This is a genomic window from Tabrizicola sp. T74 (assembly GCF_057219935.1).
This window is the reverse complement of the sequence record NZ_JBXVVT010000001.1, coordinates 934,048-988,999: the sequence shown is the minus strand read 5'-3', so window position 1 is coordinate 988,999 and position 54,952 is coordinate 934,048. Positions and strand designations below refer to the sequence as shown.

Below are 54,952 nucleotides of genomic sequence, written 5' to 3'. Positions count from 1 at the left end.
GCTGCGCTGGTCGGGCCGGAGGGCGAGGCCGAGATGCGGCTGACCCGGATGTCGGGCGCGGACCTGAGGAAGGACGGCAGCCTCCTCCTCGACGCGATCAAGGCGGTGGGCTTCTTCCGCGGCCCAAGGGTGGCCTTCGTCGAGGATGCGACCGACGGGCTGGCCGAAGTGATCGGCGTGGCGCTGGCGGAATGGAAGCCCGGCGATGCGGTGATCGTGGTGACGGGCGGCGGGCTGACCGGGAAATCCGCGCTGAAGACGCTGTTCGATAAGCACCCGAATGCCGTCAGCATCGGACTTTACGACGATCCGCCCAGCCGGGAAGAGATCGAGGAGGCGCTGAAGAAGGCCGGTCTGCGCGACATCGACCGCGAGGCGATGAACGACCTGAACACGCTTGCCCGCGCCCTTGATCCCGGCGATTTCCGGCAGACGCTGGAGAAGATTGCGCTGTACAAGTATCGCGACGAGACGCCTCTGACGCCTGCAGACGTGGCCGCCATGGCCCCCGCCACCATCGAGGCCGAGGTTGACGACCTAGTCGACGCCGTGGCCGAGGCCCGTGCCAATGCCATCGGCCCGCTGTTCCGGCGGCTGGAAGGCCAGGGCGTGCTGCCGGTGACGATCTGCATCGGCGCGCTGCGGCATTTCCGCATCCTGCACGCGGCGGCAACCGATCCGCAGGGGCCGGGGGTCGGCATCCAGAAGGCCCGCGTCAACTTCAAGCAGAAAGACGCGATGGGGCGTCAGGCCGGACAATGGGGGGTTCGCGCGCTGGAGCAGGCGGTGGCGATCCTGTTGGAGACTGACCTGACGCTGCGGTCGGCCAGCAAGGCGCCCGGCATGGCGCTGATGGAACGCGCGCTGATCCGCATCGCGATGACCCGGCGCTAGGCGCGGCGGATCGTCCCCGTAAGCGGCACCGCCGCCGCCAGCGTGTTGGAAATTGTCCCGTATTTCAGGATGTTGCGATGCAGAAGGTCCAGCCGGGCATCGGTTTCCGGCGTGGCGACCACGATTTCGTACCGGATCGCGGTCAGCTTGGGCGGGCTGTCCTGGCGGTCGGCCTCAAGCACGACTTTCATGCCGTCCAGCTGGAACTTCAGCGTCGGCAGCACCCGTTCGGCGCCCTTGATCATGCAGGCGGCCAGGGCGGACAACAGCAGCTCCACCGGGTTCATCGCGTCCTTGCGGCCCTCCATGTCGGTGGCGAGGCGGACTTCGGCGCCGTGGGTTGTCGCCTGGCTGCCAGTCGCATCCAGCCTGCGCGCACTGATCTGGTATTGCATGCCTGTCCCCCGCATTGACACTGTCCTGTGCAACCCGACAATGGCCGGCATGACGGCGGCGCGCCTTGATCCGGCGCAAACCGGGAGCGGCCCTTGACTGTCCTGACCGAGCTTCATCGCGCCTGCGCCGCCCTTGGCACCCGGCTGTTCACGGTCACGGCGCTGGATGACCGCGCAGCGCTGCATCGCCGGGTCTACACCTCGCATCTGATCGAGTATCCGCTGCAGGGGACGAAACCGCTGGACAGGGACGCCTGGTATGCCGCCTGCGTTTCTGCCCGAAAGCCTTTCGTGGCGAACAGTCCGGCAGAGTTCGAACGGCATTTCTTCGACCATGCGCTGATCGTGTCACTGGGCCTGGGGTCCTGCGTCAACCTGCCGGTCGTGGCTGACGACACGGTCTGCGGTACGGTGAACCTGCTGGCCGAGGCCGGGCATTTCACGCCTGAACGGCTGGCGGCCTATCAGGCCCTGGTGTCCAGATCCGAACCCGAGATCTGCGCCGCGTTGCGGGCCGAGGCCTTCGCCGAAAGGGGCCGGACGTGACCGACGCCACCGCTATGGAAACCTTTCTCGCCCCGCTGGTGCGGATCACGCGGAAGTGGCGCGACATCGAGGGGCTGGTGTTCTGGGGTGGCGAGGGTTGGGGCGACAGCCCCTCCGAAGCGCTGGAGGCGGAAGAGGTGGTGTTCTACGCCGAAGGGCTGCTGCTGGACGGGTTCCACATGGACTGGACGCTGGTCGTCGATGCCACGGGCGCGGTCGACCATCTGCGGCTCTGCTTCTGGCAGGACGGTCCGCCGCCGCCTGCACTGCGGCCCGGCTGGACAGCTCTGGAAACCGGGCGCTGGACGGGCTGAGTCTTCGAGTTTTCGACGAAAATTCGGGGCTTAAGCCCGCGACAGGATCAGACCGGCCATCACCAGACCGGCGGCGGCGATGCGGGTGGGCGTGATCTCGCGCGTGGCAACCCCAAGGGCGCCGGTCGAGTCGATGACCATCGCGGCGGTCATCTGGCCCAGGATCAGCGCCGAGACCAACGTCAGCACACCCAGATGCGACACGCCCCAGACCGCGGTCAGCACATACCAGGCGCCAAGGCAGCCGCCGAACAGCATCCAGCCCGGAACCTGCGGCAGCTTCAGGAAGGCCCCACCCTGCCCCTGCGCCAGCGCGATGACCATGAGGACGACGAAGCCCACGCCGAACGAGACGGCAGCGGCGGGAACCGGGCCGCCCAGCTCTCGCGCGAGCGCTGCGTTGACCGGGGCTTGCAGCGCTATGGCGACGCCACCCAGCACAACCGCCAACAATACCCAGACCATCCCCGCCTCCGTTTCGTTTTTCGCTACAAAGACACAGCACCACAGGCGCCGCAAGCCTTGCCATGTGCCCATCTATCTGGCAGATGATAACCTAGGTCCTATCGCGGTTTCCGATGGCATTTACCCTGCGCCAGCTGCAATTCTTTGTCGGAGCCGCCGAGGCTGGTTCCGTTTCCGGTGCGGCGCGGGCCTTGTCGATCAGCCAGTCCTCGGTCACCGAGGCCATTCGCGCGCTGGAAGACGACCTTGGCGTGGTGCTGTTTGACCGGCAGGCGCGCGGCATCCTTCTGACGCACAAGGGATCAGCCTTTCTGCGCCATGCCCGGCAGATCCTGGCGGATGTGGCGACCGCCCGCACGACCTTCCAGATCGAAGCGGAGACCGCCCGCGGCCGCCTGTCGCTGGGGGTGACCAGCTTGGTCGCGGGCTATGTGCTGTCCGACATCCTGCAGCGCTATCGCCGGGCCTTCCCGCAGGTCGAACTGAACGTGATCGAGGACAGTGGCGAATACCTGCAGCACCTCTTGATCGGGGGGGAACTGGACGTGGCGGTCCTTCTTACCTCATCCGTACACGACCGCATGGCGCTGAATGTCGAGACGCTGCTGGTGTCGCCCTATCGCCTCTGGCTGCCGCTGGGCCACCCGCTGGCGCAGCAGGAAAGCATTGCGCTGGAAGAGCTTGCGGGCACGCCGATGATCCAGCTGATGGTGGACGAGATCGAGGAATCGACCCGCCGCCTGACCGCCGCCCTGCCAGTGAAGCCGCAGATCGCCTTCCGCACCCGGAGTGTCGAGGCCGTGCGGTCGCTGGTCGCCACCGGCGCGGGGCTGGCGATCCTGCCGAGCCTCGTCTACCGGCCCTGGTCCCTGGAAGGCGACCGGATCGAGATCCGCGATGTCTCGGGCGACCTGCCGTCGGTGCAGGTGGGACTGGCCTGGCGCAAGGGCGCGCCGCTGACCGGACCGGCGTCGAACTTCATCCGCTCGGCGCAAAGCACGGCCGTCACCCGCCCCGGCTGATCGCGTCCCTGACCCCGGTCAGGCCGCGACGTCCAGAAGCTTGACCCCGGCGATCTGGGCAAGGTGTTCCATCCGGCGCTTGAATTCCGGCAGGAAGCCATGCGCCCGCGAGAACGCCCAGGCATTGCGGCTGGCGGTGTCGATCGCCGCGGGCTGCCGCGACAGTTCCGCGACCCGGTCGGCCAGCGCAAGCGGTTCACCAAGCGGCACGCCCCAGCCGGCTTTGGCCTCGGCGTTCAGCCGGCTCCACATCCGGTTGTCATAGCTGGCGACCGCAACTCCGCAGCCCATCGCCTCGATGTAGGTGCAGGACGGGTCGGACTGGCGATGACAGCCGATGAAGAGATCAGCCTGCGTCCGGGTGAAAGGCACCAGTTCCGTCTCGAAGTCGACGGCCCGATGCAGCCGGACCCGGGCCGGTTCCTTCAACTGTTGCATGCCGGCCATGATCTCGCCCTCAAGCGCGCCGGTGCCGAAGATATCGAGCGTGAAGTCGACCCCCTTCTCGGACAGTCGCTGCGCCACCGGAATCAGGTCCTGCGCGCCCTTCATCGGCTCGAGCCGGCCCGAGAAGATCAGCCGCAGCGGCCCGCCTGCCGCACGGCGCGCCTCACGCGCGGCCATTTCCGCCTCGGTCGCGAAGAGGGCAGGCGTCATCCGGCCGTCGAGGTACAGAAGGCAGTCCCTGGTCATCCCGGCATAGGCGTCGTAAGCCGGGTAACCATTTGCCTGCAGCGCATCCGAGGCCCGGAACGCCTTTAACCGCCGCTTTTCCTGTTGCCGCAGCCACATCCCACCCTTCAGCCGCCGCAAGAAGCCCCGATGGCGATCAAGGGCCAGGATCTGCAACCTGGTTTCCTGCGTGTATTCAATCACATAGACGATCTTCTGCCCGGGCTTCAGATGGTCGGTCAGGCCCAGGCAATGAAAGTCGTCCCCGCCGGCATAGATCAGGCCGTGCCCGTCCAGATGCCCGGCGGTCAGTTCTTCGTGCGGGTCGAGGAGCAAGAGGTCGAACGGCAGGTCGGCGCGGTCATAGTCGCGGCCGAAGGGGATCGACGGGACACCGCGCCGCAAGGCAACGGTGATCCGGTTTGGCCAATGCGCCTGTTGGACACGCATGCCCTCGACGAACTTCACGTCAAGCCGCAGCTTGTCGCCGGCTTCGATTACCGGCGCAGGCGCTATCATCAGCATGTCCACCATCCACCCACAGCCCAATGTCCTGTTTACCTAAGCAGAGTCCGAAACCATACAAGCAATAGCAACCGAAACAATCACAGCGCGTCGTCATGCATCGGTAATCCCGATATCTGGCTTCAGTTTTTTGTTATTGTGAAAGTTTCATGGCATCCTACGCTTTTTTCAAGTCCGCGAGAACGGACTCTCTGCGCATGCAAGAGACAACCAACGGGAGCCTGCCATGAAACACCTTCGACTGCTGGGAACGACCACACTTGCGCTTTTGACCGGACTCTCCCCCGTCCTGGCCCAGGTCACCGAGATCGGTGCGCCGGAAGGACAGGTGAACATCGTCGCCTGGCCGGGCTATATCGAGCGCGGCGAGACGATGAAGGAATTCGACTGGGTCACCAAGTTCGAGGCCGCAAGCGGCTGCAAGGTCAACGTCAAGACCGCGAACACCAGTGACGAGATGGTCGCGCTGATGAACGAAGGCGGGTTCGACCTCGTCACCGCCTCGGGCGACGCGTCCCTGCGCCTGGTGGCCGGTGACCGCGTGCAGCCGATCAACATCGACCTGATCCCGTCCTGGTCCACGGTCGATGACCGCCTGAAGTCGGCGCCCTGGCACACGGTCGACGGCGTCCACTACGGCGTGCCCTACATGTGGGGGCCGAACGTGCTGATGTACAACACCGAAGTCTTCAAGGAGCCGCCGACCAGCTGGAACGTGGTGTTCGAAGAGATGACGCTGCCCGACGGCCAGTCGAACAAGGGCCGCGTGCAGGCCTATGACGGGCCGATCCACATCGCCGACGCCGCGCAGTACCTGATGTTCCACAAGCCGGAACTGGGCATCACCTCGCCCTACGAGCTGAACGAGGACCAGTACAAGGCCGCGCTCGACCTTCTGCGCGTGCAGCGCAATCTGGTCAGCCGCTACTGGCACGACGCCTTCATCCAGATCGACGACTTCAAGAACGAAGGCGTGGTCGCCTCGGGCTCCTGGCCGTTCCAGCGCAACCTATTGCAGTCGGACAGCCAGCCCATCGCGAGCGTGATCCCGCAGGAAGGCGCGACGGGCTGGGCTGACACGACGATGATGCATGTCGATGCGGCGAACCCGAACTGCAGCTACCTGTGGATGGAGCACACGCTGTCGTCGAACCTGCAGGCCGACCTTGCGGTCTGGTTCGGCGCGAACCCGGCGGTTCCGGCGGCTTGCACCGATGGTCGCGGCATGTCGACGGCCGAGACCTGCACCGCGAACGGGATGGACGATTTCGAGAAGATCCGGTTCTGGACCACTCCGGTGTCGAACTGCTCTCAGGGTGAAGGCGCCTGCGTGCCCTATTACCGCTGGGTCTCGGACTACATCGGCGTGATCGGCGGCCGCTGATCGCCTGATCCTGGGGTGGGCGAGGTCGCCCACCCTACTTCTCCCCATCATCGCAAGGGACGGTGCGCTGTAGCGCACCCTACGATCGACCCATGACCGCAGCCGTCGAATTCCAGAACGTCTCGCGCCACTTCGGCACCGTCAAGGCCGTTGATGGCGTGGACCTGACCATCGCCGAGGGGTCGTTCTTCGCCATGCTCGGGCCGTCAGGGTCGGGCAAGACCACCTGCCTGCGGCTGATCTCCGGCTTTGAAAAGCCCACCGGCGGCGCGATCCGCATCTTCGGCGAGGATGTCTCGGCGACCCCGCCGCACCTGCGGAACGTGAACACGGTGTTCCAGGACTATGCGCTGTTTCCCCACCTGAACGTGCGCGACAACGTGGCCTATGGGCTGATGGTCAAGGGCGTGGGCCGATCGGCGCGCTATGCCAAGGCCGAGGAGATGCTGGCGCTGGTCAAGCTTAACGGCTACGGCGACCGCAAGCCTGCGCAACTGTCGGGCGGGCAGCGGCAACGAGTGGCTTTGGCCCGCGCGCTGGTGAACGAACCCCGCGTGCTGCTGCTGGACGAACCCCTCGGTGCGCTGGACCTGAAGCTGCGCGAGGCGATGCAGGATGAGTTGAAGGCGCTGCAGAAGCGGCTGGGCCTGACCTTCGTCTTCGTGACTCATGACCAGCACGAGGCCCTGTCGATGGCCGACAGCCTGGCGGTGTTCAACGAAGGCCGGATCGCCCAGATCGGCACCCCGCAGGACATCTACGACCGCCCGGCCACCCGCTTCGTCGCCGATTTCGTTGGCTCGTCAAACGTGCTGCCCCCAGACCTGACCCGCGCCTTGGGTGGTCCGGCGCAATGGGCATCGCTGCGCCCTGAGGCGACGCGCCTTGCCGCGACCGGCCCGGTCCAGGGCACCGTGACCGCGCTGCGCTATCTGGGGTCCGGCACCCGAGTAGTGATCGACGCGGGCGGCACGGAAATCGCGGCCCTCGTTCCCGCTGGCCAGCCGGTCCCGGCGGAAGGTGCGACGACCGCCATCGCCTTTGAACCGTCCGCTCTGCATCTGATGGGGACGGCATGACCGCCCCCGCGATCCTGCCCGCCAAAGGTGCGGCGGACCGGCTGACTGGCGTCTTCTGGCGGCAGCCGCGGCTCCTTCTGGTCCTCCTCATCACCCCGCCGCTGCTGTGGCTTGCGGTGGTCTATCTCGGCTCGCTCGCCGCCCTGCTCCTCCAATCCTTCTACTCGATCGACGAGTTCTCGGGCGTGGTGAAGGAGGAGTTCACGCTCAAGACCTATGCCGAGCTCTTCCGGGCGCAGAACCTGGACATCATCCTGCGGACCGTGGTCATGGCAACGGCGGTGACGCTCGCCTGCGCGGTGCTGGCCTTCCCCATCGCCTACTACGCCGCGCGCTATGCCAAGGGGACGTGGAAGGCGGCCTTCTACCTGGGCGTCATGCTGCCGCTGTGGTCGTCCTACCTGGTCAAGGTCTATGCCTGGAAGCTGATCCTGGCCAAGGAGGGCATCATCGGCTGGGCGGCGGAAGGCACCGGGACCAGCTTCATCATCGATGGCATCCTGTCCATTCCGGGCCTTGAGGGCTCGTCCCTTTCCACCTCGCCCTTCGGAACCTTCGTCGTCTTCGTCTATATCTGGCTCCCGTACATGATCCTGCCGATGCAGGCGGCGCTGGAGCGGGTGCCGAACTCCATGCTCGAAGCCTCCGCCGACCTGGGTGCCACGCAGGCCCAAACCTTCCGCACCGTGATCCTGCCGCTGGCCCTTCCCGGAGTCATCGCGGGCTCGATCTTCACCTTCTCGCTGACCTTGGGCGACTACATCATTCCGCAGATCATCGGGGATTCGTCGCGCTTCATCGGCCTGACCGTCTACCAGCTGCAGGGCACCGCCGGGAACACGCCTTTGGCCGCCGCCTTTGCCGTGGTGCCGATCCTGATCATGGTGATCTACCTGACGCTCGCCAAACGCGCGGGGGCCTTCGATGCGCTCTGACGCCTCATGGGGCCTGAAGGCCGCGGCCATCGGAGGCCTCCTCTTCCTCCACCTGCCGATCCTGTTGATCTTCCTCTACGCCTTCACGACCGAGGAGCGCAGCTACGCCTTCCCGCCGCCCGGCCTGACCACCGAATGGTTCGCCGTCGCCTGGAACCGCGAGGACATCTGGCCGCCCCTTTACCTCTCGCTGCAGGTCGCGGCCATCGCCACGGTCCTTGCCATGATCCTTGGCACGCTGGCCGCCGCCGCCATGGCACGGGCCAGCTTCTTCGGGCGCGATCAGGTCTCGCTCCTCATCCTCCTACCCATCGCCCTGCCCGGGGTCATCACCGGCATGTCCTTGCGGTCGGCCTTCGGGATCATGGACATACCCTTTTCGACCTGGACCATCGTCCTTGGCCACGCGACCTTCTGCATCGTCATCGTCTACAACAACGCCATCGCCCGAATGCGGCGGCTGTCGGGCGGCATCCTGGAGGCCAGCGCCGACCTTGGCGCGAACAGCTTCCAGACCTTCCGCTATGTCCTCTTGCCGAACCTCGGCTCCGCGCTTCTGGCCGGCGGGATGCTCGCCTTCGCGCTGTCTTTCGACGAGGTCATCGTCACCACCTTCACTGCGGGCCAGCAATCCACCCTGCCGATCTGGATGCTGAACGAGCTTGTCCGCCCGCGCCAGCGCCCCGTCACCAACGTCGTCGCCATCGTGGTCTTTGCCGCCACCTTCGTGCCGATCCTCATCGCCTACTACCTCACCCGCGGCGGGTCCGAGACCGCCGGCATGGGCAAATAACGGAGGAATTCCCATGACGATCCAGACCAAATTCCTGATCGGGTCCGCCTTCGAGGCCGGGCAGGAGACGGCCGAACATATCCTCAATCCCCGCACCGGCGGGCTGATCCTGGAACTGCCCGAAGCCTCGACCGCGCAGGTCGACCGGTCGGTGGCCGCGGCGCGGAAGGCGTTCGAAGGTTGGTCGCGGACGACCCCTGCGGAACGCTCGGCGGCGCTGCTGACGATTGCCGACCGGATCGAGGCGGAGGCGGATGCCTTCGCCCAGCTGGAGGCCTTGAACTGCGGCAAGCCGATCAACGCCGCGCGGAATGACGAGATTCCGGCCATCGTGGACTGCTTCCGCTACTTCGCGGGGGCGGTGCGTTGCATGACGGGGACGGTGGCGGGGGAGTATCTCTCGGGCCATACCTCGATGATCCGGCGTGATCCGGTGGGGGTCGTGGCGTCGATTGCGCCCTGGAACTACCCGCTGATGATGATGGCCTGGAAGCTTGGCCCCGCCATTGGCGGCGGCAACACGGTGGTGTTCAAACCGTCCGAGCAGACGCCCCTGACCGCGCTGAAGCTGGCGCAGATCCTGGCCGATGTGCTGCCCGAAGGCGTGGTGAACGTCATAGCCGGGCGCGGGCAGACGGTGGGCAGCTACCTCATCAACCATCCGCAGGTGGACATGATCTCTCTGACCGGCGACGTGGCGACGGGGAAGAAGATGCTCGACGCCGCCGCCAAGACGGTGAAGCGCACGCATCTGGAACTGGGCGGCAAGGCGCCCGTGGTGGTCTTCGACGATGCCGATGTGGACGCGGTGGTCGAAGGCCTGCGCGCCTTTTCCTTCTACAACGCCGGACAGGACTGCACCGCCGCCTGCCGGGTCTATGCCGGGAAGAAGATCTACGACAACCTTGTCGCGGACCTCACCTCGGCGGCGTCGTCCATCGTTCTGGGGGCAGAGGACGACGCGACCAATGAAATCGGCCCGCTGATTTCGCAGCGCCAGCGCGACCGGGTGGCAAGCTTCGTCAACCGCGCGCGGGAGCTGAACCACGTCCAGATCACCACGGGCGGCGAGGCGATGGAGCAGGGCTTCTACTACAAGCCCACCGTCGTCGCCGGGGCCAAGCAGGACGACGAGATCGTCCGGCGCGAGGTCTTTGGGCCGGTGGTCTCGGTCACCCCGTTCTCGGACGTCGAGGATGCGGTGACCTGGGCCAACGACAGCGACTACGGGCTGGCGAGTTCAGTCTGGACCCGCGACGTCGGCCGCGCGATGGCGACGGCGGCGCGGCTCCGCTACGGCTGCACCTGGATCAACACCCACTTCATGCTGACCAACGAAATGCCGCATGGGGGCCTGAAGCAATCCGGCTACGGCAAGGACATGTCGGCTTACGCGCTGGAGGACTACACGGTGGTCCGGCATGTGATGGTGAAGCACGGCTGACCCCTCCTCGTTCGCCTTCGGCTCCTCGTCGGTTGGGTCCGGCGAGGAGTGACGAAGTCAGCGACGAGCGTTACAGGTCAGCGACCGGAACATCCGCGCCCTGATCCATGTCTGGGCCCGGCGCCCGGGCACGCAGCACTCGCTGCCACATGTCGCCCGCTGTGTCTTGCCCGCGCGGCCAGACACCAGATAGCAGGTAGCGAAATCGCGCACTTTCGCTCGCAAGTTCTTCGATCCTCTCGATCACATCAGGCCCATGATCGGCAATGATGTCTTCAAGAGACCCTGCCGCTATGCAGGACGCCTGAAACTGACTGAGTGGCTGTCGCGCCGCGCATACGATGCACTCCAGTGCGACGGTTGGCGCTTTGTGACACAGGAGGAACATCAGGTCCCAGACCCAGGTGACTTCCTGGTTCGGGTCGTCTTCCTTCTCCTCGACCGGATAGAAGGCCACGTAAAGCTTGCCGAGTTCTTCCGCGCTCAAGCGGAGGGGAAGGTCCGGTTCATTCTCGACTCGGCGAAAGTAAAGCGCGTCGTTGAGTAGCGCCTCCGGTATCATCATCAGCTTCACCTTGGCCTGCTACCAGGCCTCTTAACGAACCCCTAACGCCAACGCCCAACCCATTGATTCCGCGCGTCATCGCAAGCCCGCCCACCGTGGACAGCCCCTCAGAACCGCTCGGCCCGCAGCACCTCGGCATCGGTGACCCCGATCACCCCGATATGCCGCTCGACCACCGAATAGGCGGCCTCAAGGAGGGTATCCAGCCTTTCCGGCCGGATCAGGCAGACGACCGAGACCATGCCGGACCGGCCCACCTGCCCCTCGCGCGTCCAGCGGCCCGACCGGCCCGAGCCGCCCAGGACCGGCAGCACGGTGAACCCCGTCACGCCGGCCTTCTCCAAAGCGGCGGTGAGGCGGCTTTCCATCGGCGCCTCGATGATGATTTCCACCCGCTTTGCCTTGTGCGTCTGCATCTTATCCCCCCACAGCCTGCGCCACGGCCACCCAGGCCGGAATACCGATCACCAGATTGAACGGGAAGGTCACCCCCAGGGACAGCGTCAGGTAGATCGACGGATTGGCATCCGGCAAAGCCACCCGCATCGCGGCAGGGACGGCGATGTAACTGGCGGACCCCGCCAGCACCATCATCAGCGCGACGCCCCCCGTCGACAGCCCCAGCGCCAAACCGGCGCCCAACCCGAACATCGCCCCCACCACGGGCATGACAAGGCCGAAGGCCAGCGCCCCCATCGTCAGCACACCCTTCGCGTTCCGCATCCCCCGGCCCGCCACCAGACCCATGTCGAGGAGGAACAGGCACAGCACCCCCTGGAAGGGCGCGACGATGAAGGCCTCGATCCGCTGCATCCCGCCGTCCCCGGTGACGAGGCCGATCAGGAAGGACCCGACCAGCAGGACGATGGACCCGTTCAGCAGGATCTCGCGCCAGAGGTCGGCGTCCATCTTCTCGGCCCGGCCCCCTGACCGCGACGCGAGATACAAGGCCGAGATGATCGCCGGTGCCTCCATCGCGGCGGCGACGGCGACCATGTAGCCCTCGGCCACCAGCCCGGCCCCCTGCACGACGGAGGACCCGGTGACGAAGGTCACGATGGAAATCGACCCGTAATGCGCGGCGACGGCGGCGGCGTCGGTTGCGGACAAGCGGGTCATCACCTTCAGCATGGCAAAGGCCACGAATGGGATCAGGAAGGACAGCACCACCCCCGCGACCAGCGCGGCGATCAGGGTGCCGTCCAGACCGTGATCGGCCACCGCGACCCCGCCCTTGAAGCCGATGGCGAAGAGAAGGTAGATCGACATGCCCTTGGCCACCGCCTCGGGGATCGTCAGCTCGCTGCGGGCGAGGGCGGCGAAAAGACCCAGCGCAAAGCACAGGATCATCGGCGTCAGAAGATTGGCGCTGGCAAGCGCCAGGATGTCCTGCATGTCTGTCCCTCGTTTTGGGCCGATATGGCGCATGCAGCGAAAAGCGCAACCCCAGGCGAGCAAAGTCCTGTTTCGTTCTTCCCCGACTCGGGGGGGCCTGCTACAGATGGGGGCATGACACTTCACACCCCCAAGATAACGGGCGCCCAGGGCCGTCCGGTGATCCGGCAACTGGATGAGGCCGCGATCAACCGCATTGCGGCGGGCGAGGTGGTGGAGCGTCCCGCCAGCGCCGTGAAGGAACTGGTGGAGAATGCGCTCGACGCCGGGGCGGGGCGGGTTCAGGTGGACATCGCCGATGGCGGCAAGACGCTGATCCGGGTGACAGACGACGGCTGTGGCATGACGGCCGAGGACCTGCCCCTGGCCCTGTCCCGCCATGCGACGTCGAAGATCGACGGGTCGGATCTGCTGGACATCCGCAGCTTCGGCTTCCGAGGTGAGGCTTTGCCGTCCCTGGGGGCTGTGGGTCGACTGACGATTACCTCCCGCGCGGATGGCGACGCTGCACAGATCAGTTGCGAGGGGAGCCGGATGTCCCCGGTGCGTCCGGCGGCGCTGACGAGGGGCACGGTGGTGGAGCTGCGCGACCTGTTCTTCGCCACCCCGGCGCGGCTGAAATTCCTGCGGTCCGACCGGGCCGAGATGCAGGCCGTGACCGAGGTGATCCGCCGCCTGGCGATGGCCGAGCCGCAGGTGGGCTTTACCCTGCGCGACGTGACGGGGGGCGAGGCGCGGGTGCTGTTCCGCGCCGATCCGGCGAATGGCGACCTGTTCGACGCGCTGCAGTCGCGGCTGGCGTCGGTCATCGGGCGGGATTTCACTGACAACGCGCTGCGGATCGACGCCGAGCGTGAGGGGCTGCGGCTGCAAGGCTATGCCGCGCTGCCGACCTATTCGCGGGGGTCCTCGGCGCAGCAGTACCTGTTCGTCAATGGCCGCCCGGTCTTGGACCGGATGCTCTACGGCGCGCTGCGGGCGGCCTATTTCGACGTGTTGTCCCGCGACCGCCACCCGGCGGCAGTGCTGAATCTGATCGCCGACCCCCAGCGCGTCGACGTGAATGTGCATCCGGCGAAGGCAGAGGTGCGGTTCCGCGAACCCGATGCGGCGCGGTCTCTCATCATCACCGCGCTGAAATCGGCGCTGACCGGGGCGGGCCATCGTGCGTCTTCGACCGTTGGCGCGGCCACGCTTGGCGCCTTCCGGCCCGAGCCGCGCATCTACCAGATGGACCGGCCTAGCCAGCCGACCATTGCCCGCGCCTTCGCCTTCCAGTCCCCCGGCTTTGCCGAAGCCCCCCAGGCCCCCGCCTTCGCGCCGCCTGGCGAGGAGAAGGCGGAGCCGCACGACGAGCACCCCCTGGGCGCCGCCCGCGCACAGCTGCATGAGAACTACATCGTCGCCCAAACCGCGCGCGGCATAGTCATCGTCGACCAGCACGCCGCGCATGAACGGCTGGTCTATGAACGCCTGAAGCGCCAGATGGCCGAGACCGGCATCCGCGCCCAGGCGCTGCTGATTCCGGAAATCGTCGACCTCTCACCAATCGATGCCGCCCGCATTCTGGACGCCGCCCCCGCGCTGGCCGAGGTCGGGCTGGTGATCGAGCCTTTCGGCGGTAATGCAGTCGCCATCCGCGAAACCCCCGCCGTCCTTGGCCCGGTCAACGGCGCGGCGCTGGTCCGCGATATCCTTGATGAGCTCGCCGACAGCGGCGACAGCCAGCTGGTCCGTGCAAAGATCGATGCGATCCTCTCGCGCATGGCCTGCCACGGCTCCGTCCGCTCTGGCCGCCAGATGCGGCCCGAGGAGATGAACGCGCTTCTGCGCGAGATGGAGGCGACGCCCCTTTCCGGTCAGTGCAACCACGGGCGGCCCACCTATGTTGAACTGTCGCTCCATGACATCGAACGCCTGTTCGGCCGACGATGATTTCCCTCTTCGGCCAGACCTATGCCTGGAACGACCCTGAGGTGCTGATCCTCGGCGGCCTCGTCGCGGTGCTCCTCGGCTTCCTTATCCTGATCCTGCGCACGGCGGCGCGGTCGGCCCAAGCCGCCGAGCCGCTGGCGCGGGAAGTGGCCTGGCTGTCCAGCCGGATGCAGCAGATCGGTGATGGGCAGCAGCAACTGGCAGGGGGGCTACATCATGTCTCTGAGGCTCAGGCCGTCAGCCAGACTGCCATGCTGCAGGTGATGGAAACCCGGCTCGCCGAAGTGCAACGGCAGATGACCGAGGCTTTGCACGGCACCTCGACCCGGACAGCACGAAGCCTGGGTGAGTTGCTGCAGCGGCTGGAGACCATCGACAAGGCGCAGGCCAATATCGAGAAGCTGTCGGGGAACGTGTTGTCGTTGCAGGACATCCTGTCGAACAAGCAGACCCGCGGCGCGTTCGGGGAAATCCAGCTCAATGACATCGTGCAGAAGGCTCTGCCGAAGGACGCCTACACCATGCAGGCGACCCTGACGAACGGCCGCCGGGCGGACTGCCTGATCCACCTGCCGAACCCGCCCGGCCCCATCGTCATCGATGCCAAGTTCCCGCTGGAGGCCTATGAGGCGTTGCGTCGTGCCGACTCGCCCCGCCTGCAGCAGGAAGCCGCCCAGCTGATGCGCGCCGCCGTCCGTGCCCATATCCGGGCGATCAGCGAGAAATACATCCTGGAAGGCGAGACGGCGGACGGCGCGCTGATGTTCCTGCCCTCAGAAGCGGTCTACGCCGAACTGCACGCCAACTTCCCCGACCTGGTGCGCGAGGGCTTTGCAGCCAAGGTCTGGATCGTCTCGCCCACCACCTGCATGGCGACGCTGAACACGATGCGGGCGGTCTTGAAGGACGCAAGGATGCGGGAACAGGCGGGGGCGATCCGCAAGGAACTGGCGCTCCTCTACGCCGACGTCGAACGGCTGGGCACCCGGGTCGAAAGCCTGGACCGCCACTTCGGCCAGGCGGCGAAGGACATCGAGGACATCAAGATTTCTTCCGACAAGGCCACCCGCCGCGCCCGCAGGCTGGACAACTTCGACTTCGAGGAACTGGCCCCCGACGATCCCGTCCGCGTGATCGGGGCGGCCGAGTGATCCACCTCACCCCTGCCGACTACACCCGACAGCCCTGGAAGAACGGGCGCGGGACGACGACCGAGTTGTGGCGGCTGGAGCGGGACGGGCAGCTGCTGGTGCGTCTGTCCCGCGCGGCGGTGGTCGAGGACGGGCCGTTCTCGCTGTTTCCGGGGATCGAGCGGAACCTGACAGTGCTGTCCGGCCCCGGGTTCCGGCTGACCGGGGGCGGGATCGACCTTCGGTGCGAGCCTCTCGTCCCGGTGGCCTTCCCCGGCGATGTCGAGGTGACCGCCACGGAAACCAATGACCAGCAGTCCGATGATTTCAACGTGATGACGGCGCGGAGCCTGCCGAAGCCGCAGGTCTTCGTGGCGCAGAACGACAGCCTGCCGGCGGGCGGGACGCTGGCGCTTTACGCGCTTGGCCCTTGTCTGGTGAACGGGCGCGGCGTGAACCGCGACGACCTGATCCTGACCGAGGGACCGGCCCGTCTGCAGGGCGACTGGCCGGTGATCGCCGTCCGGTTACACGGCCTGTAGGCCGGGCTTCAGACCGGCACCCGGTCAGATCCGCAAAAGCGGCTGCGCCAGGCGCGGGATCAGCCCGCGGAACCGCAGCGGGGCGTCCGTGGCCGCCAGGCAGATGCAGTCCTCACCGGCCAAAGCGACGGGAGTATGCTCCATCTCTTCATCCGCGATCTCGATGTCACCACGGTTGAAACGGTCGTTCTCGTCGGCAAAGGCGCCCTGCAGGACCAGCGTCAGCTCCATCCCGCGGTGGCCGTGGTCCGGCACCGCCGTCCCCGCCGGGATGTAAAGCAGCCGAACCGAGGCATCCTTGGCCGTCGGCAGGATCGCCTGCTTGACCCCACCGCCAACCTTGCGCCAGCGGACCGAGGACAGATCGCCCCCGATGTAGTCGGCCAGCGGAGCCGGGAAGATGCCCGCCGGTTTCAAGGGCTCGGACCGCGTCGCCTGCGACAGGCCTTCGATCCGGGCCAGCGCCTTGGCCAGGGCATCCTCGCCCAGCGCGATTTCCTCGGCCTCTTCCAGAAGCGTGCCGCCCACGGCGTCGTAGGACGCGGCCCGCGCCCGGCACTCGTCGCAGAGCGACACATGCGTCGCCACGACCAGGTTGAACGCCTCGGGCAGCTGACCGGCCGCATAGGCCATCAGAAGCTGATCCGAAAGGTGGTGGCGTATCGTCGTCATGTCCGTACCAAGTCCTTAACCCATGTGATGGCGCAGCTTGTCCAGCGCCAGCCGTATCCGTGATTTGATCGTCCCCAGGGGAAGCCCCGTCTCGGCGGCGATCTCGCTGTGCGAGAGGTCGCCGTAGAAGGCGCGTTCGATCAGTGTCCTCTGTGGTGCAGGCAGTGCCGCAAGGGCGCGCCCCAACCGTTCCGTCTCTTGCTGGGCTTCCATCACCTCGGCCTGATCAGGCTCGGGCTCGGGACCCCAATCCAACTCTTCCGGCTCGGCCCGGCGCGCCTTCCTCAGCGCGTCGATCCTCCGGTTGCGGGCGATGGTATAAACCCAGGTCGCCACGCTGGCCCGCGCGGGGTCGAAGAGATGCGCCTTCTGCCAGAGCGTCGCCATGACGTCCTGCGCGCATTCCTCGGCCAGCGCGGCCCCGGCGCCCGACTTCATCAGGAAGGCCTTCACCCGCGGGGCAAAGTGCCGGAAGAGCGCCGCAAAAGCCGCCCGGTCCTGATGGTCGCGCACCTTCACCAGAAGGGCCGCCCAGTCTGTCTCCATCTCTGTCGTCGCCAACGACCCAACCCTTTTCTGGCGCGAACCGGTCTTTTCACCCATGCCCAGCGGCACAGGCGACAAGCCCTGCTCCGTCATAACGGCTCTGCTGGCGTCAAGCATCATATGGCTTCTACGCCCGCAACCCGAAGTCGGATCATTTTTCAGCGATCTGGCGCGGGCCAGCAACAAGTCAAGAATTCATGTCAACTTTGTTTGACAGATTTCCCGGCTTGAGTGCGTATAGGGAACCTGACACGAAACTTTCTGCGGTGCCTTTCCGTATGCACAGCACAGGGTGATCCGATCGGGCGCCCGCTGCGTAACCGTGTGAAACCAACCCAGGGAAGTCCTACCCAAATGCCCTTCGAAAAGTTCGGCCCCACCCCCCGTCGCATCGCCGTCATCGGGGGGGGCATTTCCGGCATGGCCGCTGCCCACCTTCTGGCCGACCGGAACCCTGTCGTCCTGTTCGAAGCCGAGCCGCGGCTGGGCGGTCATGCCCGGACGGTGATCGCGGGCAAGCGGAAGGACCAGCCGGTGGATACCGGGTTCATCGTCTTCAACCGGGTCAACTACCCGAACCTGGTGCGGCTGTTCGAAAAGCTGGGCGTGCCGACAACGGAAAGCACAATGTCCTTTGGCGCCTCGATCCGTGGCGGGGCCATCGAATACGGGCTTGCCTCGATGGACACGATCTTTGCCCAGCGCCGCAATGCCTTCAACCCGCGCTTCCTGCGGATGCTGACCGACATCCTGCACTTCAACCGCAACGCCGAGGCGGTGGCGAGTGATGCTGCCATGACCATCGGCGAGCTTCTCGGCCGCCTGGGCACCGGCAGCTATTTCCGCGACCACTACATCACCCCGTTCTCGGGCGCGATCTGGTCGACGCCGACTTCGGGCATCCTGAACTTTCCGGCGCAGGCGCTGGTCCGTTTCTTCCGCAACCATGCGCTGATGGACTACGACGGCCAGCACCAGTGGTACACCGTGCAGGGCGGATCGGTGGAGTATGTCCGGCGTCTGCAGGCGGCGATGACTGCGCAGGGCGTCGACATCCGCACCGGGACGCCCGTCGCCAGCGTCCGGCGCGAGGCGGGGTCGGTCTTCGTCCGCACTGTCGGCGGAGAGCCTGAACTCTTCGACGATGTGGTCTTCGCCACGCACTCCGACATCACGCTGAAGCTTCTCTCCGACGGCACGCCCGAGGAAACCAGTGCCCTCTCAGCGATCCGCTATCAGCCGAACGAGGCGGTGCTGCATTCCGACGCGAGCCTCATGCCGAAGTCGCGCAAGGTCTGGTCATCCTGGTCCTATGTCGAACCCAAGTCCGGCCCGGGTGACCGGATCGATCTGACCTACTGGATGAACTCCTTGCAGCCGATCCCTCAGGACGACCCGATGTTCGTGACGCTGAACACCACGCGGCCGATCCGCGAGGACCTGATCCACGACGTGAACACCTTCCACCACCCGGTCTTCGACGTCGCCGCCTTCGCCGCACAAGACCGCCTGCGCGCGATGAACGGGGCCCGCAACACCTGGTTCTGCGGCGCCTGGATGCGGAACGGCTTCCACGAGGACGGCTTCGCCTCGGCGGTGGACGTGGTCCAGGCGATGGCCGAGCGCCAGGCCTTCCGGCTGGCCGCATGACCGCCAAGCCGAATACGGGGGTGCAGCGCATCCCGGCCGAGACGTTCCACGGCCGCAAGGGCGCAGTGAAGAACGCCTTCCGCTATTCGGTGGACTACCTGCTCTTGGACCCGTTGAAGGCGAAGGGTCCCGCGCTCTTTTCGCGGAACGCAAGGAACCTGATGTCGGTCCACGACGCCGACCATGGCGGCGCGCCGGGTCAGGGGACGGGCACCCAATGGGCACGCGAGGTCCTCGCCCAGCACAACCTTGCGCACGACCGCATCCTCCTCCTCGCCCAGCCGCGCCTTCTGGGCCACGTGTTCAACCCGGTCTCGTTCTGGCTCGCCTACGACCACCTCGGCCACCTCCGCGCTGTGATCGCGGAAGTCACCAACACCTATGGCGATCGGCATTCCTACCTGTGCCACCGCGAGGACCGTGCGCCCATCACGCGTGAGGACACGATCCAGGCGCAGAAGATCTTCCACGTCTCGCCGTTTCAGCCGGTGGCCGGGACCTACACTTTCCGCTTCGACATCCGGCCTGACCGGATCGGCATCTGGATCGACTACACCACGCCCGGTGGCGGGCTTTTCACCAACCTGATCGGCCCGCGCCAACCGCTGACCAACGCCGGGATCATCGCATCGGCCCTCCGCCGCCCCTTCGGCTCGCGCCGGGTGCTGGCGCTGATACACTGGCAGGCGCTGAAGCTTTGGGCCAAGAAGGTCAAGTTCCACAACCGCCCTGCACCCCCCGCCGAAGACGTCACCCGATGACCCGCAGCTTCGGGAAAACATTGCGTCTTTCCCTTCGCCAAATATCCCCGCCGGAGGCTTCCCGAGCGGTTCCGCGTCCTTCACGCAGAACCGCGAGACAAAAGGCTTGCGCGGAACGCGCTCAATTCAATAGCCGCCGATGACCAACCGCCTCCCCGCCTGGTCGCTCTTCGCCGCTCTGATCGCGATGGCCGGGCTGCCGATCTACATACACGCGCCGAAGTTCTACGTCGACAGCTATGGCACCTCTCTCGCCACGATGGGCCTGACGCTCGCCGCGCTCCGCCTGATCGACGTCGTCCAGGACCCCCTCCTCGGCTGGCTGGCCGAGGCGACGCGGCCCCGCCGTCGCCTGACCATCGCCATTGCCACCACTCTGATGGCCGCCGCGCTTTACGCGCTTTTCGCCGTCACGCCGCCCACGGCACCGCTCCTCTGGTTCGCCCTCACGCTCACCGTCCTCTTTTCGGCCTTCTCCTACCTCACCATCTGCTTCTATGCGGAAGGGGTGACCAAGGCGCAGACGCTCGGGCCCCAGGGCCACATCCGCCTGGCCGGCTGGCGCGAGGGCGGCTCGCTCCTCGGCGTCTGCTTGGCCGCGACCGCCCCTGTCGCCCTTGCGCCCTTGACCGACACCCCCTTCACCGCCTTCGCGCTGGTCTTCGCCGCAGTGGCGCTTCTCGCCACCCTTGCCATGCGGCGCGAGTGGCTGGGCACCCCGGCGGAACAGGTCGCCCATCCCTGGGACCTGTTCCGCCCGGCCCTTGCCGACCCCCTTGCGCGCCGCCTCCTCCTCATCGCGCTTCTGAACGCCGCGCCGGTCGCCGTCACCTCGACCCTGTTCCTGTTCTTCGTCGAATCCCGCCTCGCGCTCCCCGGCTGGGAAGGTCCGCTCCTCCTCCTCTTCTTCCTCGCCGCCGCCGCCTCCACGCCACTCTGGAGCCTCCTCGCCCGCCGCCACGGCCCGAAACCCACCCTCCTCGTCGCCATGACCTTGGCCATCGCCAGTTTCCTTTGGACCCTCACCCTTGGATCGGGCGACCTGATCGCCTTCGCGCTGATCTGTGCGGCCTCGGGGGCGACCCTCGGCGCTGACCTCACCCTTCTTCCCGCGATCTTCGCCCAGCGCCTGGCCCAGACCGGCACGCCCGAGGCCGCAGCCTTCGGGCTTTGGTCCTTCGTCTCCAAGCTTTCTCTCGCCCTTGCCGCCCTGACGATCCTTCCCGCGCTGCAGGCGGCAGGCTTTCAGACCGGCGGGCAGAACACGGAATCGGCCCTTCGGACGCTGACATTGATCTACGCAGGGCTTCCTTGCGTATTGAAGGTCATAGCAATCGCACTTCTGGCCCGAACCACCCTCGCCATGCCCCTCAAGGACGCCCCAAGATGACCTCGATCCTCTCCGCCCTGATCGGAGCGCTGATCGTCATCGCCCTGATCGCGCTGCGCACCCGCTTCGCCTCTTTCGCGGCGCAGGCCCCGTCCGACTACGCGGGCAAAGGGCCCGCCTTCGACCTGCGCCAACACCTGTCCGGCCCCCTAACCTGCGAGGGCGTGATCTTCGGCCCCACGGGCCGCGTCACCTCGCGCTTTGTGGCCGACATGCAGGGCACCTGGGACGGCACGACCGGCACCCTGGCCGAGGTCTTCCGCTATGACAGCGGCACCGTCCAGCACCGCGCCTGGACGCTGGAGCTTGGCCCGAACGGGCAGATCACCGCCACCGCCGCCGATGTCGAAGGCAAGGGGACGGGCCGGGTCGAAGGCCCCGGCGTCCTCCTCCGCTACCGCATCCGCCTGACGCCCGAGGCCGGAGGGCATGTGCTGGACGTGACCGACTGGATGTACCTTCTGGAAAACGGCGCGATCATGAACCGGTCGCAGTTCCGCAAGTTCGGGATCAAGGTGGCGGAACTTGTCGCCACGATCCGCCCCGTTGCCACTGAGGCGCGCCAGTTGGCCGCCGCGGAATGAGAGACTTCAAGGGCAAGCGCTACTGGCTCGTCGGCGCGTCGGAGGGTCTGGGCCTGGCACTTGCCCAGAAGCTGAGCGCTGCGGGGGCTGAGTTGGTGCTGTCGGCCCGTAGCGAAGACAGCCTGAAAGCCGCTGCCGCAAGTCTGTCCGGCCCGGCAACCGTGTTGCCGATGGATGTCAGCTCCTCTGACAGCGTGCAGGCCGCCGCTGCGCAGCTGCCCCAGTTGGACGGGATGGTCTTCCTGGCCGGCGTCTACTGGCCAATGCGGGCGCAGGATTGGGACGCCAAGGCTGCCGAGGCGATGGCCGACATCAACTTCACCGGGCTTGTCCGCGTGCTGGGCGTGGCGCTGCCGCCGATGACCGCCCGCGACCGGGGTCACATCGTCATCACCGGCTCGCTCTCTGGCTTCCGGGGCCTGCCCGGGGCCATCGGCTATGCCGCCTCGAAGGCAGGGACCATGGTGCTGGCGGAATCGCTTTATGCCGACCTGCGCAAGTCCGGCGTCACGGTGCAACTGGCCAACCCCGGCTTCATCCGCACCCGGCTGACCGCGAAGAACGATTTCACCATGCCCTTCATCATGGACCCCGAGGCCGCCGCCGACATCATGTTCCGCCACATGGCATCGGGCGGCTTCAAGATCAGCTTCCCGACCGTCTTCAGCTGGCTGTTCCGGGGCGGGAACTTCCTGCCGGACTGGCTGTACTACCGGATCTTCCCGCCGCGCGGCTGACCCGCTCTCCCCATTGTCCGGTTGACACGCTGGGCAAAGATACTTCACAAAGCAAGTAAGGGGATGGAGGATGTCTTGCCGCATATCCAGATCGACTATTCTCCCAATCTCGAAAGCAGGCTGGATATCGCGGGCCTGTGTCTGGTGCTTCGGGATGCCGCCGTCGCCACGGGGATCTTGCCCCTCGCCGGCATCCGGGTCCGCGCCACTGCCTGCACCCATGTCTTGATCGCCGACGGCAATCCGGACCACGCCTTCCTTGACATCTCGCTTCGCCTGCGCGGTGGTCGCAGCGCCGAGGCCAAGGCGCAAGCCACCGCCCGGATCTTCGCGGCAGCAGAGGCCTATTGCGCGAAGGTGCTGGAAACCTCCTCCTTCATGCTGTCCTTTGAGATGCGCGACATCGACCCCGAGCTTTCACCCAAAACCTCCTCGATCCGCCGCTACCTGCCGGGAGAAACCCAGTGACCGACCTTGCCACCCATCTGGCGAAACTTGACGGACATCTGGCCCGGTACCGGGGCAAGGGCATCCTGAACCTGATCGCCGGGCAGGACGTGGCGGGGGCGGAGTGGTTCGAAACGCACTCACCGGTCGACGAAAGCCTGATCGCCCGCGTGGCGCTGGGGACGGCAGAGACGTTGGACCAGGCGGCAAAGGCGGCAAAGGCGGCGTTTCCGGCCTGGGCGGCGCTGGCGGGGGACAAGCGCAAGGCGATCCTCCACCGCATCGCCGACCTGATCGAGGCGCGGGCCGAGGAGATTGCGCTCTGCGAATGCTGGGACACGGGGCAAGCCTGGCGCTTCATGTCCAAGGCGGCGTTGCGGGGGGCGGAGAACTTCCGCTTCTTCGCCGACCTTGCGCCGGGCGCGCGGGATGGGAAAAGCCTGCCGACGAAGGATCACCTGAACGTCACCAGCCGACATCCCATCGGGCCGGTGGGGGTCATCACCCCCTGGAACACCCCCTTCATGCTGTCGACCTGGAAGATCGCCCCGGCTTTGGCGGCGGGCTGCACGGTCGTCCACAAACCGGCGGAGTTCTCGCCCCTGACCGCTCGCCTGCTGGCCGAGATCTGCCATGAGGCAGGCCTCCCCCCCGGGGTCTTGAACCTGGTGAACGGGATGGGCGAGGGCGCGGGGAAGGCGCTGACGGAACACCCGGACATCAAGGCCATCGCCTTCGTGGGCGAAAGCCGGACCGGAAGCATGATCATGAAGCAGGGCGCCGACACGCTTAAGCGGGTGCACTTTGAACTCGGCGGCAAGAACCCGGTGATCGTGTTCGATGACGCCGATTTCGACCGCGCTCTGGATGCGGTGATCTTCATGATCTACTCGCTGAACGGCGAACGCTGCACGTCGTCTTCGCGCCTGCTGGTGCAGGACAGCATCGCGGAGCGGTTCCATCAGGCGCTGATCCAGCGCGTGAACGCGATCAAGGTCGGGCATCCCCTGGACCCGGCAACCGAGGTCGGGCCGCTGATCCACCGGACGCATTTCGACAAGGTCACGTCTTACGTGGGCATCGGGCAGGAGGACGGGGCGACCCTCGCCGCAGGCGGCTCGCGGGTCGGCGACACCGGCTGGTTCATCCGCCCGACCCTCTTCACCGACGCCCGGTCCGACATGCGCATCGCGCAGGAAGAGGTGTTCGGGCCGTTCCTGACCTCGATCCGCTTCAAGGACGAAGACGAGGCCCTGCGCATCGCCAATGACGTGGCCTATGGGCTGACCGGATACCTTTGGACCAACGACCTGACCCGTGCGCTGCGTTTCAGCGAAAGGCTGGAGGCTGGCATGATCTGGGTGAACAGCGAAAACGTCCGTCACCTGCCCACCCCCTTCGGCGGGATGAAGGCCAGCGGCATCGGGCGCGATGGCGGGGACTGGTCGTTCGAGTTCTACATGGAACAGAAGAACGTGGCCTTCGCCTTGGGCCACCACAAGATCCAGCGCCTGGGAGCCTGACAGTGCCGATCCCCGCCCCGAACCTGGCCCCGCCCTTCAACATCGTCCGCCTCAGCCATGTCGAACTGAAGGTCACCGACCTCGCCTGGAGCCGGGCCTACTACGTCGATACCCTGGGCCTGCAGGTGACGCATGAGGACACCTCGACAATCTATCTGAGAGCGATGGAGGAGCGGGGGCATCACTGCATGATCCTGCGGCAGTCGCCGGAGGCGTCGGTGGGGGTGCTGGGCTTCAAGGTCTGGTCCGAAGACGACCTCGACCGCGCGGCGCATTGGTTCAAGGCGCGGGACTTGCCGGTCGCGTGGATAGAACGGCCCTTCATGGGCCGGGTCCTTGCCACCCGCGACCCCTGGGGCGTGCCGCTGGAGTTCTACGCGAAGATGGACCGCCTGCCGCCGATCCACCAGCAGTACAAGCTGTACCGGGGGGTCAAGCCGCTGCGGATCGACCATTTCAACCTGTTCTCTTCCAACGTGGACAAGGCGGTCGAGTTCTACGGCGACATGGGGTTCCGCGTGACGGAATACACCGCCGATGAGGAGACCGGCCGCACCTGGGCCGCCTGGATGCACCGCAAGGGCGGCGTCCACGACATCGCCTTCACCAACGGCACCGGCCCGCGCCTGCACCACACGGCGTTCTGGGTGCCGACGCCGCTGAACATCATCGACCTTCTCGACCTGATGTCCACCACCGGCTACCTGTCCTGCGTCGAACGCGGCCCGGGGCGGCACGGCATTTCCAACGCCTTCTTCCTGTACATCCGCGACAAGGACGGGCATCGGACGGAAATCTACTGTAGCGACTACCAGACCTGCGACCCGGACCTGGAGCCGATCAAATGGGACCTGAAGGACCCGCAGCGCCAGACCCTCTGGGGCTCGCCCGCCCCGCGCAGCTGGTTCGAATTGGGCTCGGTCTTCGACGGGGCCACGCTGGCAGACAGCGACCTGAAAGCAACCCCGATCGTCGCGCCATGAACCTGGTCACCTTCACCGCAAATGGCCAGCAGCACTGGGGCGTCACCGCTATCGGCGGTGTTCTGGCGCTGTCGACGGAGTTTCCTCAATGGCGCACCCTGCGCGGCGTGATCGAGGCGGGGGCGATCCCGCAGGTGCTGGAGGCGGGGCAGGGCCGTGCGGCCAATCACCCGGACGGCAGCTTCACCTGGGACATCCCGATCCCGGACCCGGAAAAGATCATCTGCGTCGGCGTGAACTTCCCCGACCGCAATGCCGAGTACAAGGACGGCCAGGACGCGCCACCGTTCATGTCCCTCTTCCCCCGTTTCCCCCGCAGCTTCAGCGGCCATGGGCAGCCACTGATCCGCCCGCCCGAGTCCCCGCAACTCGACTACGAAGGCGAGATCGCCGTCATCATCGGCAAAGGCGGCCGCCGCATCCCTGAGGGCGAGGCCCTGTCCCATATCGCCGCCCTGACGCTCTGCAACGAAGGCACGATCCGCGACTGGGTGCGGCATGCGAAGTTCAACGTGACCCAGGGCAAGAACTGGGACCGGTCCGGCGCGATGGGTCCCTGGGCCGTGCCTTTCACCGACCCCGCGCAGATCACCGACGTGGCACTGGAGACTCGGGTGAACGGAGAGCTTCGGCAAAGCGACCGCACCGGGCGGATGCTGTTCCCCGTCGCGCGGCAGATCACCTATATCTCGACCTTCACCACGCTCGTCCCCGGCGACATCATCGTCACCGGCACGCCCACCGGGGCTGGCGCACGGTTCGACCCGCCCATCTGGCTGCAGCCCGGCGATGTGGTGGAAATCTCCGCCGAAGGGATCGGCACGCTGCGGAACGGGGTGGCCGACGAATGACCCCTGACCAGATCACCGCCGCCGCCGAGATACTGTTTCAGGCCGAGAAGACGGGCACGCAGTGTGGTCTTCTGTCGCTCGCCTATCCGGACATGACGCTGGACGACGCCTATGCCGTGCAAGCGGCGTTGGTGGCCCGGAAGAAGGCCGAGGGGCGCAAGGTCATCGGCTGGAAGATCGGCCTGACCAGCCGCGCGATGCAGCAGGCGCTGAACATCACCACTCCTGACAGCGGCGTCCTGCTGGACGACATGCTGTTCGCCGACGGCGCGACCGTGCCCAAGGGCCGCTTCATCCAGCCAAGGATCGAAGCCGAGATCGCCTTCGTGATGAAGGCCCCGCTGCAAGGCCGCCATGTCACCCGCGACGACGTGCTGGCCGCGACCGGCCATGTCGCGCCAAGCCTGGAAATCCTCGACACCCGCATCCTGCGCGCCGATCCGGCCAGCGGAAAGGCACGGATCATCACCGACACGATCAGCGACAATGCCGCCAACGCCGGGATCGTCCTTGGCCGCCAGCGCCATGCCGTAGACGCCTTCGACCTGCGCTGGGTCGGGGCCATCGTGGCCCGTGACGGGGTGGTGGAAGAAACCGGCCTTGGCGCGGGCGTGTTGAACGACCCGGTCACCGGCATCCTCTGGCTCGCGCACCGGCTGGCCGATTATGGGATGGGCATCGCGGCGGGCGAGGTCCTCTTGTCCGGCAGCTTCATCCGACCCATCGAGGCTCCACCGGGCAGCCGCTTCCATGCCGACTTCGGCGCGTTCGGCAGCGTCTCGCTAAGCTTCGCCTAGGCCGCCTCGGGGTCCCGCGCCAGCCGCATCGCCTGGGCCAGCACGGCATGGTCGCCGATGTGGTTCATCAGGATCAGGATCAGCCGGGCGTTCAGGGCATGGCTTTCGGCCTCGCTCAACCCCTCATGCGTGGCGATCAGCGTCGCATAGCTTTCGTCTGGCCGGGTCAGGTTGGGGGTGGTGGTCAGCATCGGCTCACTCCTTTCCGATGGCGCGGCCCAGAGCAGTGGCGACTGCGGCCTCGTCATAGCGATCCCAGCGCGCGGCGACATGCTGGTCGGGACGGATCAGGTAGACCGCGCCTAGGGCATTGCCCAGATAGCGGGCGGTGATCTCCGCCGTCGGCTCCAGCGCTAGCCGGGGGACGGTCAGGCCATGCGCCGTGAGGCGCTCCGGCGCCTCGGCATTGATGGTCAGCAGAGTGAAGCCCCGCCCCAGATGTTGCAGCAACCAACCGCCCCCAACCGGCGAATCGGGGCAAGGCGAACCTGGCCGCGTGCGGGGCGGCATGTTCGGATGATCCGGCCCGTTCAGCGCCGAGCCGTCATAGGTGCAGGGCACCGACAACCGCCCTGAGTTCACCACGGTCCGAGCAAAGGGCAGGTGTTCGGCCAGCGTCAGGACGGCATTGCGGAACAGCTTCGACACCGGCGTCTTCGGCGTGATGAAATCCGTCGCGCGGGTGGAGTTCAGGATGTTCTCATCCGCGCCATGCACCCGTTCGGCGTCATAGCTGTCGAGGAGGCTCTCCGGCGCCGTTCCGTCCAGCACCAGCGCCAGCTTCCAGGCCAGGTTGTCCACGTCCTGGATGCCCGAATTCGCCCCGCGCGCGCCGAAGGGCGAAACCTGGTGGGCCGAATCCCCTGCAAACAGCACCCGGCCATGGCGGAAATTCTCCATCCGGCGGCACTGGAAGGTGTAGATCGAACACCAGTCGAGCTCATACTCCACATCCGGCCCCAGCATCGCATCCACCCGCTTGCGGATGTTGGCCGGTTCCAGCTCTTTTGCGCGGTCGATGTTCCAGCCGAGCTGGAAATCAATGCGCCAGATGTCGTCGGGCTGCTTGTGCAACAGCGCCGAGTCGCCCGATTTGAAATGCGGCTCGAACCAGAACCAGCGTTCGGTGGGGAAACTGGCCTTCATCTTCACGTCGGCGATCAGGAAGTTGTCCTCGAACACCCGGCCGTCAAAGGACAGACCCAGCATTCCGCGCAAGGGGCTGCGGGCGCCGTCGCAGGCGATCAGCCAGTCGGCCTGCAGCTTGTACGGCCCATCCGGAGTCATGATGTCCAGCGTCACGTGGTCGGCCGCCGGGGTGACGGCATCGACGCGGTTCTGTCCCCGCAATTCGATGGGGGCACCCTCGGCCTGGGCCTGAACGATGGCGTCGTGCAGGAACTTCTCGAACCAGGGCTGCTGCAGGTTGATGAAGGCGGGGAAGGCATGGCCGCCCTCGGGCAGCAGGTTGAACTCGTACAAAAGGCGGTCGTCGTGGAACACCTTGCCGACGTTCCACTGCACGCCCTTCTGCAGCATCGGCCCCGCCGCGCCCAGCCGATCGCAGATTTCCAGCGTGCGCTTGGCAAAGCACAGGGCCCGGCTGCCCAGCCCCGCGCCCTCGTGGTCATCGAGCAGCACGACCGGCACTCCGCGACGGCCCAGGTCCAGCGCCGTGGCCAGACCGATTGGCCCCCCGCCCACGATCACCACCTTGCGGCGCACCGGGGTGGCCGCGTCCTGATCGGGCGACTTTGCGTAAGGGTAGAGGCGGAAGGCCACCGCGTAGCGTTCCGGAACCAGCGCTGTCATGACGTCCCCTCCCCCTTGTTCGCCTTAGCCCTGCAGCGCCGCCCACATCTCCAGATCGCGCTGGGCGGTCCAGATCCGGGGATGGCTGATCCCGCGCGCCTCGTCATAGGCGCGGGCCACGTTGAAGGGCAGGCAATGTTCGTAGATCGCGTAGTCCTTGAACTTCGGATCGCACTCCGCCCGGCAAGCGTCCCAGGCTTCCTTGAGACTGCCATTCCGCGCCGCGACCCGGGCGACGGGCTTGTAGGTGGACTCGACAAAATCCTTCGTCCGGTCCAGAGCCCCGTTCACCGCCGTCCGGCCCACGACGGCATCCCCCCGTCCCGGAGCAATCGCGTCCAGATCATAGGCCCGGATTGCCTCCAGCGTGCCACCCCAATCCACGAAATGTCCGTCGCCGCAGTAGCAGGCCGAATGCGCCTCGACGATGTCGCCGGTGAACATCACGTTCTGGTCGGGGACATGGATGACCGCATCCCCCGCCGTATGCGCACGGCCGAGCTGCAGGATGTCGACCCGGCGCTTGCCCAGCCAGACGGTAATCTTGCCGTTGAACGTCGTCGTCGGCCAGGTCAGGCCGGGGATGCTTTCATGCCCTTGAAACAGACGCGGAAAGCGCTGGAACTCGCTGTCCCAATCCTCTTGCCCCCTCTCCGCCACCATGTTCCGCGCGGCTTCCGACATGATGACCTGCGGGGCCTTGAAGGCCGATGCGCCCAGCACCCGCACCGCGTGGTAATGCGTCAGCACCACATGGCTGATCGGCTTGTCGGTCACCCCCCGGATGCAGTCGATCACCTTCTGCGCCAGACGGGGCGTCGCCTGCGCCTCGACCACCATGACGCTTTCATCCCCGATGATGACGCCCGAATTCGGGTCCCCCTCGGCGGTAAAGGCGTATAGGCCCTCGCCGATCTCGGTGAAGCTGATCTTCTTTTCCGCCAGATCGCCCTGCGAGGCGAATGCCTTTGCCATGTCCTGTCCTTACCTTGCGTAAGGGTCAGCCAGCGCCGGGATCACCTGCCCCGAGCACTCGCCAAACCCGATGGTATAGCCGTCGCCCCTGCACTGCCCGCGCAGGGTCAGGGTGTCGTTGTCCTGGATGAAGCTGCGGGTGCCGCCATCCACCGGGAACGGCTCCTTCCCGCCCCAGGACAGCTCCAACAGGCTCCCACGCGAGTCCTTCGTCGGGCCGGAAATGGTGCCCGATCCCAGCAGGTCCCCCACATTCATCGCGCAGCCGCTGGTCGTGTGATGCGCCAGCTGCTGCGGGGCGGAGTAGTACATCTCGGCATAGTTGGTCCGGGCGATCACTGTCTCCCGCCCGCCTTCAGGGGTCAACCCAACCTCCAGCGCGATGTCGTAAAGCATGGGCCGGGGTTCCTGCAGGTAGGGAAGCAGCGGCTTTTCCCGGGCCGGGGTCGAGGTGCGGAACGGCTCCAGCGCCGCCTTCATCACGATCCAGGGGGAAATCGTCGTCGCGGTCGCCTTGGCCTGGAACGGGCCAAGAGGCTGGTACTCCCAGGCCTGGATATCCCGCGCCGACCAGTCGTTCAGCAGGACATAGCCGAAAATCATCGCGTCGGCTTCCGCCACCGTCACCGGCTGGCCGTGGGTCGAGGGTTGGCCGACCACCGCGCCCATCTCCAGCTCGATGTCGAACCGGGCCGAGGGCGCAAAGCGCGGGGCAGCGTCGTCTGGACCCTTCAGCTGCCCCCAGGGACGGCGGACCGGAGTGCCCGAGACCACCACCGACGACGCCCGCCCGTTATAGCCGATGGGGATATGCAGCCAGTTCGGCGGCAGGGCATTCTCCGCCCCGCGGAACATGGTGCCGACGTTGAAGGCATGGTTCCGGCCTGCGTAGAAGTCGGTGTATTCGGACACCACAAACGGCATATGCAAGGCGACATCGGAAAGACGGTGCAGATAGAGTGCCGCCTCGTCCCGGGTATGTTCATCCGCTTCCAAACCAAAGATTCGTTGCAGGTCCTCCCGCAACGCAGCCCAGAGTTTCGGCCCGCCTGCCATGAACCTGTTCCATGACGGAACATCAAAGTAGGGGCCTTCATCCAGGACGATGAACAGTCCCTTCTCCGCCGCCGAGACGTTCAGCACGAAGTCCCCAATGGCAACGCCGCAGCGTGGCTCCTCACCAGGCAGCGAAAACACCCCGCAGGGCAGGTTGTTCAACGGGAACGGATGGTCCGGCGCGTTGGCGCTTTCGACCCAGGACCGTTTGAGCCTCATAGCGCTATCTCCATTCCGTCGCGCGCGACGATGACCGGCCCGGCATAGGCCACCCCGGCCCGCGCCTGCCACATGGCATCGGTGAAGGCCGGGTCGTCGACCGGGACCTGGTGGTTCAACACCAGCTTACCCGCCCCGGCCAAGGCCGCCACCTTGCCCACATCGTCGATCATCGTATGGCTGCCCACCAGATGCGCCCGCAGCTTCTCGCCCCCGCCCGTTCGGGCCAGGATCGCCTCAATCCCCTCGGGCAACAGCGCCTCGTGGACCAGGACATCCGCCCCCTCGGCAAAGGCGCCAAAGCCCGGATCAAAGACCGTGTCGCCGGAGAAGACTACCGTCTTGGTCCCCTCGAACCGGTAGGCAAAGGAATACTCCACCGGCGGATGCGTCGTCCGGTAGGCGCTGACCGTCAGCCCTTCGAACGGCACCACACCCGCATCGACCTCCACCACCTCGACCAGATCGGCCAAGGGCACCCGCCCGTCGTCCACCACCCGCAGATGGATGTCCATCGCCATCGCCGCCTGGAACCCGGCCCAATAGGCCCGCAGACCCGGGGGCCCATAGACCCGTACCCGATCCTTCCGCCCCGACACCCAGGCGGTGTGGATCAGCCCCCCAAGCTCCAGCACGTGGTCGGAATGCAGGTGCGTGACAAACACCACCGCCAGCCGGTTCAGCGCCACTCCAGCCTCGACCAGCCCCCGCGCCACGCCCAGACCTGCGTCGATGACGATGACCTGCCCGTCCAGCTGCAGCAACGAGGACGACGGCATCGACGCCCCCGCCCGCAAGGACGGGCCGCCCTTCACCCCAAGGGTCACGATCCGGTTCACTTCGGTCACTTGATCCCGGGCGTCCCGTCGAACTTCTTCTCCAGGGACCCCCAGCAGTCGATGTAATCCTCTTGCGCATGGCCGTTCGTGGCGGCCCATGGCGTCAGGTGCTGCGGGAAGCGGGTCTCGAACATGAAGCTCATCGTCTCGTCCAGCTTTTCCGGCTTCAAGGCGGCGTTCGAGGCGCCTTCGAACGCGTTCCGGTCCGGCCCGTGCGGGATCATGCAGTTGTGCAAGGACATGCCGCCCGGGACGAACCCCTTGGGCTTGGCATCATAGACGCCGTAGATGTTGCCCATCAGCTCGGACATGACGTTCTTGTGGTACCACGGCGGACGGAAGGTGTTCTCCGCCACCATCCAGCGTTCGCGGAACAGGACGAAGTCGATGTTCGCCGTGCCTTCAATCCCGGACGGAGCGGTCAGCACCGTGAAGATCGACGGATCAGGATGGTCGAACAGGATCGCCCCCACTGGGCAATAGGTGCGCAGGTCGTATTTGCAGGGGGCATAGTTGCCATGCCAGGCCACCACGTCCAGCGGGCTGTGGTCGATCTCGGTCACATGGAACATGCCGGCCCATTTGACATAGACCTTGGACGGGGCATCCCGATCCTCGAACGCCGCCACCGGGGTCTTGAAATCGCGCCGGTTCGCCATGCAGTTCGCGCCGATGGGCCCCCGCCCAGGCAGGGCGAATTTCTGGCCGTAATTCTCGCAGACAAAGCCCCGCGCCGGGCCTTCCAGCACCTCGACCCGGTAGACCAACCCGCGCGGCAGGATGGCGATCTCTTTCGGTTCCAGGTCGATGATCCCAAGCTCGGTGCAGAACCGCAGGCGGCCTTCCTGGGGCACGACCAGCAGTTCGCCATCGGCCGAATAGAAATACTCATCCTTCATCGACTGGTTGACCAGGTACATGTGGCTGGCCATGCCGGTCTGGGTCGACACATCCCCCGCCGTGGTCATCGTCCGCATGCCGGTGATCCAGGTCAGCGGCTCGGCCGGGACGGCGACCGGGTCCCAGCGGTATTGGCCGAGGCTCATGATTTCCGGGTCGATCAGCGGGGCGGATTTCCACAGCGGCACCTGGATGCGCTTGAACCGGTGCGTGTGCTTGACGGAAGGGCGGATGCGGTAGCACCAGGTCCGTTCGTTCTGATGGCTGGGCGCGGTGAAGGCGGTGCCCGACAGCTGTTCGCCGTAAAGTCCGTAGTTGCATTTCTGGGGCGAGTTCATGCCCTGCGGCAGTGCGCCGGGCAGCGCCTCGGTCTCGAAGTCGTTGCCGAAGCCAGGCATGTAGCCTTCATGCGGGCCGGCAACAGATGCCGCACGGATCATGCCCTTGGGCAAGGAATGACTGGTCATGCGATCCTCCAGGATGATGGAATGGCAACCGCGCCCGCAGCCGGGGTGGATGTTGATTCTACTTTAGTTGCGTATGCAACGAAGTCAAGATAAAGTTGCTTTGGCAACTATCTGGAGAAACCGATGCCTGAGACTGTACTTTATGATTACTGGCGGTCTTCGGCAGCCTATCGGGTGCGCATCGCGCTGAACCTTCTGGGGCTTTCCTACCGTTCGGTTCCGGTGGACCTGACGAAGGACCAGCAGACCCAGCCCGACAACCTGGCCCGCAATCCGCAGGGCCTGGTGCCCACGCTAGACATCGACGGCATCCGCCTGACCCAGTCGCTGGCGATCCTGGAGTATCTGGACGAGACGCGGAAGGCCGGCTGGCTGCCGAAGGACCCCTTAGAGCGGGCATCGGTCCGGGCGATGGCCTATGCCGTCGCCGTCGACACGCACCCCGTCTGCAACCTGCGCGTCGCCCGGCACGCCGTCAGCCTGGGCGCGACGATGGAAGGCTGGATGCAGCAGTTCATTCCGCTTGGCCTGCAGGGGTTGGAGGGGCTCTTGCAGCAGCATCCGGGCGGGCGCTACTGCCACGGCGACAGCGTAACGTTGGCCGACCTCTGCCTTGTCCCCCAAGTCTACAACGCCCGACGCTGGGGGGTGAACCTGCAGCCCTTCCCGCGGCTTTCCAGCATTGCCGAGCGCCTTGAGGCACTGCCCGCCTTCCAGGCCGCCCACCCCGACCGCGTCAAGCCCGCCGGATGACTTGGTGCGCACCGCCATCCCATGCTAAAGCACCCGCCAGCACAAGGGTTCCCTGCCGACAATGACCGACCGGACCAATGGCTTCGACCTTGAGGACTTCCTGCCCTACCTCCTGAACCAGGCGGCAGAGGCGACCTCGCACGGGTTCCAGGCGATCTACCGGGACCGTTACGGGTTCACCCGCACGCAATGGCGGGTCATGGCCAACCTCGGCAAGTTCGGTGCGATGACCGCCCGCGACATCTGCGCGATCAGCCATATCGAGAAGACCAAGGTCAGCCGCGCCGTCGCTGCGCTGGAAGAGGCCGGAATGCTGTCCCGCACCCCCAGCGAGACCGACCGTCGGGCCGAGGTGCTGTCGCTGACCCCGAAGGGCCAATCGGTCTTTGCCGAACTGGGTCAACTGGCCATCGGCTTCGACCAGCGGCTGCGCGAGACGCTGGGCGATGCCGAAGCCCAGACCCTGACGGCAATCCTCAAGCGCCTGGCCAGCCGCACGGCCCCGGCAACCGACCTGGACGACTAGCCCCTCAGATCGCCGCGAACCCGGCCTCCAGCGCAGCCAGGATCTTCGCCACATCTGCCTCGGTCACCACCAGGGGCGGCGACAGGATGATGTTGTTGCCCGACACCCTGACCATCACCCCGGCCTCATAGGTCGCGCGGTGGACCTTGCCGATCACCTTCTTGTCTATCGGAGCCTTCGTCCCCCGGTCCGCCACCAGCTCCAGCGCGCACATCAGCCCGTGCCCGCCGCGCACGTCGCCGATAACCTCATGCCGCGCCATCAGCGCCTGCAGGCCCGCATACAGCTGGTCCCCCCGCGCCGCCGCGTTTTTCTGCGGCTGGATGCGCTGCGTCTCATTCAGGCAGGCAATCGCCGCTGCCGCGCCCACCGGATGACCGGAATAGGTGTACCCCGACCCGATGGCCCCCTTGCCGCTGGTATCCTTCTCGAACACCTCGGCCATGGGTTCCGACACCATCACCGCGCCGAACGGGAAATACCCGTTGGTGATCGCCTTGGCCGAGACCAGAAGGTCCGGCTGCACCCCCCAGTGACGCGAGCCCGACCAGCTGCCCGTCCGCCCGAAGGCGGTGATGACCTCATCGGCCACCAGCAGGATGCCGTACTTGGAACACAGCGCGCGCACCCCAGGCATGAAGCTTTCATGCGGCGGGATCACCCCACCCGCGCCCAGCACCGGCTCCATGATGAAGGCGGCGATGGTGGAGGCGTCCTGGAACTTGATCTCGTCCTCGATGGCCGCCAGGCACAGCTGCGCCAGCCGCGCCGGGTCGGTCTCGTTGAATGGATTGCGGTAGGTGTAGGGCGCGGGAGTGTGGAAGCACCCCGGCATCAGCGGCTCATACTGCGTGCGGAAATTCGCGTTGCCGTTGACCGAGGCGCCCAGCGTATGCGTCCCGTGATAGCCCTTCTTCAGGCTCAGGAACTTCACCCGGCCCGCCTCGCCCCGGATCTTGTGATACTGCCGCGCCAGCCGCAGCGCGACTTCCACCCCGTCCGACCCGCCCGAGGTATAGAAGGCCCGCGTCAGCCCGTCGGGGGCGAAGAACTCCGCCAGCATCTCGGCCAGTTCGATGACGTTGTCGTTCGTCGTGCCCCGGAAGATCGAATAGTAGGGCAGCCGGTTCAGCTGCGCCGTGATCGCATCCTTCACCGGCTGGCAGGAATAGCCGAGGTTGACATTCCACAGCCCCCCCACCGCGTCCACGGTCCGGTGCCCGTCGACATCGATGATCTCCACCCCTTCCGCCTCGACGATGATGTCCGGCGGGTTCGCCAGGCTGTCCGCCGGATGCGCCATCGGATGCCAGAGGTGCCGCGCGTTGTTTTCCTTGAGGAAATTCGAATCCTTCATCGTCAGGCTCCTTGGACTTGGATCACAGCTTCACCCAGGCGGTTTTCAGGTCGAGGTATTTGTCGAACGCGTGCAGCGACTTGTCATGCCCGTTGCCAGACTGCTTGACGCCACCCAACGGCACCGTCAGGTCCGACCCGCCATAGGTGTTCACATGGACGAGGCCCGCGCGGATCTTCCGCACCATCCGATGCGCCCGCGACAGGTTCGCCGTCCAGACCGCCGCCGCCAGCCCGTAGGACGTGCCATTGGCCAGCGCCACGGCCTCCTCCTCGGTATCGAAGGGCGTCACCGTGACCACGGGGCCGAACACCTCCTCGCGGAACACCCGATCCTCCGGCCGCGCGTCCGCAACGATGGCCGGGGCCATGTAGAACCCGCCCGTCTCCTGCAGGATGCGGTCGCCGCCGATTACCTGCCGGCCCGCCTCCCGCGCCTCCGCGACAAACCGCAGGTTCTGCTGCAACTGCCTGTCCGAGTTCACCGCCCCCGCCTGCGTCGCGCCGTCCAGCGGATCGCCGACCTTGATCTTCGCCGCCTGCGCCGAAAGCTTTTCCACAAAGGCCGCGTGCACGCTGCGTTCGACCAGAATCCGCGACCCGGCAATGCAGACCTGCCCCGAGTTCCGGAAAATCCCCATCGCCGAAACCTTCGCCGCCTCATCCAGATCCGGCGCATCGGCAAAGACGATGTTCGGCGACTTGCCCCCCAGCTCCAGATAGACCCGCTTCAGGTTCGACCGCGCCGCCGCCTCCATCAGCCGCCGCCCGGTGGCACCCGACCCGGTGAAGACCAGCACATCGACATCCATTGACTCGGCAATCGCCGCGCCCACCACCGCACCTTCGCCGGTGACCACGTTGAACACGCCCGGCGGCAACCCGGCCTGCAACCCCAGCTGCGCGACCCGCACCAGGGTCAAGGACGCCGTCTCGGCCGGTTTCAGCACCACGGTGCAGCCAGCCGCCAGCGCCGGGCCGAACTTCCACGCCCCGATCATCAGCGGGAAGTTCCACGGCACGATGGCCCCCACCACCCCCGCCGGTTCGCGATGCACCAGGCCCAGGAAGGCCGGGTCGGTCGGGGCGATCTCGCCGTGCAGCTTGTCGATCGCCTCGGCGTAGTAGCGCACCGTCGCCGCGGCCGAGCCCGGTTCTGCCTTCAGCGCCATCCCGATCTCGGTGCCGTTTTCGCGCACGCCCAGCACGGCGAGTTCGACCGCATGGGCGTCGATCAGGTCGGCCCATTTCAAGAGGATCTTCTTCCGCGCCGCCGGGGCCATGTCGGACCATCTACCATCGTCAAAGGCGCGGCGGGCGGCGGCGATGGCGGCCTCGGTATCGGCCTTCGTGCCCCGGGCATAGGTCGTCAGGGTCTGGCCGTCGATGGGCGAGACCACCGTCAACGTCTGCCCGTCCGACGCCGGGACCGACTGCCCGTCGATCAGGTGCAGGAACGGCTCAAGAGGCGCCTTGCGCAGGGCGTCGATCTGATTCTGGCTCATTACGGTTCATTATTGCCACCACTGGTAGCTATTATGCACCGGACCTCGCCATGGGTCAATCCGACTCAGGCCGGGACGAAGCGCGCCGCCACGCTGCGGAAGGCGGCGGGCACGCGGCCGCCGGAATTGACCGTCAGCTTTTCCGCCTCCACGAACAGCGCCGCGATGATCTGCTGGCGCAGGTCATTGGTCATCCGGTGCGCCGGGGTGGCCATCGCAATCGCCCCCGTCGCCTCGCCATCGCTGTCGAAGACCGGCACGGCGATGCCATAGACGTCGTCCTCGGCGGTCTGGTCGGCCTCGGCAAAGCCGGTCAGGCGGATCTCCTCCAGCCGCGCCCTTATCACGCCCGGGTTGGTGATCGTGCGCGAGGTCCGGGCCACAAGCGGCTCAGCCAGCACCCGATCCACCAGTTCGGGCCGCGAATAGGCCAGGACCGCCAGGCCCGAGGCGGTGCAGTGCAGCAGAAGCAGCTCTCCGGCCACCAGCGACACCCGGCTGCCCCGGTTGCTTTCGCTGATCCCGATGGTCGCCAGTGCCCGCCCAGACAGCAGCGAGGCATGAGCCGTCTCCCCCAGCCGCGTCGACAGCGCCTCCAGCGATTGCTGGAACAGCGCGGACACCGGAAACGCCGTCTCACGCACCCGGGCAAGCCGCAGCACCCCCGCCCCCAACCGGTAAAGCCGCGCATCGCCCCGCTTTTCCAACAGGCCAGCGTCGCACATCACCCCCAGCATCCGGTGCACCGTCGCCTTGTCGACCCCCGACCTGCGCGCCAGTTCGGACAACCCGATCTCCGGCTCGGCTTCCGAGAAGTAGTCCAGCAAGGACAAGGCCTTGGCGACAGTGGTGGACATGGCAGCTCCAACGATACCCGAAGCGCCCCAAATCCGTTGACGGAGCGGTGCAGGGCGATTATTCTTGAACCACTGGTGATTATATTGAACCCAATACGCGCGTCAACGCGGAACTGGGTGCACCGGCAGGGGGAAGAGACATGACGAAAACCATCCTGGTCATCGGCACCTTCGACACCAAGGCCGACGAACTCGCCTACCTGATCGGCCGGATCACGGCGCAAGGCGGCAAGGTGCTGGCGATGGATGTCAGCATTTTGGGCGAGGCCAAGACCCACGTCGACGTCACCAAGCACCAGGTCGCTGCCGCCGCCGACACCACCATCGACGCGCTGATCGCCCTAGGTGAAGAAGGCGAGGCCTTCGCGCAGATGAGCGCAGGCGCCGCCATCCTCACCCGCAAGCTCCACGCCGAGGGCCGGGTCCACGGCATGATCGCCTTGGGCGGCACGATGGGCACCGACCTCGCGCTCGACTGCGCGCAGGCCCTGCCCTTGGGCGTGCCGAAATACATCGTCTCGACCGTCGCGGGATCGCCGCTGATCGCCGCCGAGCGGATGGCGGCAGACGTCCAGTTCATCCTCTGGGCCGGGGGCCTTTACGGGCTCAATCCCCTCTGCAAATCCTCGCTCAGCCAGGCCGCCGGGGCCGTCCTTGGTGCCGCGCAGGCCGTCGAACCCCCGAAGTTCGACCGCCCCCTGATCGGGATGACCTCGCTCGGCTCCTCATGCCTGAAGTACATGAAGCGCCTGCACCCGGAACTGACCAAGCGCGGCTATGACATCGCGGTCTTCCACACCACCGGCATGGGCGGCATGGCCTTTGAACGGCTGGCCGCCGAGGGCACCTTCGCCTGCGTGATGGACTTTTCGCTGCAGGAACTGGTGAACATGCTCCACGGCTCGCTCGTCAGCGCCGGGACCGACCGGCTGACCGGCGCGGGCCGCAGCGGGACGCCGCAGCTGGTGGCCCCGGGGGCCGCCGACATCCTGGACCTCGCCGGATGGCAGCCGATCCCGCCGCGTTTCCAGGACCGCCCGTTCCACGAACACAACCGCCTGATCAAAAGCGTCGGCTTCAACGCCGACGAACGCCGCGGCCTCGCCCAGGCCATCGCCGACCGGCTGGCGCAGGCGAAAGGCCCCACCCACTTCTTCCTACCCAAAGGCGGGATCGAGGAATGGGACAAACCCGGCGAAGCCGCGCATGACCCCGAGGGCCTTGCCGCCTTCACCGAAGCCGCCGAACGCGAGTTGAAAGGCCGGGTCGACCACACCGTCCTCGACTGCCACATCAACGACGCGGCCTTCTGCGACGCGGTGCTGGCGAAGCTCGACGAATGGGTCGCCGCCGGGATCGTCCCCAAGGGTGCGGCCTAGGCTTTCCCGCGCAACTGGAACCGCTGGATCTTCCCGGTCTGCGTCTTCGGCAGCGCCGCTGTGAACACCACGCTCCGCGGATACTTGTAGGGCGCGATCACCTTTTTCACGTGGTCCTGCAACAGCTTGACCATCAGCGCATCGCCCACCTGCCCCGGCGCCAGCACCACATGCGCCTGCACGATCTGGCCGCGCTCCTCATCCGCCAGCCCTACCACCGCGCATTCCAGCACGGCCGGATGCGACAACAGCGCCGCCTCCACCTCGGGCCCTGCGATGTTATAGCCCGCCGACAGGATCATGTCGTCCGACCGGGCGGCAAAGTGGAAATGGCCGTCCTCGTCCTGCCAGAAGCTGTCCCCCGTCAGGTTCCAGCCGTCCCGGACATAGGCCGCCTGCCGCTTGTCGGCGAGATACCGGCACCCCGTCGGCCCCCGCACTGCCAGCCGCCCGACCTCTCCCCGAGGCTTCTCCCGCATCTCGTCATCGACGATCCGTGCCTCATACCCCGTCACCGGCTTCCCCGTGCAGCCGGGCCGGTGGTCGTCGAAGCGGTTCGAAATGAAGATATGCAGCATCTCGGTCGCACCGATCCCGTCCAGCATCGGCTTGCCGGTCTTCTTCTGCCACTCCTCGTACACCGGAGCGGGCAGCGTCTCCCCCGCCGACACCGCCGCCCGCAGGGACGACAGGTCCGCCCCCTCATCCATTGCCTTCAGCATCACCCGATAGGCCGTGGGCGCGGTAAAGCAGATCGTCGCGCGATGTTCCTGGATCATCGCAACCATGTTCGGGGGCGAGGCTTGCTCCAGCAGCGCCGCCGCCGCGCCGAACCGCAGCGGGAACACCGCCAGCCCGCCCAGACCAAACGTAAACGCCAGAGGAGGGCTGCCGATGAAAACGTCCTCAGGCGTGACCCCCAGCACCTCGCGCGCATAGCCGTCGGCGATGATGAGGAGGTCGCGGTGGAAATGCATCGTGGCCTTCGGCTCGCCCGTCGTGCCCGAGGTGAAGCCCAAGAGAGCCACATCGTCGCGGCCCGTCTTCACCGCCTCGAACCGCACCGGCTTTTTCAGCGCGACCCGATCCAGCTCGGCATCGTGGTTCGCCGTGCCGTCAAACCCTACGATGGTCCGCAGGAAGCCACTGTCCTTGCCGCAGGCGACCAGCTCCTCCATCAGCCGGGTGTCGCACAGCGCATGGCTGATCTCGGCCTTGTCGACGATCTTGGTCAGCTCGCCTGCCCGCAGCATCGGCATGGTGTTCACCACCACCGCCCCCGCCTTGGTCGCCGCCAACCAGCAGGCCACCATCGCCGGGTTGTTGGCGCTGCGGATCAGCACCCTATTGCCGGGCTTGACCCCGTAGTCCTCGACCAGCGCATGAGCGATCCGGTTCGACCAGTCCGACAACTCCTTGTAGGTCCGGCTGCGCCCGTTGCCGATCAGGGCGGTGTGGTCACCGAACCCCCGTTCGACCATGCGGTCGGTCAGTTCCACGCCGACGTTCAGCCAGTCGGGATAGTCGAACCCCGTCGTGTCGATCACTGGCCAGTCCGCGGGCGCGGGCAGGCGGTCGCGGGCAAAGCTGTCGACATGTCCAGTCGGTCCAAGCATCACTTGCCCTCCTTCGGAATGACGGCGGTGGCCTCGATTTCCACCTTTGCCCGGTCCTCGACCAGCGCCACGACCTGCACCAGCGCCATCGCCGGGTAGTGCCGCCCGATCACCGCCTTGTAGACCGCGCCCAGCTCTTTCAGACTGCCCAGGTATTCGCGCTTGTCGGTGACATACCAGGTGAGCCTAACCAGATGCTCCGGCCCCGCCCCGGCCTCGGCCAGGACCTCGACGATGGACTTCAGCGCCTGTTCCACCTGGCCGACAAAGTCATCCGTCTCGAACTCCTGCTGGGCATTCCAGCCGATGATGCCGCCGGTGAAAACCATGCGCCCCTCGGCGGCCATGCCGTTGGCGTAGCCCCGCGCCGGTTTCCAGTGCTTTGGGTGAAGGACCTCATGCATCCTGCGTCTCCCTGTAGCCTTCCAGCGCCGCCCGCATCTCCTTGGGCCAGGGCGCTGCGCGCATGCCGTCGATCCAGGCCAGCGTCATGCCCACCCGCAGCCGCAGCCCGTCGTCCCCATGCCCCTCGATCCACATCTTGACCGAGGACCCGCCGACCTTCTCGACCTGCAGCGTGAACCGCACCTTGTCGCCCAGGCGCGAGGGCTTCTGGAACACCGCCTCCATCGCCACGGTCGGCACGCCGTTCGACGCGCCGTTGTGCATCTGGGCAAAGGACCGGCCCACCACATCGGCAAAGAAGTTCTCGATGACCGAGTTAACCATCTCGAAATAGCGCGGATAGAAGACGATACCCGCCGGGTCGCAATGGTTGAACTCGATCTGGAGGATCCGTTCGTAGGTCATCCCAGAAGGCTCCGCGCGATGATGATCCGCTGCACGTCGCTGGCCCCTTCGTAGATCCGCAACGCCCGGATTTCGCGGTAAAGGCTTTCGACGGCGAACCCCTGCCGGACCCCGTCGCCACCGTGCAGCTGCACCGCCATGTCGATGACCCGCTGCGCGGCTTCGGTCGAGTAAAGCTTCGCCATCGCCGCCTCACGGCTTACGCGCTGCGCGCCTTGGTCCTTCACCCAAGCCGCCCGGTAGACCAGCAAAGCCGAGGCATCGATCTCCAGCGCCATATCCGCCAGATGCCCCTGCACCAGCTGCAACTCCGACAGAGCCTGCCCCTGGATGCGCCGCCCCTGCGTCCGCGCCAAGGCCTCATCCAGCGCCCGCCGCGCAAAGCCCAAAGCCGCCGCGCCCACGGTCGAGCGGAACACGTCCAGGACCGACATGGCGATCTTGAACCCCGCGCCGGGCTTGCCGATCAGCGCCGCCTCCGGCAGCTCCACCCCATCCAGCCGCAGATGCGCCAGGGGATGCGGGGCCATCACTTCGATCCGGCTGACCACCTCCAGCCCCCTGGTCGCCGCGGGCAGCAGGAAGGCCGACAGCCCCTTGGCGCCAGGGGCCTCGCCCGTCCGCGCGAAGATCACGTAGACATCCGCGATCCCGCCGTTCGAGATATAGGTCTTCTCCCCCGACAGCCGCCAGCCGCCCTGCACCCGTTCCGCCACTGTCGCCGTCGCCGCCACGTCCGACCCCGACCCCGGTTCTGTCAGCGCAAAGCCGGAGATCGCCTGCCCTGCCCGGGTCCGCACCAGCCACTCCCGCTGCTCCGCCGTCCCGAACAGGCTGACTGCCCCCATCCCCAGCCCCTGCATCGCAAAGGCGAAATCGGCCAACCCGTCATGCCGCGCCAGCGTCTCGCGGATCAGGCAGAGGCTGCGGACATCCAGCCGCTCCCCCTCAGCCGCACCCGAATGCCGAAGCCACCCCCCAGCGCCCAAGGCCGCAACGAGCCCCTTGCAAGCCGCGTCCACATCGGCATGCGACACCGGCAGGTTTGCCGCGCACCATGCCTCCAAGGCCTCCGCCAACTCCCGGTGGCGGGGCTCGAAGAACGGCCAATCCAGAAAACTGCGATCGCTCATTTCATCTGTCCACAAATATCCTCCGGGGGTCCGGGGGTGGAAAACCCCCGGTCCGCCGTCAATCCCCCCGAAACACCGGCTGCTCCTTGGCGACGAAGGCCCGATAGGCCCGCTCGAAGTCCTTGGTCTGCATGCAGATCGCCTGGGCCTGCGCCTCGGCCTCGATCGCCTGCTCCAGCCCCATGTTCCATTCCTGGTTCAGCTGCGTCTTGGTGATGCCATGCGCAAAGACCGGCCCCGCCGCCAGCTGCCGGGCCAGCGTCATCGCCGCCTCGTCCAAAGCGTCCGGAGCATGCAGCGCATTCCAGAAGCCCCACCGCTCGCCCTCTTCGGCGCGCATGACCCGGCCGGTGTACAAAAGCTCCGCCGCCCGCCCCTGCCCGATGATCCTGGGCAGCATCGCGCAGGCGCCCATGTCGCAGCCCGCAAGACCCACCCGCGTGAACAGGAACGCGCATTTCGCGCCGGGAGTCGCCAGCCGCAGGTCGGACGCCATCGCCATGATCGCCCCCGCGCCGACGCAGACCCCGTCCACCGCCGCGATGATCGGTTTCCCGCAGGAAATCATCGCCTTGACCAGATCGCCAGTCATCCGGGTGAAGGCCAAGAGCTCCTTCATCTCCATCCCGACCAGGGGGCCGATGATGTCGTGCACATCGCCGCCCGAACAGAAGTTCCCCCCGTTCGACCCCAGCACCACCACATCCACATCCGTCGCATAGACCAGTGCGCGGAAGGTATCGCGGAGTTCCGCGTAGCTCTCGAAGGTCAGCGGGTTCTTCCGCTCCGGCCGGTTTAGCCGCACTGTGGCGATGCGGTCCGTCACCTCCCACAGGAAATGGGCGGGCTTCAATCCGGCAAGTTCCGTCATCACGTCCCCCTCATCCGCTTGAGGATATCGGTCAGCACATCCAGATCCGCCTCGGACAGCCCGCCGAAAATGCGCGAGACCTCGGCCTCGTGCCGGGCCGCCAGCCCTTCGAACTGCGCCAGCCCCTCGGGCGTCAGCGCCACATGCACCGTGCGCCGGTCGGTGTCGGACGGCGTGCGGCGCACCAGGCCATCGGCCTCCAGCCGGTCGACCACGGCGGTCGCATTGCCGTTCGACACCAAAAGCATCCGCGACAGCTCGCTCATCGTCACCCCGTCGCGACGACGGTAGAGCGCGGCCATCACGTCAAAGCGGGGCAGGGTGGTCTGGTGGTTCACCCGCAGGAATTCGCGCAGCTCGGATTCGGCGGACCGGGTCACGCCCAGAAGGCGGATCCACAGCTTCAGGCGGCGGCGGGCAAGGTCGTTCATGCCTCACCCCCGGTGATCGGCAGCGCGGCGCCGTTGATCCCTTCCGACCCCGGTCCGCACAGGAACAGCGCGGCGGCGGTGACCTCGGACGGCTGATACAGCCGGTTCTGCGGCGACATCGCTTCGAGCGCCTGCCGCGCCTCGGCCAGGCTGCGCCCGGTCTTCTGGGCGATGACCTCGACCGAATGGTCGGTCATCGGCGTATCGAGGAACCCTGGGCAGATCGCGTTGACGGTGACCGGTCCCTTCGCCACCTCCAGCGCCAGGGACCGGACGATCCCCACCACGCCGTGCTTGGCCGCCGCATAGGGCACGATCTTGGCATAGCCCTTCAGCCCCGCCGACGAGGCCACGGCCACCAGCCGCCCCCAACCGGGCATCTGGCGCAGGCCTTCGCGGAAGGTCAGGAAGACCCCGGTCAGATTGACCGCAAGCATCGCGTTCCACTGGTCCAGCGAGGTCTTGTGCATCGGCGCCGAATCCGCCGCGCCCGCATTGGCGATCACGATATCCACCGCCCCCGCCGCCGCGAACATCGCGCGGACTGATCCCTCATCTGTCACATCCCCCTGCACCGCACGGATGCGCGGAGACTTCGCCGCCACCGCGTCCAGCGCCGCCAACCGGCGGCCGGTGACGACCACCTCGGCCCCCGCTGCGGCAAAGCCCAGCGCCAGGTCCTCCCCCGCGCCGGACCCGCCGCCCGTGATCAGCACCCGTTTGCCTGCATGGATCATGCCCGGATCTGCGCCTCCTGCCGTTCGCGCAGCCGGAACATCAGGTCCCTGCCGCCCTTGTAGGGCGCGGGCCAGTCGGCCTCGGTATCGCCCTGCGCCACGGCAGCATGCAGCGTCCAGAACGGATCGGCCAGATGCATCCGCGCCAGGCACACGAGGTCGGCCCGCCCCGCCATCAGGATGCCGTTCACCTGGTCATAGTCGCTGATGTTGCCCACCGTCATCGTGCGGATGCCGGTCTCATTGCGGATGCGGTCGCTGAACGGGGTCTGGAACATCCGGCCATAGATCGGCTTCTCCGCCGGGTCGGTCTGGCCCGAGGAGACGTCGATGATATCCGCCCCCGCCGCATGGAACATCGCCGCGACCTTGACCGCCTCGTCGGGCGTCACGCCGCCCTCGATCCAGTCATGCGCGCTGATCCGCACGCTCATCGGCTTGTCCTGGGGCCAGACGGCACGCATCGCTGCAAAGACCTCCAGCGGATAGCGCATGCGGTTCTCCAAGGACCCGCCATATTCATCCCGCCGCTTGTTGGTGATGGGAGAGATGAAGGTCGCCAAGAGATAGCCGTGTGCCGCGTGCATCTCGATCATGTCCACCCCGGCGCGGGCGGCCATTTCGGTCGCAGCGACGAACTGCACCTTCACCAGGTCCATGTCCGCCCGGGTCATCGCGCGCGGGGCGGCGTTGGCGGGCTTGTAGGGGATGGCGCAGGCCGCCATCGTTGGCCAGTTGCCGTCGGGCAGCGGCGCGTCGATGCCACCGTCCCAGGGCACGCAGGTCGACCCCTTGCGCCCGGAATGGCCGATCTGGATGCAGAGCTTCGCCGTCGTTTCCTGATGCACGAAATCGGCCAGCCGCTTCCAGGCGGCCTCGTGTTCCGGCGCATAAAGGCCCGGGCAGCCAGGGGTGATCCGGCCTTCGGGCGACACACATGTCATCTCGGTATAGATCAGCCCCGCACCCCCCGCCGCGCGGCTGGCGTAATGCATGAAATGCCAGTCGTTCGGGCAGCCATCCACCGCCTTGTACTGCGCCATCGGCGACATCACGATGCGGTTCTTCAAGGTCATCCCGCGCAAGGTCAGCGGCGCGAACATCGGGCGTCGACCCGGCTTGCCGCCTTCGCGCGCCTGGAACCAGTCCTCGGCGCCTTCGAGCCAGGCCTTGTCACGCAGGCGCAGGTTTTCGTGGCTGATCCTCTGGCTGCGGGTCAGCAGCGAATAGGTGAACTGCGTGGGCGGCAGGTCGAGGTAACGTTCCACCTCCTCAAACCACTCCAGGCTGTTCCGCGCCGCCGACTGCAGGCGCAGGACCTCGATCCGGCGTTCGTCCTGATAGCGCTGGAAGGCCGCCTGCAGCGTGGGTTCGGAATGCAGATACTCGGCCAGCGCAATCGCACTGTCGAAGGCCAGCCGCGACCCCGAGCCGATCGAGAAATGTCCCGTCGCCGCCGCATCGCCCATCAGGACGACATTCTCGTGATACCACTTCTCGCAGATCACCCGCGGGAACTGGATCCAGACCGCCGAGCCACGCAGGTGGGCGGCGTTCGACATCAGGTCATGTCCACCCAGATGCCGTTCGAATATCCTGCGGCAGGTCTCGACCGTGTCCTCCTTCGACATGTCGGCGAAGCCTAGCTTGTCCCAGGTCTCGGGCAGGGTCTCGACGATGAAGGTCGCGGTGTTGTCGTCGAACTGGTAGGCATGCGCCCAAACCCAGCCGTGTTCGGTCTTCTCGAAGATGAAGGTGAAGGCGTCGTCGAACTTCTGGTGCGTGCCCAGCCAGACGAACTTGCACTTGCGGATGTCGATGTCGGGCCGGAACACCTGCTGGTATTCGGCCCGCACCAGGCTGTTGATCCCGTCGCAGGCCACGACCAGGTCGTAATCCTTGCGATACTCCTCGGCCGACTTGAACGTGGTCTCGAACTCCATCCGCACGCCCAATTCCCGCGCGCGGGCCTGCAGCAGGATCAGCATCTGCTTGCGGCCGATCCCGGCAAAGCCATGCCCGCCCGACACCGTGCGCACGCCGTCATGCACCACCGCGATGTCGTCCCAATAGGCAAAGTTCGCCCGGATCGCGTCGGTCGAGACGGGGTCGTTCTTCTGCATCCGGCTCAGCGCGTCTTCCGACAGCACCACGCCCCAACCAAACGTGTCGTTGGCCTTGTTCCGCTCCAGCACCGTCACGTCATGCGCCGGATCGCGCAGCTTCATCGAAATGGCGAAGTACAACCCCGCCGGCCCCCCGCCCAGGCACAGAATCTTCATCACCGGGTGCTCCTTGCTGTTGGGCGAAGTTTGACACCAACCCCGATAATTTCAAGCTTAAAACTTTTAGGCTTGAAAAATTTCCGGCTTCTTCCAAACTGCCGCCATGGAACACCTTGTCGAAACCCGGGAGGGCGCGTGGACGCGGCTGGTCATCAACCGGCCCGCCGCCCGCAACGCGCTGAACACGGCACTGCTGGCCGATCTTGCGGCCACACTGCTGCGGCTGGCCGATGACCCCGCCTGCCGCGCCGTCCTGATCCACGGGGCCGAGGGCAACTTCGCCGCCGGGGCCGATATTGCCGAGATCGAGACGAAGACCGCCGCCGACGCTGCCACCGACCCCCGCAAGGCGCATTGGGCCGCGATCCGCGCCTTCCCCAAGCCTTTGGTGGCCGCCGTCGAAGGCTTCGCGCTCGGTGGAGGCCTGGAACTAGCGCTCATGGCCGACCTTCTGATCGCAGGTCCGACCGCCCGGCTTGGTCTACCCGAAACCAACCTCGGCCTGATCCCCGGCGCGGGGGGCGGCCAACGGCTGATGGCCCGCATCGGCCCCGCCCGCGCCGCGCGGATGGTCCTGCTGGGAGAGATCATCGACGCCGAAACCGCCTTCGCCTGGGGCCTTGCCTCGCACTTGGCACAGGACGCCGTGACCGAAGCCGCCACTCTGACGGCCCGCCTCGCTGACCGCGCCCCCCTGGCCCTGATGGCCGCCAAGGCTGCCCTTGTCGCCGGGGCCGAATCCGCGCTGGCCCTAGCCCAGGAACGCGAGGCGTTTGAATCGCTCCTCGACAGCGCCGACAAGACCGAAGGCATCCGCGCCTTCCGCGAAAAGCGCAAACCGGGGTTCCAGGGAAAATGACCACCGTCGCCGTCATCGGCCTTGGCACCATGGGCCTTGGCATCGCCCAGGTCTTCGCCGCCGCCGGCTACACCGTGCTGGCCACCGACAGCCACGAACCCGCCCGCGTCACGGCCCTCGACCGCCTCGCCGCCTCACTCGCGCCAAGAGTCGAAGCTGGCAAACTGACCCCGGAAGACCGCGACGCCATCCTCTCCCGCCTGACCATCGTCGACGGCCCCGAAGCCATGGGCAATGCGGCCCTCGCCATCGAGGCGGTCATCGAACAGCTGCCCGCCAAGCAGTCCCTCTTCGCCGCGCTAGAGCGGGTAATGGCTCCCGACGCCATCCTCGCCACCAACACCTCTTCCCTCTCCGTCGCCGCCATGGCGCAGGGCCTTGAACACCCCAACCGCCTCATCGGCCTCCACTTCTTCAACCCCGCCCCGGCGATGAAGCTGGTGGAACTCGTCGCCCATCCCGGCACCGCACCTCAGGCCCTCGACACTGCCCGCACCCTGATGCAGCCCACGGGCAAGACCCTGATCGACTGCCCCGACCGCCCCGGCTTCATCGTCAACCGCTGTGCCCGGCCCTTCTACGGCGAGGCGCTGGCGCTTATGGAAGAAGGCCGCACCCCCGGCGAGATCGACGCCGCCATGGTGGCCGCAGGCTACCGTCTCGGCCCGTTCAGCCTGATCGACCTGATCGGCGCTGACATCAACCTTGCCGCGACCGAAGGCCTGAACCGCGCCATGGGCGGCCATCCGCGCTATCACGTCTTCGACGTCCTCCGCGCCCAGGTCGCCAGCGGCAACCTTGGCCGCAAGACCGGACGCGGCTTCGTCCACCCCGACCCGCTGCCCTCCGCCCCCGCCGACGCCATCACTTTGCGGATCGAGGCCACGCTGGCCAATGAAGCCGCCTGGCTCCTCTCCGAAGGCGGCACCACCCGCGACGGCATCGACACGGCACTGAAACTCGGCCTCAACCTGCCGCGCGGCCCGTTCGAATGCCTTCAGGCCCACGGCCCCGCGACGATCGCCGCCGAACTTGCCCGCCTGGAACGCAGCGCGCCCCCGCAGCTGAAAACCCGCTACCTGCCACCCCCGGACGGACCCATCGCATGACCAACGACGTCTTCCTTTGCACCATGCGCCGCACCCCCATCGGCCGCTACGGCGGTTCGCTCGCAACAATCCGCCCTGACGACATGGCCGCCCATGTCATAGACGGCCTCCTCGACCTGTACCCCGGTCTTGCCGTCGACGAGGTCATCCTCGGCTGCGCCAACCAGGCCGGTGAGGACAACCGCAACGTCGCCCGCATGGCCGTCCTCCTCTCCCACCTGCCCGACACTGTCCCCGCCCTCACCGTCAACCGCCTCTGCGCCTCGGGCATGGACGCGGTGATCGCCGGGGCGCGGGCCATCCGTGACGGGGCCGAACTCGTCATCGCGGGCGGCGTCGAAAGCATGACCCGCGCGCCCTTCGTGATGCCCAAATCCGACACCGCCTTCGCCCGCCAGGCCGAAATCTACGACACCACCATCGGCTGGCGCTTCATCAATCAGCGCATCGCCAAGGCCCACGGCACCCATTCCATGCCCGAAACGGCTGAGAACGTGGCCGAAGACTACGCAGTTTCCCGCCCCGACCAGGACGCCTACGCCCTCCGCTCACAGGACCGCTACGACGCCGACTGGCACCGCTCCGACATCCTGCCGGTGACGCTTCGCTCCCGGTCCGGCGACACGGTCGTGGACCGCGACGAACACCCCCGCGCCACCTCGCTCGATCGCCTCGCTGCGCTCCCCACCCCGTTCCGCACCCCAGGCACCGTGACCGCAGGCAACGCCGCCGGGGTCAACGACGGAGCCTGCGCCGTCCTCCTCGCCTCGGCCAAGGCGGTCCGGGACCACCACCTCACCCCCCTCGCCCGGATCGGCCGTGCCGCTTCGGCTGGGGTCGCCCCCCGGATCATGGGCATCGGCCCCATCGCCGCTGTGGAACGCCTGGTCGCCCGGGGCGCGAAACCGCCTGCCGAACAGGACATCATCGAACTGAATGAGGCCTTCGCCGCCCAGGTCCTCGCCTGCACCCGCGCCTGGGGGCTAGAGGACGCCGACCCACGGGTCAACGCCAAGGGCGGCGGCATCAGCATGGGCCACCCCTTTGGCATGTCCGGCGCCCGCATCACCGCCTCCGCCGCCCGGCGTCTGGCGGAAAGCGGCGGCACTTCGGCGCTGGCCACCCTCTGCGTCGGCGTCGGCCAGGGCGTCGCGGTGGAACTGCTCGCGGTCTAAGCGGAACGGCTGACCTTGGCGAAAATCCTTCGAAGGATTTTCCAAAACTTTTCGAAAAGTTTTGCCCCCGGCCGCACCCGATCAGAGCAACGTCACCCGGTCCCTCAATCTGGCCCCGCAGGAACCCCTCGACGCCAAACGCGTTGACACCCAGGCGCAAAGCCACACCTTAGCATCGGCACCCCCGCGCCGACCCTGGACACCGCCATGGCCCGACCGCCCCTCCTGATCCCGCGACCCGAGGGGCTGTACTGCCCGGGCGGCGATTTCTTCATCGACCCCACCCGTCCCGTCCCCCGCGCGCTGGTGACCCACGGCCATTCCGACCACGCCCGCCCCGGCCACGGCGCCGTCATGGCGACCCGCGAAACCCTCGACATCATGGCCATCCGCTACGGCGAAGACTTCACCCAATCCCGCCAGCCCTACACCGAACCCACCCGCATCGGTGAAGTCACCGTCTCCTTCCACCCCGCCGGCCACGTACTCGGCTCTGCCCAGATCGCGGTGGAAGGGCAGGGGCAAAAGATCGTCGTTTCCGGCGACTACGCCCGCGTCCCCACCCCCACCTGCGCCCCGTTCGAGCCCGTCCCCTGCGACATCTTCGTGACCGAGGCGACCTTTGCCCTCCCCGTCTTCCGCCATCCTCCGCCGCAGGTGGAGATCGCCCGCCTCCTCGCCAGCGTCGCAGCGAACCCCGAACGCTCCCACCTGATCGGCGCCTACGCCCTCGGCAAGGCCCAGCGCGTCATCGCCGCGATCCGTCAGGCGGGATGGGACGCGCCGATCTACATCCACGGAGCCCTGCAACGCCTCTGCGACTACCACGTCGCGCAAGGCATCGACCTCGGCGACCTCCGCCCCGCGACCGAGGGCCGCAAATCCGACTTCGCCGGCGCCATCGTCATCGCCCCGCCCTCCGCCTTCGCCACCACCTGGGCCCAGCGCTTCCCCGACCCGGTCCTGTCCTTCGCCTCCGGCTGGATGCAGGTCCGCGCCCGCGCCCGCCAGCGTGGCGTCGAACTGCCGCTCATCCTCTCCGACCACATCGACTGGCCCCACCTCACCGCCACCATCACCGAGCTGAACCCGTCCGAAGTCTGGATCACCCACGGCCGCGAAGACGCCCTGATGCGCTGGTGCGAGCTGACCCAGCGCGCCGCCAAACCCCTCCACCTCGTCGGCTACGAGGATGAAGCGGAATGAGCCTCACCGCCTTCGCCACCCTCCTAGAACGCCTCGCCTTCACGCCCCAGCGCCTTGGCAAGGAACGCCTCCTCACCACCGCCTTCGCCGACCAGCCCGACCCCCAGCGCGGCCTGATGCTGGCCGCCCTGACCGGCGACCTGAAGCTGCGCCAAGTCACCCCCAGCCTCCTCCGCGGCCTGACCGAATCAAAGGTGGACCCCCAGCTTTTCACCTACAGCTATGATTTCGTGGGCGATCTGGCCGAGACGATCTCGCTCATCTGGCCCGAAGGCACCCGCTCCGACCCGCCGCTGTCCGAGGTCGTCCACGAACTTTCCACCACCCCCAAAATTCGCCTCCCCGCCCTCATCACCGCCCGGCTCGACAGCCTCGGCCCCTCCGAACGCTACGCCTACCTCAAGCTCGCCACCGGCGCGCTAAGGGTCGGCGTCTCTGCCCGCCTCGCCCGCGCCGCCTTTGCCAGCTGGGCCAAGCTGCCGCTGCCGCAGGTCGAGGAGATCTGGCACGCCCTGACACCCCCCTACCTCGACCTCTTCGCCTGGGCCGCAGGGGCCCCGCGCCCCGAAGCCGCCGCCCGCGCGCCGTTCCGCCCGGTGATGCTCTCCACTCCGACCGACCTCGACCAGCTTTCCACCCTCGACCCCGCCGACTATGCCGCCGAATGGAAATGGGACGGCATCCGCGTCCAGGCGGTCAGCGACGGCGGCACCCGGCGGCTCTACTCCCGGACCGGAGAAGACATCAGCGCCGCCTTCCCCGACGTGGTCGACCTGATGGATTTCGACGGGACGCTCGACGGAGAACTCCTCGTCCGCCGCGGCGGCGACATCGCCAGCTTCGGCGACCTCCAGCAGCGCCTGAACCGCAAGACCGTCACCCCCGCCATGCTCCGCTCGCACCCGGCAGGCCTGCGGCTCTACGACGTCCTGATCTGGAGCGGCCAGGACCTGCGCGACCGGCCCTACGACGCCCGCCGCGCGACCCTCGCCCAGGCCGTCGCAAACCTCGGCCCCCGCATCGATCTCTCGCCAAACCTGCCCTTCGCCACCTGGGACGACCTCGCCGCCCTCCGCCTCAGCCCGCCCGCCGACGTCATCGAAGGCGTGATGATCAAGCGCCGCGACAGCCCCTACCTTTCCGGCCGGGTCAAAGGCCCCTGGTTCAAGTGGAAACGCGATCCCCACCTGATCGACGCGGTCCTGATGTACGCGCAGCGCGGCCACGGCAAACGCTCGGGCTACTACTCCGACTTCACCTTTGGCGTTTGGAGGGGCGACGAATTGGTCCCCGTCGGCAAGGCCTATTTCGGCTTCACCGACGAGGAACTGAAGGAACTCGACCGTTTCGTCCGCAACAACACCGTCGAGCGTTTCGGCACCGTCCGCTCCGTCGCCCGCACCCGAGTGGTCGAGGTCGCCTTCGAAGGCCTCAACCGGTCCACCCGGCACAAGTCCGGCGTCGCGATGCGCTTCCCCCGGATCAACCGCATCCGGCTGGACAAACCCGCGGCCGAGGCCGACCACCTGTCCACCCTGCAGGCCATGCTCCCGCCCGAAGCGTAGTCAGAACGACACCACCGCCGCCCCCGCCTTGATCTCGGCATGCATCACGCTTGCCCCGGTGATCACCACCCCGTCCAGCAGGTCCTCCGCCCCATAGCCACGCGCTTTCACGCAAGGCGTGCAGGCCCAGATCACCCCGCCCCGCGCCTGGAAATCAGCGATCAGCGCCGCCAGCGGATCCAATGGCGGCACATGCGTCATCGCCTGCCCGCCCTTCCGCACCAGGTCTACCGCGTTCGAAGTCAGGAACATGCTGACCTGCAGCCCCGCCGTGATCCCGCCATTGGCGATGGTGAACCCGACCGAGGACAACTCGCTCGCAATCCCGTTCGTCATCACCACCACAAGTTTGTCGCTGCCCGCTGCCATGATAATCTCCTGTGCAATGCGTGGGTTTCGATGTCCCCTCATTGCCCGAAGCAGGAGCTTTCCGTCTTTGGCCGACCCGCCGAAAAGCTTGACCGATCCGCCAGAACCCGCTCGGCTTCTGGACGAAGCCCTGCGCCGGGTGCGCATCTCGGGGTCCCTGCAGTACTGTTTCATGCCGCAGGGCGACTGGACCACCGACGCCACCCCCGCGCCATGGCGGCCCAAGGACGCCATCGGCTTCCACATCGTCGCCGCCGGCCCGTGCTGGGTCGACCTGCAGGGGACCCGCACCACGCTCCAAACCGGCGACATTGCCGCCTTCCCTTTCGGCACCCCGCATATCCTTGGCGGCGGCAGGGGTGGCCGCCTGATCGACCCGGGCGGCGACCTGCCCGCCCAACCCTGGCCCGCGACCCCCACGCTCCACTACCCCGCGCCGGGCCCTCAGGTCCGCATCCTCTGCGGCTACGTCCAGTGCCAGGCCACCGGCTTCGCACCCTTCCGCGCCGCCTTGCCCGAGTTCATCCACATCCGAACCCACGGGCAGAACGACTGGCTCTCCGGCACAATCGCCCAGATCGTGACCGAGGTTGACCAGCCCCAGCCCGGCGGCGGCCCGATCCTCGAACGCCTGACCGAGCTTGCCTTCCTCGAAATCCTCCGCCGCCAGTTCCAGACCCCCGCGCCCAGGGGCTGGCTCGCCGCAATCCTCGACCCGACGCTGTCCCGCGCCCTCCTCGCCCTGCACGACGCCCCGACCCGCGACTGGACCCTCCCCGCGCTGGCCCAGGCCACCGGAACCTCCCGCTCCGCCCTGACCGCCCGGTTCGCCGAGACCCTCGGCACCTCCCCGATGCGCTACCTGCGCGACTGGCGCCTATACCTTGCCGCCGAGGCGCTGGTCGCCACCCCCGACCCGATCATCACCATCGCCATGGCGGCAGGCTACAGCACCGAAGCCGCCTTCACCCGCGCCTTCACAAGGTCGTTCGGAACACCCCCGGCAGAATGGCGGCGAACACGGTCGCGTCCATCGTAGGGTGCGCATTCATGGCGCACCGCACGTAGGTCGGGGCTTGCCCCGACTCCCTGTCAGAACAGCCCGTCGCCGCCCCTGTCCTGCTCGACGACCTCGTCCGCGACCACTGCAGCCGCCCCGCCCACCA

Annotated in this window: 58 protein-coding genes (2 of these 58 running past the window's edge); 31 read left to right on the top strand and 27 right to left on the bottom strand. The window is 66.8% G+C overall.

Going from position 1 to position 54,952, the window contains the following annotated elements; genetic code table 11:
• Positions 1-894: the 3' portion of a DNA polymerase III subunit delta gene (holA, locus tag AC2EAL_RS05190; protein ID WP_484723099.1), read on the top strand. It extends 120 nt beyond the left edge of the window; only the last 894 of its 1,014 coding nucleotides appear in the window; the start codon falls outside the window, past its left edge; it ends in the stop codon at positions 892-894.
• Here holA and AC2EAL_RS05185 read toward each other — a convergent pair.
• Entirely contained in the window at positions 891-1,289 is a 399-nt protein-coding gene (locus tag AC2EAL_RS05185; RefSeq protein ID WP_484723098.1) for an OsmC family protein, read from the bottom strand. The genes holA and AC2EAL_RS05185 overlap by 4 nt on opposite strands.
• 93 nt (positions 1,290-1,382) lie before the next feature.
• Between AC2EAL_RS05185 and AC2EAL_RS05180 the strand changes: the two genes are divergently transcribed.
• The gene (locus AC2EAL_RS05180; RefSeq protein ID WP_484723097.1) at positions 1,383-1,835 is read left to right on the top strand and encodes a GAF domain-containing protein; all 453 of its coding nucleotides are present in this window, start codon (positions 1,383-1,385) and stop codon (positions 1,833-1,835) included.
• Entirely contained in the window at positions 1,832-2,149 is a 318-nt protein-coding gene (locus AC2EAL_RS05175) for a hypothetical protein (protein ID WP_484723096.1), read from the top strand. The genes AC2EAL_RS05180 and AC2EAL_RS05175 overlap by 4 nt, the downstream gene beginning before the upstream one ends.
• A gap of 30 nt (positions 2,150-2,179) precedes the next feature.
• Here the strand turns inward: AC2EAL_RS05175 and AC2EAL_RS05170 are convergent, their stop codons facing one another.
• Entirely contained in the window at positions 2,180-2,614 is a 435-nt protein-coding gene (locus AC2EAL_RS05170) for a DMT family transporter (protein WP_484723095.1), read from the bottom strand.
• A 113-nt stretch (positions 2,615-2,727) separates the two neighbouring features.
• Here AC2EAL_RS05170 and AC2EAL_RS05165 point away from each other — a divergent pair, with 113 nt between their 5' ends.
• The gene (locus tag AC2EAL_RS05165) at positions 2,728-3,636 is read left to right on the top strand and encodes a LysR family transcriptional regulator (protein WP_484723094.1); all 909 of its coding nucleotides are present in this window, start codon (positions 2,728-2,730) and stop codon (positions 3,634-3,636) included.
• Positions 3,637-3,654: 18 nt separating this feature from the next.
• Here AC2EAL_RS05165 and AC2EAL_RS05160 read toward each other — a convergent pair whose 3' ends face one another.
• On the bottom strand, positions 3,655-4,833 hold the full coding sequence (locus AC2EAL_RS05160) for a glycosyltransferase (RefSeq protein WP_484723093.1): 1,179 nt from the start codon (positions 4,831-4,833) through the stop codon (positions 3,655-3,657).
• A gap of 226 nt (positions 4,834-5,059) precedes the next feature.
• Between AC2EAL_RS05160 and AC2EAL_RS05155 the strand changes: the two genes are divergently transcribed.
• The 5 genes from AC2EAL_RS05155 to AC2EAL_RS05135 all read left to right on the top strand — a co-directional run bounded on the left by AC2EAL_RS05155 (position 5,060) and on the right by AC2EAL_RS05135 (position 10,468).
• The gene (locus tag AC2EAL_RS05155) at positions 5,060-6,217 is read left to right on the top strand and encodes an ABC transporter substrate-binding protein (protein WP_484723092.1); all 1,158 of its coding nucleotides are present in this window, start codon (positions 5,060-5,062) and stop codon (positions 6,215-6,217) included.
• A gap of 92 nt (positions 6,218-6,309) precedes the next feature.
• Positions 6,310-7,296 (top strand): ABC transporter ATP-binding protein, encoded by a 987-nt coding sequence (locus AC2EAL_RS05150; RefSeq protein WP_484723091.1) that lies wholly within the window; start codon positions 6,310-6,312, stop codon positions 7,294-7,296.
• A complete protein-coding gene (locus tag AC2EAL_RS05145; RefSeq protein ID WP_484723090.1) occupies positions 7,293-8,231 on the top strand; it encodes an ABC transporter permease in 939 nt (312 codons plus the stop codon). The genes AC2EAL_RS05150 and AC2EAL_RS05145 overlap by 4 nt, the downstream gene beginning before the upstream one ends.
• Positions 8,221-9,024 (top strand): ABC transporter permease, encoded by an 804-nt coding sequence (locus AC2EAL_RS05140; protein ID WP_484723089.1) that lies wholly within the window; start codon positions 8,221-8,223, stop codon positions 9,022-9,024. Before AC2EAL_RS05145 ends, AC2EAL_RS05140 begins: the two co-directional genes overlap by 11 nt.
• A 19-nt stretch (positions 9,025-9,043) precedes the next feature.
• Complete coding sequence (locus AC2EAL_RS05135; protein ID WP_484723405.1) at positions 9,044-10,468, top strand: gamma-aminobutyraldehyde dehydrogenase; 1,425 nt, start codon at positions 9,044-9,046, stop codon at positions 10,466-10,468.
• A gap of 70 nt (positions 10,469-10,538) precedes the next feature.
• Here AC2EAL_RS05135 and AC2EAL_RS05130 read toward each other — a convergent pair whose 3' ends face one another.
• From AC2EAL_RS05130 to AC2EAL_RS05120, 3 genes are all read right to left on the bottom strand, one after another.
• The gene (locus AC2EAL_RS05130) at positions 10,539-11,033 is read right to left on the bottom strand and encodes a DUF6869 domain-containing protein (RefSeq protein WP_484723404.1); all 495 of its coding nucleotides are present in this window, start codon (positions 11,031-11,033) and stop codon (positions 10,539-10,541) included.
• Positions 11,034-11,140: 107 nt separating this feature from the next.
• Positions 11,141-11,449 (bottom strand): P-II family nitrogen regulator, encoded by a 309-nt coding sequence (locus AC2EAL_RS05125; protein ID WP_484723088.1) that lies wholly within the window; start codon positions 11,447-11,449, stop codon positions 11,141-11,143.
• A 1-nt stretch (position 11,450) separates the two neighbouring features.
• Positions 11,451-12,428, bottom strand: coding sequence for a sodium-dependent bicarbonate transport family permease (locus tag AC2EAL_RS05120; RefSeq protein WP_484723087.1), 978 nt, complete (start codon positions 12,426-12,428; stop codon positions 11,451-11,453).
• Positions 12,429-12,542: 114 nt separating this feature from the next.
• On the opposite strand from AC2EAL_RS05120, the gene mutL reads away from it, so the two are divergent.
• From mutL to AC2EAL_RS05105, 3 genes are read left to right on the top strand one after another with little or no spacing between them, the layout of a single operon-like run.
• A complete protein-coding gene (mutL, locus tag AC2EAL_RS05115; protein ID WP_484723086.1) occupies positions 12,543-14,363 on the top strand; it encodes a DNA mismatch repair endonuclease MutL in 1,821 nt (606 codons plus the stop codon).
• Positions 14,360-15,514: a DNA recombination protein RmuC gene (locus AC2EAL_RS05110; protein WP_484723085.1), complete on the top strand. Its 1,155-nt coding sequence runs from the start codon at positions 14,360-14,362 to the stop codon at positions 15,512-15,514. Before mutL ends, AC2EAL_RS05110 begins: the two co-directional genes overlap by 4 nt.
• Positions 15,511-16,035, top strand: a complete 525-nt coding sequence (locus tag AC2EAL_RS05105) for a HutD/Ves family protein (RefSeq protein ID WP_484723084.1) — start codon at positions 15,511-15,513, stop codon at positions 16,033-16,035. The genes AC2EAL_RS05110 and AC2EAL_RS05105 overlap by 4 nt, the downstream gene beginning before the upstream one ends.
• A gap of 24 nt (positions 16,036-16,059) precedes the next feature.
• Here the strand turns inward: AC2EAL_RS05105 and AC2EAL_RS05100 are convergent, their stop codons facing one another.
• Positions 16,060-16,707, bottom strand: a complete 648-nt coding sequence (locus AC2EAL_RS05100; RefSeq protein ID WP_484723083.1) for a ChrR family anti-sigma-E factor — start codon at positions 16,705-16,707, stop codon at positions 16,060-16,062.
• Positions 16,708-16,722: 15 nt separating this feature from the next.
• A complete protein-coding gene (locus AC2EAL_RS05095; RefSeq protein ID WP_484723082.1) occupies positions 16,723-17,253 on the bottom strand; it encodes a sigma-70 family RNA polymerase sigma factor in 531 nt (176 codons plus the stop codon).
• A gap of 354 nt (positions 17,254-17,607) precedes the next feature.
• Here AC2EAL_RS05095 and AC2EAL_RS05090 point away from each other — a divergent pair, with 354 nt between their 5' ends.
• From AC2EAL_RS05090 to hpaH, 10 genes are all read left to right on the top strand, one after another.
• Complete coding sequence (locus AC2EAL_RS05090) at positions 17,608-18,903, top strand: NAD(P)/FAD-dependent oxidoreductase (protein WP_484723081.1); 1,296 nt, start codon at positions 17,608-17,610, stop codon at positions 18,901-18,903.
• Entirely contained in the window at positions 18,900-19,664 is a 765-nt protein-coding gene (locus tag AC2EAL_RS05085; RefSeq protein WP_484723080.1) for a DUF1365 domain-containing protein, read from the top strand. Before AC2EAL_RS05090 ends, AC2EAL_RS05085 begins: the two co-directional genes overlap by 4 nt.
• 139 nt (positions 19,665-19,803) lie before the next feature.
• The gene (locus tag AC2EAL_RS05080; RefSeq protein ID WP_484723079.1) at positions 19,804-21,054 is read left to right on the top strand and encodes an MFS transporter; all 1,251 of its coding nucleotides are present in this window, start codon (positions 19,804-19,806) and stop codon (positions 21,052-21,054) included.
• Entirely contained in the window at positions 21,051-21,638 is a 588-nt protein-coding gene (locus AC2EAL_RS05075) for a DUF3833 domain-containing protein (protein WP_484723078.1), read from the top strand. The genes AC2EAL_RS05080 and AC2EAL_RS05075 overlap by 4 nt, the downstream gene beginning before the upstream one ends.
• Positions 21,635-22,375, top strand: coding sequence for an SDR family NAD(P)-dependent oxidoreductase (locus AC2EAL_RS05070; protein ID WP_484723077.1), 741 nt, complete (start codon positions 21,635-21,637; stop codon positions 22,373-22,375). The genes AC2EAL_RS05075 and AC2EAL_RS05070 overlap by 4 nt, the downstream gene beginning before the upstream one ends.
• A 63-nt stretch (positions 22,376-22,438) precedes the next feature.
• The gene (locus AC2EAL_RS05065) at positions 22,439-22,843 is read left to right on the top strand and encodes a 5-carboxymethyl-2-hydroxymuconate Delta-isomerase (RefSeq protein ID WP_484723076.1); all 405 of its coding nucleotides are present in this window, start codon (positions 22,439-22,441) and stop codon (positions 22,841-22,843) included.
• Positions 22,840-24,345, top strand: a complete 1,506-nt coding sequence (gene hpaE / locus AC2EAL_RS05060) for a 5-carboxymethyl-2-hydroxymuconate semialdehyde dehydrogenase (protein WP_484723075.1) — start codon at positions 22,840-22,842, stop codon at positions 24,343-24,345. Before AC2EAL_RS05065 ends, hpaE begins: the two co-directional genes overlap by 4 nt.
• 2 nt (positions 24,346-24,347) lie before the next feature.
• A complete protein-coding gene (hpaD, locus tag AC2EAL_RS05055) occupies positions 24,348-25,328 on the top strand; it encodes a 3,4-dihydroxyphenylacetate 2,3-dioxygenase (protein ID WP_484723074.1) in 981 nt (326 codons plus the stop codon).
• On the top strand, positions 25,325-26,179 hold the full coding sequence (locus AC2EAL_RS05050; protein ID WP_484723073.1) for a fumarylacetoacetate hydrolase family protein: 855 nt from the start codon (positions 25,325-25,327) through the stop codon (positions 26,177-26,179). The genes hpaD and AC2EAL_RS05050 overlap by 4 nt, the downstream gene beginning before the upstream one ends.
• Positions 26,176-26,976, top strand: a complete 801-nt coding sequence (gene hpaH / locus AC2EAL_RS05045; protein ID WP_484723072.1) for a 2-oxo-hept-4-ene-1,7-dioate hydratase — start codon at positions 26,176-26,178, stop codon at positions 26,974-26,976. Before AC2EAL_RS05050 ends, hpaH begins: the two co-directional genes overlap by 4 nt.
• Here hpaH and AC2EAL_RS05040 read toward each other — a convergent pair.
• Genes AC2EAL_RS05040 through hmgA form a run of 6 tightly spaced genes read right to left on the bottom strand, consistent with a single transcriptional unit; the run spans position 26,973 to position 33,244 of the window.
• Positions 26,973-27,167: a DUF2783 domain-containing protein gene (locus AC2EAL_RS05040; RefSeq protein WP_484723071.1), complete on the bottom strand. Its 195-nt coding sequence runs from the start codon at positions 27,165-27,167 to the stop codon at positions 26,973-26,975. The genes hpaH and AC2EAL_RS05040 overlap by 4 nt on opposite strands.
• Before the next feature lie 4 nt (positions 27,168-27,171).
• Positions 27,172-28,788 carry an FAD-dependent oxidoreductase gene (locus tag AC2EAL_RS05035; protein ID WP_484723070.1) on the bottom strand — a complete coding sequence of 539 codons (1,617 nt, stop codon included), beginning with the start codon at positions 28,786-28,788 and terminating at the stop codon, positions 27,172-27,174.
• 24 nt (positions 28,789-28,812) lie between these two features.
• Positions 28,813-29,763 carry an MBL fold metallo-hydrolase gene (locus AC2EAL_RS05030; RefSeq protein ID WP_484723069.1) on the bottom strand — a complete coding sequence of 317 codons (951 nt, stop codon included), beginning with the start codon at positions 29,761-29,763 and terminating at the stop codon, positions 28,813-28,815.
• A 9-nt stretch (positions 29,764-29,772) separates the two neighbouring features.
• Positions 29,773-31,038, bottom strand: coding sequence for a fumarylacetoacetase (gene fahA / locus AC2EAL_RS05025; RefSeq protein WP_484723068.1), 1,266 nt, complete (start codon positions 31,036-31,038; stop codon positions 29,773-29,775).
• On the bottom strand, positions 31,035-31,886 hold the full coding sequence (locus AC2EAL_RS05020) for an MBL fold metallo-hydrolase (RefSeq protein ID WP_484723067.1): 852 nt from the start codon (positions 31,884-31,886) through the stop codon (positions 31,035-31,037). The genes fahA and AC2EAL_RS05020 overlap by 4 nt, the downstream gene beginning before the upstream one ends.
• Positions 31,883-33,244 (bottom strand): homogentisate 1,2-dioxygenase, encoded by a 1,362-nt coding sequence (hmgA, locus tag AC2EAL_RS05015; RefSeq protein WP_484723066.1) that lies wholly within the window; start codon positions 33,242-33,244, stop codon positions 31,883-31,885. Before hmgA ends, AC2EAL_RS05020 begins: the two co-directional genes overlap by 4 nt.
• A 123-nt stretch (positions 33,245-33,367) precedes the next feature.
• Here hmgA and maiA point away from each other — a divergent pair, with 123 nt between their 5' ends.
• Together maiA and AC2EAL_RS05005 are read left to right on the top strand one after the other, a co-directional pair.
• Complete coding sequence (gene maiA / locus AC2EAL_RS05010) at positions 33,368-33,997, top strand: maleylacetoacetate isomerase (RefSeq protein WP_484723065.1); 630 nt, start codon at positions 33,368-33,370, stop codon at positions 33,995-33,997.
• Positions 33,998-34,058: 61 nt separating this feature from the next.
• Positions 34,059-34,523, top strand: a complete 465-nt coding sequence (locus tag AC2EAL_RS05005; protein WP_484723064.1) for a MarR family winged helix-turn-helix transcriptional regulator — start codon at positions 34,059-34,061, stop codon at positions 34,521-34,523.
• 4 nt (positions 34,524-34,527) lie between these two features.
• Here the strand turns inward: AC2EAL_RS05005 and AC2EAL_RS05000 are convergent, their stop codons facing one another.
• The 3 genes from AC2EAL_RS05000 to AC2EAL_RS04990 form a co-directional block, all read right to left on the bottom strand.
• Positions 34,528-35,880, bottom strand: a complete 1,353-nt coding sequence (locus tag AC2EAL_RS05000; RefSeq protein ID WP_484723063.1) for an aminotransferase class III-fold pyridoxal phosphate-dependent enzyme — start codon at positions 35,878-35,880, stop codon at positions 34,528-34,530.
• Positions 35,881-35,902: 22 nt separating this feature from the next.
• Positions 35,903-37,384: an aldehyde dehydrogenase family protein gene (locus tag AC2EAL_RS04995; RefSeq protein ID WP_484723062.1), complete on the bottom strand. Its 1,482-nt coding sequence runs from the start codon at positions 37,382-37,384 to the stop codon at positions 35,903-35,905.
• 65 nt (positions 37,385-37,449) lie between these two features.
• Positions 37,450-38,241: an IclR family transcriptional regulator gene (locus tag AC2EAL_RS04990; RefSeq protein ID WP_484723061.1), complete on the bottom strand. Its 792-nt coding sequence runs from the start codon at positions 38,239-38,241 to the stop codon at positions 37,450-37,452.
• A 140-nt stretch (positions 38,242-38,381) separates the two neighbouring features.
• On the opposite strand from AC2EAL_RS04990, the gene AC2EAL_RS04985 reads away from it, so the two are divergent.
• Positions 38,382-39,620, top strand: coding sequence for a Tm-1-like ATP-binding domain-containing protein (locus AC2EAL_RS04985; protein WP_484723060.1), 1,239 nt, complete (start codon positions 38,382-38,384; stop codon positions 39,618-39,620).
• Here the strand turns inward: AC2EAL_RS04985 and AC2EAL_RS04980 are convergent.
• Genes AC2EAL_RS04980 through AC2EAL_RS04945 form a run of 8 tightly spaced genes read right to left on the bottom strand, consistent with a single transcriptional unit; the run spans position 39,617 to position 47,500 of the window.
• Positions 39,617-41,236, bottom strand: a complete 1,620-nt coding sequence (locus AC2EAL_RS04980; protein WP_484723059.1) for an AMP-binding protein — start codon at positions 41,234-41,236, stop codon at positions 39,617-39,619. The two genes, AC2EAL_RS04985 and AC2EAL_RS04980, sit on opposite strands and share 4 nt — an antisense overlap.
• Positions 41,236-41,640 carry a RidA family protein gene (locus AC2EAL_RS04975; RefSeq protein WP_484723058.1) on the bottom strand — a complete coding sequence of 135 codons (405 nt, stop codon included), beginning with the start codon at positions 41,638-41,640 and terminating at the stop codon, positions 41,236-41,238. Before AC2EAL_RS04975 ends, AC2EAL_RS04980 begins: the two co-directional genes overlap by 1 nt.
• Positions 41,633-42,046, bottom strand: a complete 414-nt coding sequence (locus AC2EAL_RS04970) for an acyl-CoA thioesterase (protein WP_484723057.1) — start codon at positions 42,044-42,046, stop codon at positions 41,633-41,635. The genes AC2EAL_RS04975 and AC2EAL_RS04970 overlap by 8 nt, the downstream gene beginning before the upstream one ends.
• A complete protein-coding gene (locus AC2EAL_RS04965) occupies positions 42,043-43,179 on the bottom strand; it encodes an acyl-CoA dehydrogenase family protein (RefSeq protein ID WP_484723056.1) in 1,137 nt (378 codons plus the stop codon). The genes AC2EAL_RS04970 and AC2EAL_RS04965 overlap by 4 nt, the downstream gene beginning before the upstream one ends.
• Before the next feature lie 58 nt (positions 43,180-43,237).
• Positions 43,238-44,050 carry an enoyl-CoA hydratase family protein gene (locus AC2EAL_RS04960; protein ID WP_484723055.1) on the bottom strand — a complete coding sequence of 271 codons (813 nt, stop codon included), beginning with the start codon at positions 44,048-44,050 and terminating at the stop codon, positions 43,238-43,240.
• Complete coding sequence (locus AC2EAL_RS04955; protein ID WP_484723054.1) at positions 44,050-44,481, bottom strand: MarR family winged helix-turn-helix transcriptional regulator; 432 nt, start codon at positions 44,479-44,481, stop codon at positions 44,050-44,052. The genes AC2EAL_RS04960 and AC2EAL_RS04955 overlap by 1 nt, the downstream gene beginning before the upstream one ends.
• Positions 44,478-45,218, bottom strand: coding sequence for an SDR family NAD(P)-dependent oxidoreductase (locus AC2EAL_RS04950; RefSeq protein WP_484723053.1), 741 nt, complete (start codon positions 45,216-45,218; stop codon positions 44,478-44,480). Before AC2EAL_RS04950 ends, AC2EAL_RS04955 begins: the two co-directional genes overlap by 4 nt.
• A complete protein-coding gene (locus tag AC2EAL_RS04945) occupies positions 45,215-47,500 on the bottom strand; it encodes a bifunctional salicylyl-CoA 5-hydroxylase/oxidoreductase (RefSeq protein WP_484723403.1) in 2,286 nt (761 codons plus the stop codon). Before AC2EAL_RS04945 ends, AC2EAL_RS04950 begins: the two co-directional genes overlap by 4 nt.
• A 106-nt stretch (positions 47,501-47,606) precedes the next feature.
• Here AC2EAL_RS04945 and AC2EAL_RS04940 point away from each other — a divergent pair, with 106 nt between their 5' ends.
• The 5 genes from AC2EAL_RS04940 to AC2EAL_RS04920 all read left to right on the top strand — a co-directional run bounded on the left by AC2EAL_RS04940 (position 47,607) and on the right by AC2EAL_RS04920 (position 53,417).
• Positions 47,607-48,362 carry an enoyl-CoA hydratase-related protein gene (locus AC2EAL_RS04940; RefSeq protein ID WP_484723052.1) on the top strand — a complete coding sequence of 252 codons (756 nt, stop codon included), beginning with the start codon at positions 47,607-47,609 and terminating at the stop codon, positions 48,360-48,362.
• Positions 48,359-49,471, top strand: coding sequence for a 3-hydroxyacyl-CoA dehydrogenase (locus AC2EAL_RS04935; RefSeq protein ID WP_484723051.1), 1,113 nt, complete (start codon positions 48,359-48,361; stop codon positions 49,469-49,471). The genes AC2EAL_RS04940 and AC2EAL_RS04935 overlap by 4 nt, the downstream gene beginning before the upstream one ends.
• Complete coding sequence (locus AC2EAL_RS04930) at positions 49,468-50,646, top strand: acetyl-CoA C-acyltransferase (protein WP_484723050.1); 1,179 nt, start codon at positions 49,468-49,470, stop codon at positions 50,644-50,646. The genes AC2EAL_RS04935 and AC2EAL_RS04930 overlap by 4 nt, the downstream gene beginning before the upstream one ends.
• 207 nt (positions 50,647-50,853) lie before the next feature.
• Positions 50,854-51,852 (top strand): ligase-associated DNA damage response exonuclease, encoded by a 999-nt coding sequence (locus AC2EAL_RS04925; protein WP_484723049.1) that lies wholly within the window; start codon positions 50,854-50,856, stop codon positions 51,850-51,852.
• Positions 51,849-53,417, top strand: coding sequence for a cisplatin damage response ATP-dependent DNA ligase (locus AC2EAL_RS04920; RefSeq protein ID WP_484723048.1), 1,569 nt, complete (start codon positions 51,849-51,851; stop codon positions 53,415-53,417). Before AC2EAL_RS04925 ends, AC2EAL_RS04920 begins: the two co-directional genes overlap by 4 nt.
• Here the strand turns inward: AC2EAL_RS04920 and AC2EAL_RS04915 are convergent, their stop codons facing one another.
• Positions 53,418-53,786: a DsrE family protein gene (locus AC2EAL_RS04915; protein WP_484723047.1), complete on the bottom strand. Its 369-nt coding sequence runs from the start codon at positions 53,784-53,786 to the stop codon at positions 53,418-53,420.
• A gap of 88 nt (positions 53,787-53,874) precedes the next feature.
• Here AC2EAL_RS04915 and AC2EAL_RS04910 point away from each other — a divergent pair, with 88 nt between their 5' ends.
• Positions 53,875-54,825, top strand: a complete 951-nt coding sequence (locus AC2EAL_RS04910) for an AraC family transcriptional regulator (RefSeq protein ID WP_484723046.1) — start codon at positions 53,875-53,877, stop codon at positions 54,823-54,825.
• A 53-nt stretch (positions 54,826-54,878) separates the two neighbouring features.
• Here AC2EAL_RS04910 and AC2EAL_RS04905 read toward each other — a convergent pair whose 3' ends face one another.
• Positions 54,879-54,952: the 3' portion of a hypothetical protein gene (locus AC2EAL_RS04905; protein WP_484723045.1), read on the bottom strand. The gene runs 70 nt beyond the window's last position; the window shows 74 of its 144 coding nt (coding positions 71-144); its start codon lies off the right edge, out of view; its stop codon occupies positions 54,879-54,881.

Coding starts and splice junctions, on each gene's coding strand:
- AC2EAL_RS05185 (WP_484723098.1), bottom strand. CDS start 1,289: ATGCAATACCAGATCAGTGCGCGCAGGCTGGATGCGACTGGCAGCCAG.
- AC2EAL_RS05170 (WP_484723095.1), bottom strand. CDS start 2,614: ATGGTCTGGGTATTGTTGGCGGTTGTGCTGGGTGGCGTCGCCATAGCG.
- AC2EAL_RS05165 (WP_484723094.1), top strand. CDS start 2,728: ATGGCATTTACCCTGCGCCAGCTGCAATTCTTTGTCGGAGCCGCCGAG.
- AC2EAL_RS05160 (WP_484723093.1), bottom strand. CDS start 4,833: ATGCTGATGATAGCGCCTGCGCCGGTAATCGAAGCCGGCGACAAGCTG.
- AC2EAL_RS05155 (WP_484723092.1), top strand. CDS start 5,060: ATGAAACACCTTCGACTGCTGGGAACGACCACACTTGCGCTTTTGACC.
- AC2EAL_RS05150 (WP_484723091.1), top strand. CDS start 6,310: ATGACCGCAGCCGTCGAATTCCAGAACGTCTCGCGCCACTTCGGCACC.
- AC2EAL_RS05145 (WP_484723090.1), top strand. CDS start 7,293: ATGACCGCCCCCGCGATCCTGCCCGCCAAAGGTGCGGCGGACCGGCTG.
- AC2EAL_RS05140 (WP_484723089.1), top strand. CDS start 8,221: ATGCGCTCTGACGCCTCATGGGGCCTGAAGGCCGCGGCCATCGGAGGC.
- AC2EAL_RS05130 (WP_484723404.1), bottom strand. CDS start 11,033: ATGATGATACCGGAGGCGCTACTCAACGACGCGCTTTACTTTCGCCGA.
- AC2EAL_RS05125 (WP_484723088.1), bottom strand. CDS start 11,449: ATGCAGACGCACAAGGCAAAGCGGGTGGAAATCATCATCGAGGCGCCG.
- AC2EAL_RS05120 (WP_484723087.1), bottom strand. CDS start 12,428: ATGCAGGACATCCTGGCGCTTGCCAGCGCCAATCTTCTGACGCCGATG.
- mutL (WP_484723086.1), top strand. CDS start 12,543: ATGACACTTCACACCCCCAAGATAACGGGCGCCCAGGGCCGTCCGGTG.
- AC2EAL_RS05110 (WP_484723085.1), top strand. CDS start 14,360: ATGATTTCCCTCTTCGGCCAGACCTATGCCTGGAACGACCCTGAGGTG.
- AC2EAL_RS05100 (WP_484723083.1), bottom strand. CDS start 16,707: ATGACGACGATACGCCACCACCTTTCGGATCAGCTTCTGATGGCCTAT.
- AC2EAL_RS05095 (WP_484723082.1), bottom strand. CDS start 17,253: ATGGAGACAGACTGGGCGGCCCTTCTGGTGAAGGTGCGCGACCATCAG.
- AC2EAL_RS05090 (WP_484723081.1), top strand. CDS start 17,608: ATGCCCTTCGAAAAGTTCGGCCCCACCCCCCGTCGCATCGCCGTCATC.
- AC2EAL_RS05085 (WP_484723080.1), top strand. CDS start 18,900: ATGACCGCCAAGCCGAATACGGGGGTGCAGCGCATCCCGGCCGAGACG.
- AC2EAL_RS05080 (WP_484723079.1), top strand. CDS start 19,804: ATGACCAACCGCCTCCCCGCCTGGTCGCTCTTCGCCGCTCTGATCGCG.
- AC2EAL_RS05075 (WP_484723078.1), top strand. CDS start 21,051: ATGACCTCGATCCTCTCCGCCCTGATCGGAGCGCTGATCGTCATCGCC.
- AC2EAL_RS05070 (WP_484723077.1), top strand. CDS start 21,635: ATGAGAGACTTCAAGGGCAAGCGCTACTGGCTCGTCGGCGCGTCGGAG.
- AC2EAL_RS05065 (WP_484723076.1), top strand. CDS start 22,439: ATGGAGGATGTCTTGCCGCATATCCAGATCGACTATTCTCCCAATCTC.
- AC2EAL_RS05050 (WP_484723073.1), top strand. CDS start 25,325: ATGAACCTGGTCACCTTCACCGCAAATGGCCAGCAGCACTGGGGCGTC.
- hpaH (WP_484723072.1), top strand. CDS start 26,176: ATGACCCCTGACCAGATCACCGCCGCCGCCGAGATACTGTTTCAGGCC.
- AC2EAL_RS05040 (WP_484723071.1), bottom strand. CDS start 27,167: ATGCTGACCACCACCCCCAACCTGACCCGGCCAGACGAAAGCTATGCG.
- AC2EAL_RS05035 (WP_484723070.1), bottom strand. CDS start 28,788: ATGACAGCGCTGGTTCCGGAACGCTACGCGGTGGCCTTCCGCCTCTAC.
- AC2EAL_RS05030 (WP_484723069.1), bottom strand. CDS start 29,763: ATGGCAAAGGCATTCGCCTCGCAGGGCGATCTGGCGGAAAAGAAGATC.
- fahA (WP_484723068.1), bottom strand. CDS start 31,038: ATGAGGCTCAAACGGTCCTGGGTCGAAAGCGCCAACGCGCCGGACCAT.
- hmgA (WP_484723066.1), bottom strand. CDS start 33,244: ATGACCAGTCATTCCTTGCCCAAGGGCATGATCCGTGCGGCATCTGTT.
- maiA (WP_484723065.1), top strand. CDS start 33,368: ATGCCTGAGACTGTACTTTATGATTACTGGCGGTCTTCGGCAGCCTAT.
- AC2EAL_RS05005 (WP_484723064.1), top strand. CDS start 34,059: ATGACCGACCGGACCAATGGCTTCGACCTTGAGGACTTCCTGCCCTAC.
- AC2EAL_RS05000 (WP_484723063.1), bottom strand. CDS start 35,880: ATGAAGGATTCGAATTTCCTCAAGGAAAACAACGCGCGGCACCTCTGG.
- AC2EAL_RS04995 (WP_484723062.1), bottom strand. CDS start 37,384: ATGAGCCAGAATCAGATCGACGCCCTGCGCAAGGCGCCTCTTGAGCCG.
- AC2EAL_RS04990 (WP_484723061.1), bottom strand. CDS start 38,241: ATGTCCACCACTGTCGCCAAGGCCTTGTCCTTGCTGGACTACTTCTCG.
- AC2EAL_RS04985 (WP_484723060.1), top strand. CDS start 38,382: ATGACGAAAACCATCCTGGTCATCGGCACCTTCGACACCAAGGCCGAC.
- AC2EAL_RS04980 (WP_484723059.1), bottom strand. CDS start 41,236: ATGCTTGGACCGACTGGACATGTCGACAGCTTTGCCCGCGACCGCCTG.
- AC2EAL_RS04975 (WP_484723058.1), bottom strand. CDS start 41,640: ATGCATGAGGTCCTTCACCCAAAGCACTGGAAACCGGCGCGGGGCTAC.
- AC2EAL_RS04970 (WP_484723057.1), bottom strand. CDS start 42,046: ATGACCTACGAACGGATCCTCCAGATCGAGTTCAACCATTGCGACCCG.
- AC2EAL_RS04965 (WP_484723056.1), bottom strand. CDS start 43,179: ATGAGCGATCGCAGTTTTCTGGATTGGCCGTTCTTCGAGCCCCGCCAC.
- AC2EAL_RS04960 (WP_484723055.1), bottom strand. CDS start 44,050: ATGACGGAACTTGCCGGATTGAAGCCCGCCCATTTCCTGTGGGAGGTG.
- AC2EAL_RS04955 (WP_484723054.1), bottom strand. CDS start 44,481: ATGAACGACCTTGCCCGCCGCCGCCTGAAGCTGTGGATCCGCCTTCTG.
- AC2EAL_RS04950 (WP_484723053.1), bottom strand. CDS start 45,218: ATGATCCATGCAGGCAAACGGGTGCTGATCACGGGCGGCGGGTCCGGC.
- AC2EAL_RS04945 (WP_484723403.1), bottom strand. CDS start 47,500: ATGAAGATTCTGTGCCTGGGCGGGGGGCCGGCGGGGTTGTACTTCGCC.
- AC2EAL_RS04940 (WP_484723052.1), top strand. CDS start 47,607: ATGGAACACCTTGTCGAAACCCGGGAGGGCGCGTGGACGCGGCTGGTC.
- AC2EAL_RS04935 (WP_484723051.1), top strand. CDS start 48,359: ATGACCACCGTCGCCGTCATCGGCCTTGGCACCATGGGCCTTGGCATC.
- AC2EAL_RS04930 (WP_484723050.1), top strand. CDS start 49,468: ATGACCAACGACGTCTTCCTTTGCACCATGCGCCGCACCCCCATCGGC.
- AC2EAL_RS04925 (WP_484723049.1), top strand. CDS start 50,854: ATGGCCCGACCGCCCCTCCTGATCCCGCGACCCGAGGGGCTGTACTGC.
- AC2EAL_RS04920 (WP_484723048.1), top strand. CDS start 51,849: ATGAGCCTCACCGCCTTCGCCACCCTCCTAGAACGCCTCGCCTTCACG.
- AC2EAL_RS04915 (WP_484723047.1), bottom strand. CDS start 53,786: ATGGCAGCGGGCAGCGACAAACTTGTGGTGGTGATGACGAACGGGATT.